We start from the raw sequence: 57470 nt of genomic DNA, 5'->3' as shown, positions 1-57470 counted from the left end.
TGGTCACTGGAGATCTCCTTCATCTGCGGAGTGTGCCCATTCGGCGAAGGTCTGGCCTTCGGCACGGTCGGCCACGAACTTCCGGACTACCCGCTCTACGTAGTCGGGCAGGTCCTCGACGTAAACCTTGAGGCCGCGCACGGTGCGTCCGAGGCCTGCTTCTTCGCGGTTGGACGAAGCCAGCCCGCCGCCCAGGTGAACCTGGAAGCCCGGGGTGGGGTCGCCGTCGGGCGTTGGCAGCATCATGCCCTTGAGCCCGATGTCCGCGGTCTGAATGCGGGCGCAGGAGTTGGGGCAGCCGTTGATGTGCAGGGACAGCGCCTGGGGCAACTGGCCGCTGTCCGCGAGGTCGGCCAGGCGGCGTTCCAGTTCGGCGACCGCGGTGGCTGCCGTGACCTTGGTTTCCACGATGGCGAGCTTGCAGAATTCGATGCCGGTGCAGGCGATGGTGCCGCGGCGGAACACGGACGGGCGGGCGGAGAGGCCGAGGGTGTCCAGTTCGGCGACGAGCGGTTCCACCTGCTCCTTGGCGACGTCCAGCACAACGATCTTCTGGTGCGGCGTGGTGCGCAGGCGGAAGGAGCCGCGGGCTTCGAGGGTGTCCGCGAGCTTCACGAGCTGGCTGCCGGAGAGACGACCGGCCAAGGGCGTGGCTCCGATGAAGAACTTGCCGTCCTTCTGCTCGTGGATGCCGACGTGGTCGCCGGGCGTCGAGGGCTTGGGCGCTGCGGGGCCGTCGGAAAGCTTGAAGCCGAGGTATTCGTCCTCAAGGATCTGGCGGAACTTCTCGGGACCCCAATCGGCCATGAGGAACTTCAGGCGTGCCTTGGTGCGCATCCGGCGGTAACCGTAATCGCGGAAGATGCTGGTGACGCCGAGCCACACTTCGGCGGCTTCCTCGGGCTTCACGAATGCGCCGAGCCGCTTGGCAAGCATGGGGTTGGTGGAAAGCGCGCCGCCCACCCAGAGGTCATAGCCGACGCCGAGTTCCGGGTGGACCATGCCGACCAGGCCGAAGTCGTTGATCTCGTGGACCACGTCCTGCGAGGGGTGGCCGGTGATGGCGGTCTTGTATTTGCGCGGCAGGTTGGCGAGCTCGGGGTCGCCGATGAAGCGTTCCGCGAGTTCGTGGATCAGCGGCGTGGGATCGATGATCTCGTCCTTGGCGATGCCGGCAACCGGGGAGCCCAGGATGACACGCGGGACGTCGCCGCAAGCCTCGGTGGTGGACAGGCCAACGGATTCGAGGCGGCGCCAGATCTCCGGCACGTCCTCCACGCGGATCCAGTGCAGCTGGATGTTCTGGCGGTCGGTCAGGTCGGCGCTGCCACGGGCGAAGTCCACGGAGATCTGGCCGATGACGCGCAACTGCTCGGTGGTGAGCGCACCGCCGTCGATCCTCACACGGAGCATGAAGTACTTGTCCTCAAGCTCGTGCGGCTCAAGCGTGGCGGTCTTGCCGCCGTCGATCCCGGGCTTGCGCTGGGTGTAGAGGCCCCACCAGCGGAAACGGCCGTGCAGGTCCGTGCCGTCGATCGAGTCGAAGCCGTGCTTGGAGTAGACAGACTCGATACGCTCGCGGACGTTGAGCCCGTTGTCTTCCTGCTTCCAGGTTTCGTTGGCGTTGAGCGGCGCGGTGCCGTCGACTTTCCACTGGCCGTGGGGTTTCGCGGCAGGACGGGCGGTGCGGGCCGGGCGCTTGGGTGCAGCCTCGTCCGCAGACGCTCCGGCTAGAGCTGTATCAGTCATGCATCGACTGTAGGGCTGGCCAGAGAGGCGTAACAAAGGTCCGGGAAACGGAAAGTCACCTAGGGAAACATTTCGTCACGAATCGCCGACGGACCTTGTGGGACCGGCTCGGCTATGCATCCAAAAGAACAGTTCAGGAGCGCGCGGCAACCACCGCGTCGTAGCGTTCCAGGGCGATCTCCGCGAGGACCGGAGAGGGCAGCAGCGGCGCCGTCACGATGTCGGCTCCGGCCTTGGACAGTTGGTCGTGGAAGTAGCCCGTGGCGAGCAGATACGACGACACCACCACCCGGCCGCCGTCGTCGGTGAGTTCGGCGCGTAAGGCCGCGACGCCGTCGGGCACGTTCGGCTCGGCACTCGCGCCATAGGCGACGCGCACCTTGTTGGGCAGCAGCTCGGCGAGCTGGCGCGCCTGCTCTTCCGAATCGACGGAACCGTCCGGCAGCGACGAGCCCGCGGCGGCGAGCAGCACGCCGTCGTCGTCGCCCAGGCCCGAGTCGCGCAACCGTGCGGCGAGCAGCTCCGCGAGCCGCGGATCCGGCCCCAGCGGCGGCGCCGCGGACACCTCCGGACGGGACTTGATCGCCTTGGGGATGTCCACCTTGACGTGGTAGCCGGTGCTGAGCAGCAAGGGAACGACGACGGCGGGCGTGCCTTCCGGGAGGCCGGCCACCACGCCGCCCAACTCGGGCTCCTGGACGTCCACGTAGGCCTCCACGACCGTCAGGCCGGGGCGCAAAGCCTCGATTTCGGCCAAGACCTGGCGGATAGCGGCTTGCCCTTCGATGTTCCGGGTTCCGTGGGCGCACGCGATCAAGACGGGGCTGTTCATGCGTGCAAGCGTAACGTTGGGCGAGCATGATCGCCCGTCTGTGAACGAAGAACGGAGCTGCATTTGTTCACTTTTGACCTTGCGCTGGTATGGCTGGATCTGGCCGGCGTCTTCTTTTTCGCCGTGTCCGGATCCTTGCTCGCGGCCAAGAAGCAGTTCGACATCATCGGCTCGCTCCTCTTGGCTTCGCTGGTCGGTCTGGGCGGCGGTGTCATCCGAGACATCGTCATCAACGCCGGCCCGCCCGCGGCGTTCACCAACCCGGTGTACCTGCTACCACCCTTGTTGGCCGCGGTGCTGGTGTACTTCCTGTTTTCGAGCATCCAGCGCTTCACGTCCCTCTTGACACTGTTCGACGCCGGCGGGCTGGCCTTGTTCTGCATCACCGGGACGCTCAAGGCACTGGCCGCCGGGATGAATCCGGTGGCTGCAATCTTGTTGGGAGTCACCACGGCTGTGGGTGGCGGCTTGCTCCGCGACATCACGGCCAACGAAATTCCCACCCTCTTCAACGCCCGGGACCTCTACGCCCTGCCGGCCCTAACGGGAGCCGCCCTGACGGCCTTGCTCTGGAACATCGGCGCCTTCAACGGGGTTACTGCCGGGGTCATTGCCGCCTGGGTTTTCGCCTTCCGGGTGGTGGCTTGGCGGCGCGGTTGGCGGGTGCCCCTCGCGGTCCGGGGATGGCACCGCGCCGGGGTGTCCTCGGGCGCCGATTCACGTGGCCGCGATTAGCTAGGATGGGAGCATGACTGACATGTTCCTCGAGAAGTTCCGCGCGCTTGTACCGAAGTATCTCGAGGACGAATGGCAGGAAGAAGACGGGCTGTCCGCCGCTGAGCTGGACGAGGCCCTATCCGCCCACTCGTTCACCATTCCCATGGTCCTGCGGGAGTTCTACCTCGCGATCGGTGGCTGCGAGGATCTCATGGAGGCGTACCACTACTTCTGGGACCCCGAAGAGCTCGAAGTGGACGACGAAGGTTTCCTCATGTTCCTGGAGGACGAGGAAGAGCAGTTCACCTGGGGCTTCCGCGTAGGCGACCTCGGCGTCCCCGATCCCATCGTGTGGCGCCGCAACAACGCCCGCGGCCAGTGGAAATCCGAAGAAGGCACGTTCTCCGAGTTCGTGTTCGACATGTTCGACTGGGCTTTCAGCGACGAAGACTAGGGTTTTTTGGGGGGGCTTTAGTGGGCGCCACGCCTTCCTGACCCTCTTGGAATTTCGAGGAGCCGCGACACGCCTGGATCAGGGTGTGTCGCGGCTTTTTTCGTGCCAAAGAGGGTCAGGACGGCGCGCGCTTTGGTGGAGTCTGCTGCTGGATTACGACGGCGGCACCCACCCGGGCGCGTATCTTGCGGGGGCGAAGCGGCCGACTTCCCGGTGCCGCAACACGGTCAAGACCTCGTTGACCATCTCTTTAGGACGGTGGACCACGTCCTTGTAGAAGTAGTGCAACGACAAGAGCCCACCCTTCACACTGGCGTTGTCCCGGTACCGGTCCTTCTTGACCTGCCGCGGCTCCAGATGCGTATGGCCGTCGAGTTCCACTACAAGGCACTCGTTGATCAAGCAGTCCACCTCCCCCACCCCCGCCAGTTCCACATGCATCCGGACCCGGAGGCCCGCCCGGACAAAGTGCGTGTGTGCGAGCACTTCCAGCAAGGAATCAGCCCTGGGCAGCACAAGATCCAGCGCAGCCCTCGCTGCTCCGTTGCGGTTGCCTTGCAGTTTCGTCTTAAGGAAGTCTGTGGTGATCAACCCGCGGCTAACTGCGGACTGGACAATTACCAAGGATTCCAGTTCGGGTCGGCATCTCAGGGCGTGGATAAGGACATCAGCTAGGCCGGCCACAGGAAGGTACGGATGCCCCGGGTGCCTACATCGGGCATGGTCCACCACACCGTCCCGGACTAGGCCGCTACCGCAGCTGAGATGGATGGCCTCGGGTCTCCGGGAACTCCCCAGTCCTTGGACGCCTCCTGGCTCCTGCAGCTGCCACAAATTGTAGAAACGAACAGCCGAAACGCAGGTCAAGACGCCATTCGCCGCTAACGCAGCAACGATGCCTGGATCCGCGCCCTCAATCGTGTAGATCCCGCGGCGCAACAGGTTGAGCGTTCCGTTGCGGAGCCCTTGGGCCAACGCCGACTTGGGAAAGCCCGCTCGAAGCAGTTGCGCAGTCCGGGCCGCACCGCCCCGCCTCTGGAGGAATTGCACTATATCCATGTGGCCACTCCAGCAGCATCGCTCAGGCGACAGTAGCTCCGGGTTCCCCTATGTGGACAACTTTGCTGGCCCTTCCTGACCTTCTTTGGGTCCATAAACTGCCGGACACACCCCTTCTCAGGCGTGTCGGGGCCATTTTGAATTTAAAGAGGGTCAGGACGGCGCGCAGAATTCCCCGAAAACTCCGGAAAACCCTTTGACCGGGAAAGTTGCACCCGTGACAAAGTTGTCATATGCTGTAACCGGATTCACTAAATGCCTCCGGTGGGTCTGATGCAACGGAGATTATGGTCCCGGTTCGTTGCAGCGCGTGACTCGTAGCGTTGCAAGGAACCGGGGCCATTGCATTTAAGCCCGGCCTTCGCGCGCCCCACCCAACTAGCTCGCAGTTGTTGTCGTTATGACGGGTCAAAACGACAACAACTGCGAGTCAGTTGGGTCTGCGGGTGGCGGTGGGGATCAGTTGGGTCTGCGGGGCCGCCAAACTAGCTGGCGCGTTCCACCACGGCGTGGGCGAAGTTCGTCAGCGACTCCTTGACCACGCCTTCGGGCAACGGCTTCAAGGCCTCGATGGCTTCCGCGGACCACTGACGCGCAATGACCCAGGATTCGGCGGTGACGGGATGCTCGCGCAGCCCGGCGACTGCCAGGGCCAACGCCTCATCGGACGACAGGTCGCCGTCCACCAGTTTCAAGAGTTCGACGGCGGACTGGTCACCGTTGTCGGCGGCCCTGCGGAGCAGGAGGACGGGCAGCGTGGGAACGCCTTCGCGGAGGTCTGTCCCCGGGGACTTGCCGGACTTGACCTTGACACCAGTGACGTCGATGACGTCGTCGGCCAGTTGGAACGCCACGCCCACCTTCTCGCCATACTCCACGAGCACGTCTTCGAAGGCTTCGTCGGCGCCGGCGAAGATGGCACCGAGCTGGCCCGAGGCCGCAACCAGGGAACCGGTCTTGTCGGCGATGACGGACAGGTAGTGCTCCACCGCGTCTTCGCCTTCGCGCGGGCCCACGGTTTCGTGCAGCTGGCCGAGGCACAGGCGTTCGAAGGTGCGGGCCTGGATTCCCAGGGCACGCGAACCGAGTTCGGACACCAGGATCGAGGCGCGGGCGAAGATCAGGTCACCGGTGAGGATGGCCACCGAGTTGCCCCAGACTTCGTGTGCGGTGGGGGCACCGCGGCGGTAGGGCGCGGAGTCCATAACGTCGTCGTGATAGAGGGTTGCGAGGTGGGTCAGTTCAACCACGACGGCGGCCTGGACCACTTCGGGACGGGATGCGTCGCCGAGGTGGGCACACAGGAGGGTCAGCAGCGGGCGGATGCGCTTGCCGCCGGCTTCCACCAGGTGACGCGACGTTGCGTCAGCCAGGGGGTCCGAGTTGGCAATAGCTTCGCGGAGCTTCTTTTCCACTCGGGCAAGGTTCGTGGTGATGGCAGGACCCAGCTCCACGTCCTTGGCGATAGCTGCGAAACCGGCGGGAAGCTGCAGGCCGGTGGCGATCGCGGTGGTGGTGGGAGCGGGTTCGACAGTGTCCGGCAGGCCGTGCCCGGCGTGCGTCCAACTGTGTTCGGCAGAGTGAGTCACGGGTTAACCCTAACTTTTCGCGGTGGAAAGCGTTGATTCGGTGCCGGCACGGGTGGAAGCGGCGGGGGACGTGGTGTTGGATGTGGCCGGGACCAGCATCTCGAGGACGCGGATCACGCGGTCCTCGAAACCCTTGGCGGACGCATCCGTGAGGTTGGCGAGCATCCTCACCACAAAGCGCATGAGCACCGGAATGGGCATGCCGGTCCGTAGCGCGAGTTTCATGACGGCGGGCTTGCCGATCAGCGTGGCAAACATCCGGCCAAGGGTGAAGTGCGAACCCCACTGGTCCCGCACGTAGTCCGCGTAGCGCGAAAGGTGAGCGTCGCCGTCGTCGGCTGTCCACCGGGCTGAACGCGAACGCGATGATGCGTCGATAATGAACTCGGCCGCAAAGCGGGCCGACTCCATGGCGTAGGAAATGCCCTCGCCGTTGAACGGTGAAACCATGCCGCCAGCGTCGCCCAGGAGCATGAGCCCTGGCGAGTAGTGCGGGGTGCGGTTGAAGCCCATGGGCAGGGCGGCGCCGCGGATCTCCCCCACCTGGTTTTCGGGCGTGAAGCCCCACTCGGAAGGCATGCCTGCGGTCCATTCGCGCAGGACCTGCTTGTAGTCGAGCTTGCCGAATTCCTTGGAGGAGTTCAGGATGCCGAGGCCCACGTTGGACGTTCCGTCCCCGACGCCGAAAACCCATCCGTAACCGGGCAGCGGCTTGCCGGACTTGCCAATAGAGACGGCGCGGGTACCGCGCCGAGCTTGCGAGGCGTGGGAAGCCGGCGAATGGAGCTCCAGCCAGCCTTCCATCCAGTCGTCGTCGTGGCGGGGCGAGGTGAAGTAGGTGCGGACGGCGACGCCGAGCGGGCGGTCGTCGCGCTTGTGCATGCCGAGCGAAACGGCGGTGCGGGTCGAGTTGCCGTCCGCGGCGAGCACAACGTCGGCATGGAAGTCGCGCGTTTCGCCTGTCTTCCGTCCGGAGTCGTCGAGCAAAGCGGCGCGCGCGCCGATCACGCGCCCGGCGTCGTCGCGCAGTGCTTCGGTGACGCTGTGGCGTTCAAGCACGACGGCGCCCGCCGACTGGGCGTGCCGGGCCAGCTCCTCGTCGAATCCGAGGCGGGTACGGATGAGTCCGTACGTGGGAAAATCGGCGACCTCGGGCCACGGCAATTCAATGGTGCGGCCTCCGGCGATGAGCCTGAGCCCCTTGTTGCGGCGCCACCCCTCGTCCTCGGCGTGCGGGAGGCCGAGCTTCTGGATTTCGCGGACCGCGCGGGGAGTGAGGCCGTCGCCACAGACCTTCTCACGCGGGAAGCTGGTCTTTTCCAGCACCGTCACGGAAATGCCCGCCTGGGCAAGGTAGTACGCGGCGGTGGACCCGGCTGGCCCTGCGCCGACTATCAGTACGTTCACAGCGTCCTTGTTAATAGGCCGGTTAGCGGGACTGATCGCCGGCTTGGCGGCGCGGCTTGATCTGCCGACGCAGCTTGGCCACGGGAACGCTTTCCCGATGTTCGGCACCGGGCTTCTGTGCGCGGTGCACCGCCACGATGCCGCCGCTCAGGTTGCGGTAGTTGACGTCGGTCCAGCCGGCTTCCTGCAGCCACGCGGCCAGGTGGTCCTGGTCCGGCCAGGCGCGGATGGACTCGGCGAGGTACACGTAGGCGTCCGGGTTGGAGGAGACCTTGGTGGCGATGGCGGGCAGCGCGCGCATGAGGTATTCGGTGTACATGGTCCGCCAGAGGGGGACCACGGGGGCCGAGAATTCTGCGATGACCAGGCGTCCGCCCGGCTTGGTGACGCGGAACATCTCCGCGAGGGCCTTGTGTGGTTCGTTGACGTTGCGGAGGCCGAAGGAAATGGTGCACGCGTCGAAGGAGTTGTCCGCGAACGGCAGCTTGGTGGCGTCCCCGGCAACGAAGTTGATGTCCGGGCGGCGGCGTTTGCCGACCTTCAGCATCCCCAGCGAGAAGTCGCAGGCCACGACGTCCACTCCGGCGTCTGCGTACGGTTCGCTGGACGTGCCGGTACCGGCAGCCAGATCCAGGACTTTTTGGCCTACCCGAACATCCATCGCATCCACGACGACGCGGCGCCAACGCCGGGTCTGCCCCATGGACAGGACATCGTTGACGACGTCGTATTTGGGGGCGACATCGTCAAACATCGTCGCAACTTCGTCCGGACGCTTTTCCAAGGATGCTCGGTTCACCCTGCAATTGTCTCAGACAAATTTGGGAAGAACTTTCGGGGCGCTCCGGTCCGGCCCGGGTTCGCGCTCCGGGTTCCCGTTCCGGCCAGCGCGGCTACCGTTGCCCGCGGGAGTAATGTTGTTCCATCATGACGAGTACGCTCCGCACCTTGACAGTCCCCCTCGATGTTGATTCATCCTCCGGGGGGCTGCCGTCGTTTCTGGTCCGGGACGACGTCCTGTGCTGGTCCCGCCGAGAGAACGGACTGGTGGGCTTCGGCGAACTCGCGCGCTTCACCGCTTCCGGGCCCGATCGCTTTCTCGAGGCCGACATTTGGTGGCGCCACCTCGTCATCGAGGCCGACGTCACGGATCCCTTGGAGATCCCCGGCACCGGCCCTGTTGCATTTGGCTCCTTTGCCTTCTCCAAGACGTCCGATTTTGAATCCCGCTTGATCCTTCCGGAAATCGTTGTCGGGATCCGGGATGGGCAGTCCTGGCTCACCCAGTTGACGCTCGACGACGTCGAACTCACCGAGGCGGGCGCCCTTGCCGCCCTGGCGGGCTGGCTTAGCCCCGAGCCGGAGGAACGCGAGTCAGCGGCCGGTGAGCTTACGGCGGCCGGAGGCTCCGGCGTCGGGCACCCAACTAACTCGCAGTTGTTGTCGTTTAGAGGGCCCATAACGACAACAAGTGCGAGCCAGTTGGGGGACGGGAAGGTCACGCTGGAGAGCGGCTCGCTGAGCGAAACCGCGTGGAAGCAGGCCGTGGCCGACGGCGTCGCGGAAATCCGGACCGGAAAGCTCGAGAAGCTGGTCCTGGCGCGCGACGTCGTAGCGACGCTGCCCGACGGCGTCAACGCCGCCAAAGTGCTGCAGCAGCTGGCCAGCCGTTACCGCGAATGCTGGACCTACGGCGTCGACGGCTTGGTGGGCGCGACGCCGGAAATGCTCATCCAGGTGGAGGGCCGCACAGCACAGGCGCGGGTCCTGGCCGGGACGCTGGACCGTCGCGACGCCGAGGGCGTGGACGGCTCCCCCTTGGAATACGCCGAACGCGTGCTGGCCGGCTCGGAGAAACAACGGCACGAGCACGAGATCGCCATCCAATCGCTGACCACCCAGCTCGCGCCCTTCTCCGAGGCCATGAACGCCCACAGCGAACCGTTCATCCTGGAACTGCCCAATGTGTGGCACCTGGCATCGGATGTGAAGGCCGAGCTCGCCGATATAGAGGGACATGTCCCTACGTGTTTGGCCCTGATCAACGCGCTCCACCCCACGGCCGCCGTGTGTGGCACACCTACTTTGGTTGCCGGGGAACTGATCCGGGAGCTTGAGCACATGGATCGGGGGCCATACGCCGGACCGGTCGGGTGGCTCGACGCCGCGGGGAACGGTGAGTGGGGCATCGCACTGCGCGGCGCGATCATCGAGAGTCCTACGACGGTGCGCCTCTACGCGGGCTGCGGGATCGTGGAAGGCTCCGTTCCCGACGCCGAACTGGCCGAGACCTGGGCAAAATTCCGGCCGATGCTCGAGTCGCTGGGGATCAGCAACTAAGCCCCAAACCCACAGATTCCGATCGAAACCTACCCTCCCAACTGTCTGGGGTGCGAGACAATAGCCACGTTGGGGGTCTTGATTTTTTACTTGGTAGGTTATCCAATAGTAAAACTTAGTTTTCTGTGACGCACATCTCATGTTCGGCGCTACACTATGAACCGATTAGTTTCGCATCCACTGCAACAAAAGGTAAGAAAATGCAGAAATTCCGTTCGCTTCCGGTCAGTTCGACGCTCAAGGCTGCAACCATCATCGCAATCGGCGCCTTGGCACTGACTGCCTGCACCAACGCCTCAGAGGCGGGCCCGTCGAGTGCCGCCTCGCCTTCTGGCAGTGCCAATGCAAGCTTTGACCCCAGCACCATCACCAAGGACGACACCCTCGCTGCAATGGTCCCCGCGGCCATCAAGTCCAAGGGCACGCTGACCGTCGGCTCGGACACGACCTACGCTCCTGCGGAATTCCTCGGAACCGACGGCCAGACCCCGGTAGGTTACGACGTCGACATCGCCAAGGCGATCGGTGCAACCCTTGGCCTGAAGGTCCAGGTGCAGACCGCCGAATTCACGGGCATCCTTCCCGCCCTCGGCCCCAAGTACGATCTGGGCATCTCGTCGTTCACCATCAACCCCGAGCGTCTCGGCGCCGTTAATATGGTCAGCTACTTCAACGCCGGTACCGCTTGGGCCGTGCAGAAGGGCAACCCGAAGAAGTTCTCCCTGGATGACGTCTGCGGCAAGTCCATCGGCGTGCAGACCGGCACCGTCCAGGAAGACCCGGACCTCTCCGGCCGCAACAAGAAGTGCGCAGCTGACGGCAAGCAGCCGATCAACATCGTGACTCTGAAGAACCAGACCGACGTCACCACCCGGCTCGTCAATGGCAGCATCGACGCCATGGCAGCCGACTCCCCCATCATCGGTTACGCCCTGACCCAGACCAACGGCCAGCTTGAGAGGCTCGGCGACGTTTACGACGCCGCTCCCCAGGGCATCGCCGTTGCCAAGTCGGACACTGCCCTCGCCGATGTCATCCAGAAGACGCTGACCAAGCTCATGTCTGACGGTTCCTACAAGAAGATCCTCACCGGCTGGGGCAACGCCGAAGGCGCCATCACCAAGTCCGAGGTCAACCCGGCGGTCAAGTCTTGAGTATTCCCGCCACCGATAACAAATCAGGTGCACAGATGGATCATCATCAACCAGGCCACGCAGCGCCCGTGCTGAACGATGCGGTGCCGGTCAGGCACCCCGGCCGCTGGATCAGCGCCATCGTCATCGTTGGCGTACTAGCGCTGATGGTGCAGAGCGTGATCACGAACCACAACTTCCGTTGGGACGTTGTGGGCACCTACATCCTGGACGTAAAGGTGGTCCAGGGCGTTGGCTGGACGTTGCTCCTGACTGTCGCTTCGATGGCCATTGCGATTGTCCTGGCCATCCTGCTTGCCGTGATGCGCCAGTCGGACAACCCGGTTCTTCGCTACACAAGCTGGGTCTGGGTGTGGTTCTTCCGCGGCACCCCGGTCTACACCCAGTTGGTCTTCTGGGGCCTGATCGCCGTCCTCTATCCAAAGATCAGCGCCGGAGTGCCATTCGGCCCGGAATTGTTCAGCGTGGACACGAGCACAGTCATTACGGCTCTTGTTGCGGCGATCCTAGGCCTGGGCCTCAACGAATCGGCCTACTTGGCCGAGATCTTCCGCGCCGGCCTGAAGTCCGTGGACAAGGGCCAGACGGAAGCCGCCGAAGCCCTGGGCATGGGCAAGGGCAAGATCATGTGGCGGATCATCCTGCCGCAGGCCATGCGCATCATCGTCCCGCCCACCGGCAATGAAACCATCGGCATGCTGAAGACCACCTCCCTGGTTTTGGCAGTCCCGTTCACCTTGGACCTGACCTTCGCGACCAACGCCTTGGCCAACCGGATCTACCTTCCCGTGCCGCTACTGATCGTCGCAGCCATCTGGTACCTGGTCATTACCAGTCTTCTCATGGTCGGCCAGCATTACATCGAGGCCTACTACGGCAAAGGCGTTGACACCAACCTCGCGCCGGCGGTCATCAACCCGGCGGCTGCCAAAGCTGCCGCGGCGGTGGCGCCAAGCGCAGAAGCAGAGCCGTCCTTGAAGATGGACTTCCCGGAGGATGAGGCAAAATGACGATCACCACCCAGAAACCGCTGGTGCGGATCGAAGGCCTCCACAAGTACTTCGGCCCCCACCATGTGCTTCGCGGCATCGACCTGACGGTCAACCAGGGCGAAGTGTCCGTTGTCATCGGCCCGTCAGGTTCGGGCAAGTCCACGATGCTCCGCTGCGTGAACCTGCTGGAAACCATCAGCGCCGGCCGCATCTCCGTGGGCGACCAACTGATCGGCTACCGCGAAGTCAACGGGCGCCTCCACGACCTGAAGGTCAGGGAAATCGCCGCGCAGCGCCGGGAAATCGGCATGGTATTCCAACGCTTCAACCTGTTCCCGCACAAGACCGCCCTGTACAACGTCATGGAAGCGCCCGTGCAGGTCAAGGGCAAATCCAAGAGCGACGCCAAGAAGGCCGCCCTCGAATTGTTGGACCGGGTGGGCCTGGCCGACCGCGCCAACCACTACCCGGCCCAGCTTTCCGGCGGCCAGCAGCAACGCGTCGCGATCGCCCGGGCCCTGGCCATGGAACCGGAGCTGATGCTCTTCGACGAGCCCACCTCCGCACTTGACCCCGAACTCGTGGGCGATGTGCTCAACGTGATGAAGGATCTGGCCAAGTCCGGCATGACCATGATCGTGGTGACCCACGAGATCGGCTTTGCCCGCGAAGTCGGCGACCGCCTGACCTTCATGGACGGAGGTGTGGTGGTGGAATCCGGTGACCCCCGCGAAATCATCGCCAACCCGCAGCACGCCCGCACGAAGGAATTCCTCAGCCGGGTGCTGTAGTTCCTGCTGCACCTGCGACGCGCAAATGCCCTGACGCGGCTGGAAATCCAGCCTCGTCAGGGCATTTCCGCGTCGCCAGCCAGATTGCGCGTCGCGAGCCAGTTTGCGCGTCGCGAGGCGACACCTACGCCCCGAGCAGCACCTGGGACACTGCCGCGGCCACTGCGACCTTGATGCGCGCGTGCAGCGGACGCAAGTCGGAACGGTCCGTGCGTACCTCGACAATGCTGCGCCCCTTCAAAGGCGAGGCAAGCACGGTGGCGAGCTCCGCCGTCGTACGCACCAAAGTGTGCCCGACGCCGTATGCCGCGGCCAGCGCTGAAATGTCCACGCTGTGCGGGGTGCCGAAGAGGCGCTCGACGGCGGTGCCGTAGCCGCCGTCGTCCTCCACCTTGCCGTGCTCAAGGAGGCCGAAAATGCCCCCGCCGGCGTCGTTGAGGACCACGATGCGCAAGTCCGGCCCGGGTTCGCCGGCTCCGAGGAACAGGCCGCCGGCGTCGTGCAGGAAGGTGACGTCGCCCAGGAGGAGGGTGGTTTCGCGGCCAGCGCCGAGGGCGATTCCCGTTGCCGTGGAGATGGTGCCGTCAATGCCGGCGAGGCCGCGGTTCGCGAATACTGTGACGAGGGGCTCGGGGCCTGGCTGTCCGGCGAGGTCTACGTCGCGGATGCCGTTGGAGGAACCGAGGACCAGCTGCCCGCGTGCATGTTTCCAAACCGTGGCCCCTACGGCGGGTCCGTTGGCTGCAGGCTCGGCCTCAAGGACGCCGTCGAGCGCGTGTTGGGCCGCGGCTCCGGCCAGGAGCCAGGCGTCGAGCCACTCATCCGAGCCACGGCCCGCAAAACCGGCCAGTTCAGTCAAAGACTCGAAGCGTTCCTCGCGACGCCGGCCGTGCTCGTACCAGGCCACCGGAACGGGCTCGTACATGGCGGCGGGGAGGTCGTTGCGGGCCAGCAGGGCGGCGACGGGCCTGGACAGCGTTGGCCGTCCGAAAACCATCACCCGCTCGATCGGCAGCGCAGACCCAGGCCCGAAGTTGTCCAGCATGAGGCGATACGGCCCGACGGCGTTGGGACCGAAACGCGCGTTGGAGGAGGGCTCGGCCAGCAGCGGAAGCCCGTGGGCGCGGGCGAACGCCTCGGCGACCGGACCGGCGTCGTGCCCCGCCAAAACCACCGTCCGCCGTTGCGTCAGTCCGGCAGAAGCGGGGGGCATGCTCAGTGGTTGGGGGCCCGAGTCGAAGTGGAAAACTCCGTGGCCCTTGGTGGCGGGCAGCGCCTCGCCCGGCTCCGGAACCAGCGGCTCGCGGAACGCCAGGTTGAGCTGCACCGGCCCGGGAGGCGTGTCCTCGAGGGCGCCGGTTGCCGCATAGATGGCAGTCTCGACGGCCCTCTTCGGGTTGCTGCCCGCGGCAATATCGACGGCGAAGCGAACGTGTTCGCCGAAGAGGTCCAGTTGGATGGTGGTTTGGTTGGCGCCGGTCCCGTGTAGTTCGGCAGGGCGATCAGCCGAAAGGACCACTAGCGGCACGGCGGCGTGGTTGGCCTCCATGACCGCAGGCAAAAGATTCCCGACGGCGGTGCCCGAGGTGGTCAGAACCGCCGCCGGGGCGCCCGTCGACAACGCCAAGCCGAGGGCCGTGAAACCGGCAGAGCGTTCGTCGATCCGGACCAGGAGCCGGACGTTCCCGGCCGCTTCGGCCTCGGCCAGCGCGTACGCCATGGGTGCCGAGCGCGAACCGGGAGAGACCACCACGTGCCGCACACCGCCGTCGAGCAGCGCCTTAACAGCGATCCGGGCAGCGGCGAGGGAGCTCAGGGAGCCTTGCGAAGTCACCGCACCAGTCTATTAGCGGCGCCTCCCTCCAAACGCTCGCTCGCCTATGGGGCCAAAATCCCAAACGCTCGCTCACCCATGGGGACATAGGTGAGCGAGCGTTCCCCGAAAGACCCACATACGTGAGCGAGCGTCGGGAAAGGGGCGTCGGCCAAGGGAAAGGAAAGGGGAGGCAGGGAGCAGCCTTAGCCGTCCTTGCGGAACACCTGCACGATCGAAGGTCGCGGGGCGCGGACCTGGCCGGCGGCCGGGGCGGCTCCGGCTCCCACGTAATCCGGGAAGAAGGAGTGCGGGGCGTCGAACGTCCCTTCCTCGCCCGGGTGCTGCACTGCAACGAATACTGTCCGCTCGTCGTCGTGCACGATCGGTCCGCACGTCTCGGCGTCGCGCGGCACGGCGAGGAACTGCTCAACCTTGCCGCGGTCGCTGCCGTCCAGCGTGACCTTGAAGAGGCCGTCCGCATACCCGATCGACGACGGCGCGCCATCCGTGGCGATCCACATGTTGCCTGCGGAGTCGAAGGCCACGTTGTCTGGGCAGGAAATGGGCGAGACCTTGTCGGCCGGGAAGCCGGAGAAGTAGGTGGAGGAGTTCTTGGCCGGGTCTCCACAAACCATCAGGAGCGTCCAATTGAAGCGCGTGGACGCCTGGTCGCCGGTTTCGGTGATTTCAACGATGTGGCCGTCCCGGTTGAGGGTGCGCGGGTTGACCTCGGTGGCGCCTTCCTTGCCGGGCTTGCCGCGGTCCGAGTTGTTGGTGCAGACCACGTAGACCTTGCCGGTTGCCAGGTTCGGCTCGACGTCTTCGCAGCGGTCCATCTTCGTGGGGCCGACCTTGTCCGCGGCGATGCGGGTGTAGACCAAGACCTCGGGGACGGACATGCCCGGAACTGCGGAGGCGCCGTCGACCACCAAAGGAAGCCACTCGCCGGAACCGTCGAACGCGCCGTCGGACGGAAGCGCACCGTTGCCGGTGATCTCCGACGCCGGTGAGTCACCCGTGAACTTGGCCACGTAGAGGTCGCCTTCGGAGAGAAGGTTCATGTTGTTCCGGCGGGCCGCGGCCGAGTCGCCGGGCATGTACTTGCCCTTGGAGACGAACTTGTAGAGGTAGTCGAAGCGCTCGTCGTCGCCCATGTACGCCACCACGTGGCCCGAGGCGGCAACAATCACGTTGGCGCCCTCGTGCTTGAAGCGGCCCATCGCGGAGTGCTTCTTGGGTGTGGAGGAGGGGTCGAACGGATCGACTTCCACGATCCAGCCGAAGCGGTTGGTTTCGTTGGAGTAACCGGCGTTGTTGGTGTTGAAACGCGGCTCATCCAGTTCCCATTTGCGGGCCGTGGGCTTGTTCGAGAGGCCGTAGCGCTTGTCGCCCGCCGAGGTGCCGGGAGCCACGAAGTACCCGTTGAAGTTTTCCTCGCCGGAGAGAATGGTTCCCCACGGGGTGGTCCCGCCCGAGCAGTTTCCCAAGGTGCCCTTGATCTTCCGGCCTGAGGGGTCGTCGATGGTCTTGACCAAGTCCGTGCCAGCGGCGGGGCCGGTGAGCTCATAGGTGGTGTCGGTCAGGAAGCGGCGGTTGAGCGGCGCACCCTTGACGTAGTTCCACGGCTTGTTCTTGTTCTTGCGCTCGAGTTCAACAACCGTGAGCCCGTGTGCGGACCGCCCGATCGCACGCGCCTCCGCGGCCGCCAAATCTGCCGGGAACATGATGTTCTCGTTGGTGTACTCGTGGTTGGTGAAGAGCACGGCACGGCGGTCCTTGGAATCCGCGATGGGCATGATGTCCGTGTAGTCGTTGTTGTAGCCGAACTGGCGGGCCTGCGCCGCTGCGGTCTGGCTGTTCAGCTCGAAGGCCGGCGAGTCGGCAAAGAGCGGATCGCCCCAACGGATGATCGGCTGCCACGCGAAACCATCCGGCACCGTGAAGGCATCAACGGTGTAGTCGACCGGCTTGATCGGCGCGAACTTGAGCTTGGCCTTGTCGAAGCCCGTCTTTGCGGCCTCGGACAGGCCAACACCGCCGGCTTCGGGAAGGTTGCCAGACAGGCTTCCACCGAGTACGACGGCGAGCGCACCCACGGCGCCGAAGCCCAGGGCGGCGCGGCGGGACACGGCTGCGGAAGCGATGTCGCGGAAGTAGGCGTTGGAGCTCGTGTTGCACACCTCGCCCGAGCAGGCGTTGTCGCACTTCAGGGCGCACGTGACGGGACTGCGCTTGCCCTTCGTATGGCCGAGCATGGGGAGCAAGTCAAACTTGCGCTTGGTTGATTCAGACATGGGAATACCTCCGGGGATTGAGTGATCTCCCCACCCTTACAGCGCTAACGGAATCCGAGAGGACGCTCCGGTAAAGTTCCGGTGAATTCCCAGACTTTTCCCAGCAATCTATGCATCAAGGAGTGCGTGCACCCTGCGGAGCCGGTCCAGCCACCAATCGCGACGCTCGGCGGGAGCCGCATACCGCTCCAGCAGTCCCTCGTCGGCGACGGCTTCGCGGACGCGGATGGCGCCGTCGTCGGGCACTAACGGATCCTTCGTGATGTCCGAGGCGAACAGCCGCACCGTCCCCAGCCCGCACGCGAACGGCAGCTCCGGCAGCGCGGCGGCGAGCGCGAGCCCCGCGCGGATCCCCACCGAGGTGTCCAGCGCCGAGCTCACGACGGCGGGAAGCCCGGCTTGCGCCACGATGTCCAGCGCGCGCCGCACTCCCCCAAGCGGCGCCACCTTGACAACGATCAGGTCAGCCGCGCCCGCGCGCGCCACCTTGAGGGGGTCGTCCTCCTTGCGCACGGATTCGTCGGCGGCGATGAGCACGGGCGTTCCCTGCTGCGCGAGCAGCCGGCGGACTTCGGCGAGGCCCTCGATGTGCGGCACCGGCTGCTCGGCGTACTCGAGCCCGACGGCGGAGAGCCGCCCGAGCGCCTCAACCGCCTGCGGCACGTCCCAGCCCGCGTTCGCATCCACACGGATCGCGGCCTCCGGCAGGGCGTCCCTGACGGCGGTGACACGCGCGACGTCGTCGGCCAGTTCCTGACCGCGCTCGGCGACCTTGACCTTGACGGCGTCCACGCGACCGAAGCGTTCCAGGACTTCGGGCACCCGGGCGGCAGGCACGGCGGGGACGGTCGCGTTGACGGGAATGGTGTCCCTTAGCTGCCGCGGAAAACCCTGCCATGCGGCTTCGACGGCGGCGGCGAGCCAGCGGGAAGCCTCGGCGTCGCCGTACTCGGGGAAGGGACAAAATTCGCCCCACCCGGCCGGTCCGCGGAACAGGAGGGTCTCGCGCTCTGTGATGCCCCGGAACTTGACCCGCATCGGCAGGCTGACCACTTTCGCGGTGGCAAGGAGCTCGTCGAGGGTGGGGAATGGAGGCATGGTTTCACTGTAGCGTGGGGCGCGGTTAGGCCGGGGTGCCCGGCGGCGTGGCCGGGTCAGCTGGCGGCGTGGCCGGGTCAGCTGGCGCCGTGGCCGGGTCAGCTGGCGCCGTGGCCGGCCCGGTGGGCTGCTTTGCGCCGGGAGCGCCCGGCAATTGATCGCCGGCATGGTCAACGATCGCGTTGACATAGCTGCTGAGCTCCTGGATGACAGCATCGGTGGGCTGCGCGTCCGGCAGCGGGTGGACCCCCGTGACGAACAGGCTTCCGCTCATGGTGACCATGCGCAGCACATGGATCGGCGCTCCGGAGCCCGTGATGCTGGTGACGTATGTGAACGACTTCGACCCGTGAAGGTCCATACTCAACCGTTTCAGGGACGAGTGCACCTGTTGGTTCCCCGAACTGATAGTCACCTCGGGGCAATATCCAAGAGCCCGACCGATGCTGTACATGCCCTGCCAGAAATAGCCGGAATCGTCGGACGAAGCCATGATGACGGACATGTTCTCCTGGGGCCCCAGCACCGCGGCCGCCGTCGGGATTCTGTAGTCGACCAGTTCTCCTGCTTTCAGGAGGTCCCGGCATCCAGCGGGATCGGTGGTCATGTCGGCGGGCCCGACTGCCATCGAATCCTGCAAGTCCTGAATCGCTGCCTCACCAATGGGTGTTGACATCACGCCGTCGGGAGCACGGAGGCTGCCGAGCAACGCCTGCAGCTCCTGCGACGAACGGACCCGCGTTTGGATACCACTGCTTGCGGTGGGTGTTGCGGATGGCTTGGTCGCAGGGGCGGAGGGCGTCCCTCCATGGGCCAACGGTCTGGCGGCAGTCACATCGAACACGCAGGCGTTGAGACTCAACGCCATTGCCGCCGCCAGCACGATCGTAGCCATTCGGCGCGAAGAAAAGATCGGACCCACCCCCATAGATCAGAACACCGGTTCTACCCGGCACGCCCAACGATACCTCTTTGCGTTCAGGTCGAAGGGCGTATATCTGAGCGAGGGTTTGTCTCGAAGGGCGTATATCTGAGCGAGCGTTCGGCCGACCACACACAGGGCCCCACCGACGCTCGCTCACCTTTGGGGTGTTTTCCAGCGACGCTCGCTCACATGATGTGAGCGAGGGTCCGGGCTTTTGGCCCCATAGGTGAGCGAGCGTCGGGCTGGAGGCTGGGGAACGCGGGGAACGGGGACCGGAACCGGCCCTCACACGCGTTAGGTAGAATGCAGCAAGAAACGGAACCACAGCCGGAGGAGCCCGCATGCAGCGCAAGGCCACAGCACTCGACGTCGCCAAACGGGCGGGCGTCTCGCGGAGTGCGGTGTCGCTGGTGCTCAACGGCCGTGGCGACGGCAACGTGGCCAAGGAAAGCCAGGACCGTATCCGCCAGGCAGCAGCGGATCTCAACTACTCCCCCAACCCCATCGCGCTGAGCCTGCGAAACCAACGAACGCGCGTGATCGGCATCGTGTCGGACGAGGTGGTGGTGAGCCCGTTCGACGGCAACATCATCGGTGGCGCCGACGACGTCGCCCGCGCCCACGGATTTGTCACCGTGGTGATGGACACCGAGCGCGACGCCTCCCGTGACGAGAGCGCCGTCGAGACCCTGTTGGACCGGCAAGTGGACGGGCTGATGTATGTCACGGTCGGCTTGAAGCCGCTCGACGTGCCCCAGGGCATGTTGCGGATCCCCTCCGTGCTCGCCAATTGCTACGACAGCAGCCCCGCCCCACGGCTGCACCACGTGATCCCGGACGAGGTTTCCGGCGGCCGGGAAGCCACCGAGCACCTCTTACAGCTGGGCCATCGCGATATCGCATTCCTCGCCGGCGCCGCCACCTCCCCGGCTGTGCCCCTGCGCATCGCGGGGCATCGGGAGGCAATGGCCAAGGCCGCCATCCCCGTTCGCGAAGACCGCGTATTCATGGCCGGTTGGGACATCAACGACGGTTTCCATGGCGCTATGGGGCTGCTCTCCGCCACCGAGCGGCCGACGGCGATTGTGTGCGCCAACGATCGACTCGCCATCGGCGTCGCCCTGGCTGCGGCGCGGCTGGGCCTTTCCGTACCGCGCGACCTCTCGATCATGGGTTACGACGACGAGTCCCGCATCGCGGCCACCATGGTCCCCGCGCTCACCACCATGGCGCTTCCGCTTCGGGAAATGGGCGCGGCCGCGATGAGCATGTTGCTCGAGCAGATCGAGGACCCGGCCAAGCGGTCGACATCGGACGGCAGCGGCCATCTGGAAACCATGGTTCCCTGCCGTTTGGTGGTCCGTGAGTCCACCGGGCCTGTACCCACTCTCTAGATCCGACCACTTTTGGCCGGGCCGTCGTCCGAGAACCCGCGGAAATACGGGGATCCCGGACTGCAGCACCGGCCAAAAGTGGTCAAATGTGGGGAAACTACGACGGCGGCCTGCCGCCTATTCCGGCAGCTTCAGTTCCCAGACGTCTGCGGCCGCACCTTCGGGAAGCTCAAGGCTCCACGTTTCCCCGGCGGCTGGGTAGGCACGGAGTGTCGTGGCGACGGAACCTGTCCGATACACCTCCACCAAGGAAGCATCCACGAAGATGCGGAGTTCCTCGCCCTCGGACGACGGCCCTGCAAACACAACTTGCCGTTCCGCGCCGGAGGCCAGGACCAGCCGAACCTCACCGGCTCCAGCAACAGTCCCAGCCGTCACAACTGCCTCGGCAAAAGGCGGCAAGTCAACGGCCCCGGAAGCCCCGGCCGCGAGGACAGGACCCCGGTACGCGTCCACCTCAGGCGCAGGAGCAACCACCAATGCACCATCCTCAACCGAGAGGAAGCGCGGGTGGGTTAACACGCCTGCCCAGCCTGCGGCGTCGATCTCGTCTTGCGAACGGCCACGCCGGCCATCACGGCCCGGGCCTTCGTTGGCCCATCCCCACAACAGGGCGCGCGGCTCCGGCGTCGCACCAGACGACGGCGTCGCCACAGACGTCGACCGCGCCCCTGACGACGACGCAGTATCCAGCTGAACGATCTGCGGGGCGTAGAAGTCCCGGCCAAGGTCGGACCTGCCCCCGGAACGCGGGACGAACACCGGCAGCCCGGTGGACGGGTCCTCAACAAGCGAGCCGATCAGGTGGCCCACTCCGTTGGCGTGCTCATGGTCGTCACCGGAGAGCCAAAGGGAAAACATCATGACCCAGGTGTCGGCCCCGTCGGAAGGAACCCCGCCGGGACCCACCCCGTCGGAAGGAACCTGAACCAGTTGCGGGCACTCCCAGATCTCAGCCGGAGTATGCGCAGCTGCCACAGGGTTCTCGGTGGTCAGCCAAATACCTTGGTACTTCCAGTCGGACATCTCCTCCACCGTGTACAGCAGCAGGGCAGCATGTCCATTGGCCAGCCCGGCGCCCTGCATGGCGTAGCGCTTGCCGTTGAAGTGGAAGATGAAGGGGTCGCGCACGGCCGTGACCAAGCCGTCGTCGGGCATGGAAGCGGCGATATGGCCATCCTGTTCCCAGCTCACCAGGTCCGTTGAGCCCCGGGAAATCACCACTTGCGAGTGCCCACCGTCGCCCCGCACGCCCGAGTACGCAGCGGTGGGGACACCGCCGTCGTCGGTCACCACACCGGTCCAGCAGCCGAACTCATCCGGCCCGCCGTCCTGCGGGCGCAGCGCGACCGGGTGCTCATCCCAGTGGACCAGGTCCGGGGAGCTGACGTGGCCCCACTGGATCCGGTGGTGCCGGGCCGATTCCGGGTTGAACTGGAAGAACACGTGGTAGCGGCCGTTGATGTGGCTGATGCCGTTGGGGTCGTTGATCCAGCCTTGCGCCGGCCGGGGGTGGAAGCGTGGGAAAGCCGGGTCCGGGTGGGTGGCCGCCGCGGCGAGTGCAGGGGCGGTGGATATGAGGTCCGTCATCGAAGTCCTTTCAGGAAGTAGAGGCTATTTGCCGGTGCCGGCGGTGAGTCCGTCACGCAAGGCGCGCTGGCCGAACATGAACACCACCAGGGCGGGAATCATGGAGAGGATCACGCCTGCCAACACCACGGAGATGCTGCCCGTGCCCAGGTTGCCCTGTAGCGACACCAGGCCCAGCGGGAGGGTGAAGTTCTGCTCGGAGATGGTCAGGATGAGCGGGCGGAAGAACTCGTTCCAGTGGTAGTTGAATGCCAGGATGCCGACGATCGCCATGCCCGGCATCGCCAGCGGCGCATACACGGAACGGAACGTGCGCCACGGCGAGGCGCCGTCGATCGCGGCGGCCTCGCCCAAATCATTTGGCAGCCCCAGGAAGTACTGGCGCATCAGGAAGGTGCCGAACGCCGTCGGGATCGCCGGAAGGATCAGCGCGAGGAGCGTGTCGGACAAACCGATACCGCGGATCAGCATGAAGACCGGAACGATCGTCACCTGCGCCGGGACCATCATGGTGGCCAGCACAATCGAGAACAGCGCCCCGCGGCCCCGGAACTTGAGGTTCGCGAACGCGTAGCCGGCCAGCGCCGCCGTGAACATCTGCCCGACGGCGATCAGTCCCGTGACGAGGGCGCTGTTGAGGACCAGAAGCATGATGTTGAGCTGCTTGAAGACCTGGTCGTACGACGAGAAATCGGGGTTGAGCGGAAGGAACGACGGCGGCAGCTGGAACGATTCCGCCGGTGGCCGCAGCGAGGTGGACAGGGTCCACAGCACCGGGCCGAGGATGAAGACGGACGCGATCAGGAGCAGCACGATTCGTCCGGCCATGCTCCAGTTCCGCTTCTTGCGGGGCGCGGGCCGCTGGGGAGCCAAGCGATCGACGTCGGCGCGCTGGGTTGAGGTTGTAGTCATGGCGGGCCTTACTGGTAGAAGACGAATCGTTTGCTGAGCCGGAACTGGGCGGCGGTGATGGCCATGATGATCAGCGTGAGGATGACGCCGATCGCCGAGGCTTGGCCGAACTCGAGGCGCTGGAACGCGGACTCGAAGATCACCATCACCGCGGTGCGCGTGGAGTCGCCTGGGCCGCCGCGGGTGAGGACGTAGGGCTGGTCGAACACTTGCAGGGCGTTGATGATCGCCATGACGGATGCCACTAGCGTGGTGGGGCTCAAGAGGGGCAGTGTCACGTGGAGGTGTTTACGCCAGCCCGTGGCGCCATCGATCGACGCCGCCTCGTACGTTTCGGTGGGGATCGACGCCAGCCCGCCGATGAACAACAGGAACGAGAACCCGAAATTCTGCCATACGTACACGAGGATCACGACGGCGGCAGAACCGGCCGGCGTCGTCAGCCACGGGACGGCGGGGATGCCGACGAAGGACAAAAGCCAGTTGACCACGCCGAATTGTTCGTTGAACAGGTAACGCATGAAGATGGACACCGACGCGGCGGACAGGATCAGCGGGAAGAAGAAGGCGCTGCGGAAGAAGACGCGAAGCCAGGCCGGGAGCTTCTCCTGCACCATGATGGCCAGCGCCAAGGCGAGGCCGAGCTGCAATGCCACGGCGACCACTACGAACATGATCGTGTTCAGGAACGAGACACGCACGGTGGGGTCCTGGACCACTTCGGCGAAGTTGTCGAACCCGACGAAGCTTGGCGCCGAAATGATGTCCCAGCGGAAGAACGCGAGGACCACGGAAGCGACGATCGGCACGAGTGTGAACAGCCCCATGCCAAGGATGGTGGGAGCCAGGAACGCCCAGGGCAGCCAGCGCTGACGCTGCCTTCCGAATGATTCGCTCCCCGTTCCGCCGCCGTTCCGGCGTTTGGACCCCGCGCCGTTTCGGCGTTTGGTGGACATGCCCGTTGTTGCCGTGCTCATGCCTGCCTCCTCAAGGCAATCTCAAGGTCGCGCTGCATGGAGGCGAGGGCTTGCTTGAGCTGGTTCTCGTCACCGCTGACGGCCAGGGATACGTTTTTCATCAATGCGGTCTCGACGGCGGCCTGCTGGGGTGGTGCCGGGATGGGACCTGTGGTGGGGAATTTGTCGAGGGTGTCGTAGAAGACTTTCCAGTGTTTCGGCCCGCGTCCTGCGTACAGCTGCTCGTTGACCATGGAGCGGCGCGCCGGGGTGGTGTTCGGCGTCGGGAAGACCAGGCGCATTGCCTCCAGGCTGGAAGCGAACTTGAGCCACTCCCAGGCAGCATCCTTGTCCTTGGCGGTCTTCATGATGGCGTAGCCGGCGGTGCCGAACTGGTGCCGCTGGGTGCGCCAGCGCGGGAAGAACTGGACGTCGAAGTCGTCCTCCTTCATTCCGGCTTCGTGGAGGCCCTCCACCCAATATCCGCCCGCCGGTGTCATGCCGATCCTGTTGGAGGCGAACAGCCCGACGAGTGAATTTCCGCCGCCTTCTTCGGGACGGACACCGAGACCATCCTTGACGAGGCCGCGGAGGTAGTCGAAGGATTCGTAAACCCGGGGGTCGTCGGCATTGGGCTCAAGCCACTGGTAGCCGCCCGAACGCAATCCGCGGGAAGGATCCTGGGCATAGAAGCTGTCCCAGAGCCATTCGCCGCCCGTGGACTTGGATTCCTTGAGGAAGCTGGTGTCGTTGGCATAGAGCCAGGGCACCACACCGCCGAAGAGCCTGTTGGTCCAGTAGTACGGGGTGAAGTCCTGCGGCCTCGCTTTCCGCATCGCTGCCAGGTTGTTCCGGAAGTCCACCTGGGTCCAGTTGTCTGCAGGACGTTCAAGTCCGGCTTGCTGCAATGCCGAGGTGTTGTAGTACATGTTGGCGGCGTTCCAGTCGATGGGAAGCTGGAACAGGCTGCCCTTGTACATAAACGCTTCCACGAGGCTCGGGTGGACGTCTGCGAAGTACTCCTTCATGTCCGCGGCGTCGCGGCGAAGGTACTCGTCCAAGGGGTGCGCCAGCTTCTCGGCGAAGAGCTGGGCACCTTCGGTGGCCACGTAGACCACATCCGGTGGCGTTCCGGCTGCCACCATGGTGAGGATCTTGGTGAAGAAGTCCTTCCAGTCCGCGGCCTGGATGGCCTGGACCTTCACCTTGATTTCCGGGTGCACCTTCGCGAACGCATCAATGACCCGCTGGCGGGCGGCTGCGTCCGCTGCGGTTCCCAAGATGGCGATGCTGAGACTGTTGTCGCCGCGGCCCGGGATGTCCATGCCGGTCAACCGCGGCCACGACGCCACTGTTGCTCCGACAATTCCCGCACCCAAGGCACCAAGGGCTGTCCTGCGTGAGATCTCCCGCAGCTTCCCATTGCTTCCTGGCATGTCTATTCCTTCCTAACACGTGTTAGGTAGCGTAAATCCATCACCTAACACGTGTCAAGCGTCACATTCGTGTTACGCGCCCCTCACCCCTCCCCGACGCCCGCTCACCCTTCCCGATGCCCGCTCACCTTTATGGCCTTTTGGTCCGACGCTCGCTCACGTATGTGGCCCAAACGGCAAACCCTCGCTCACGTATCGCCCCCAAACCCCTGGGCCCACCCCGACACCCGAGCGAGCGTCCACCCAAAACCCGCCATACCCGAGCGAGCGTCCACCCAAAACCCGCCATACCCGCAGGAGGGTTCACTTCCGAAGACGCGGCGAATACGCTGAAGCAAGCTGCCCCATTCCCCCGTCCCTTAGCTTGGAGCCCATTAATGACAGGTTGGAATGCCGAGAACCTCGCAGGTTCGGCCGGCGCAGGTGCCGTGACATTGTTGGCAGGAACATCGTTTTGCGTCTCTGCGGCCAACGGCGACATGGACCAACTGCGACCGCACGGGATGTTCTTCCGTGACACGCGTTTCGTTTCGAGCTGGGTGCTCGCGGTGAACGGCCACCCCATCGAAGCCCTGGGTTCTCCTATCCCGGAGCCGTTCCGCGCTGATTTTGTCGGCCGCGCGGCACGCACCGACGGCTTGGCAGACAGCCATCTGTTGATTGAACGCAGGCGGAGCTTGTTCGGCGGAGTCCGCGAAGATATCACGGTCAGGAATTTCTCCAACAAGCCCACCCACGCCACGGTTTCCCTCACGGTCAGCACGGACTTTGCCGACATTTTCGAGGTCAAGGAGGGCCGGGCACGCCACGAGAGCGTGCATTTGACTCGGGATAGCAACGGCTCGTTGGTCCTGGAGTCCCACAGGCAAGGGCGGCACGTCCTGGTCACCGTTGACGCCCCGAATGGCGCGGTTGACGGAGATGTCATCAGCTATGAAATCACCTTGGAACCCCAAGGCCATTGGTCCACAGGCGTGACAGCTACCCCCCGCATCGACGGGGTTGGTCCCGAGGCGGATGCCCAGGTTTGGGGGAACCAACGCCCCGCCGATATCCCCGAAGAGAGGCTGCAGGAGTGGCACGGCAAGGTTCCCACAACGGAACTTTCCAACAAGGCCTTCGAAAAAGCGTTGGCCCAGAGCAGGGCGGACCTCGGCTCCCTCAGGATCTTCGACCCTGACCATCCTGGGCGGACAGTGGTGGCTGCAGGTTCACCTTGGTTCATGGCCCTTTTCGGCCGGGACTCGCTCCTGACCTCGTTCATGACCCTTCCACTGGACCCATCGCTGGCGCTCGGAACGCTGAAAACCCTGGCTGACCATCAAGGCCGAACCGTCAACCCGCTCAGCGAGGAGGAGCCGGGCCGGATCCTGCATGAGGTGCGTCTCGGTGCCACCACGGGCCTCGCGCTTGGCGGCGGCAGTGCCTACTACGGCTCGGTGGACGCCACGCCGTTGTTCGTCACCCTCGCCGGGGAGCTCACCCGTTGGGGATTCCATTCCGAGGTCTCGGAGTCTCTTCTGCCCGCGGTGGACCGGGCCCTGGACTGGATCCGCGACTACGGAGACGCCGACGGCGACGGCTTCGTTGAGTATTCGCGGGCCACGGACCATGGTCTCCTCAATCAAGGCTGGAAGGATTCCGGGGACGGCATCAACTTCGCCGACGGCACCCTGGCAGAGCCGCCGATCGCTTTGTGCGAAGTCCAGGGCTATGTGTACACCGCCTATCTCAGCAGGGCCTTGATGGCCCAGGAGGACGGCGACCTGAAGCTGGCAGCAGTGTGGGGCACGCGGGCGGCCGAACTCAAGCGAAAATTCAACGAGCAATTCTGGCTTCCCGAACGCGGCTATTTCGCGATCGCCCTGGACCGCGACAAGCGGCCGGTAGACGCCTGCGCGTCCAATATGGGCCATTGCCTGTGGAGTGGAATCGTCGACGACGACAAGGCTCCGTTGGTCGCGGAGCGGCTCATGTCGGACACCATGTTCACGGGCTGGGGTGTCCGGACCTTGGCTTCGGACATGGCGGCCTACAATCCGGCGAGCTACCACAACGGTTCGGTGTGGCCACATGACAATGCCCTCATTGCCGGCGGATTGATGCGCTACGGCTTCATTGAGGAGTCGCAACGCCTTGTGACGGGCCTCCTCGATGCGGCCGAAGCGTTCGGTGGGCGGCTCCCGGAGTTGTTCTGCGGACTGGACAGGAAGACCTATGGGACGCCCGTCCCATACCCTTCGTCATGTTCGCCGCAAGCGTGGGCCGCTGCCACACCGGTGCATCTGCTCCGAGTCCTTCTCCGTTTCGATCCATGCCTCACCCACGGCGGCCTCTGGCTGGCACCCGTAGTCCCTGAAGGCTTCGGTGAGATCAAAATGCGGAACATCCCGCTGGCCGGCTCCCGGATCTCCGTTGAGCTAACCAATGGACAAACACGGGTCACGGACCTGCCCGAGAATGTCGCGCTTCACCTCGAAGCCCGCAAGCCGCTTTCCGATCTCTTGGATGTCCATCCCGTCACCGCCGGACCGCAGCGGGGGCACTAGGTGCGCATCGGCCTCGTTGCCCCGCCTTGGCTTCCGGTCCCGCCGCCCGCATACGGCGGCACCGAGTCGATCATCGATATCCTGGCTCGCGGCCTGGTTGCCGCGGGCCACGATGTGCTTCTTGCGGCTGCGTCCGGAAGCACATGTCCAGTGGCCAAAGTCCCCGGCCCACCGCTTGCCGACGGCTCGAGGATAGGGAACGGGACGGACGAACTCCGCCACAGTGTGTACGCATTCGCGGCCATGAAAGACGTCGACCTCATCCACGACAACACCCTGGCTGGGCCGCTGTACCGGCATCGGCCGAAAGGAACGCCCATCGTCGCAACGGCGCACCTTCCGTTTTCAGAAGAAAACCATGACATCTACCAGGCCATGGCCATAGACACAGCGATCATTGCCATCTCGCATCATCAAGCGGACACTGCCCCAGGAATCAAGATACGGAAGGTCATCCACCACGGGATAGACACGCAATCCGTCCCGCTCGGAGCCGGCGACGGCGGCTATGCCAGCTTCCTCGGCCGGATGCATCCCGGCAAGGGCCTGCCGGAGGCGATAGAGACGGCCCGCCTGGCCCAGGTACCGCTGCGGATTGCCGCCAAGATGTACAGCGCGGAAGAGCATGAGTACTACGGCGCGGTCATCGCACCGCTGCTTGGGCCCGACGTCGAATACCTCGGCGAGCTGAACGCTGCGGACAAGTTCGCCCTCCTGGGCGGGTCGGTGGCCCTGCTGAATCCGCTCCAGTGGGATGAACCTTTCGGGATGGCCATGATCGAGTCCCTCGCCGCGGGGACACCGGTGGTGGCAACATTCCGGGGATCCGCCCCGGAGATCGTTTCCGAGGGCGTCACGGGCTACCTCCGTTCCAGTCCCCCGGAGCTGGCCGAGGCGGTCGTTGCCGCCGCCTCGCTGGATCGCGGCGAGTGCCGCCGCGCCGCGGAAAACTACTTCAGCGCCGAGAGGATGGTTGCCGAACACTTGGCGCTCTATGAGGAACTCCTCGCAGAGCAAAAGTGATCCTCCCAGCCAGATATGACACCCTGAAAGCAATGAGTTTTCCTAAGACGGGCCGGCTGCCGGCCACACGTGGGACCGCCACCGGGCGCCGGGCGGGCGCCGGGATGGGCTTCCTTTTTGTGCTCGCAACCCTGGCATGCATGGCCGCATTCGTTGCCACGTACTATTTTTTCGTACGCACCACAACGGGACAGTACATCGACGAATCCGCCCTGGTGGAAGCCGCGACCATCAACGGTCCCACCGAGCGGGCAACAACCCAGTTCCTCGATTGGTTGCCGGTCATCTCGGTGGCGATCGCCGCCGTCGTCGTTCTTTTCGTCACGATAATGCGCCGCCGCTGGAAGTCCGCCGGGATCGCGCTGGCCGCTTGTGTCGCGGCGAACCTGGCCACCCAGCTCCTCAAGGACTGGTTTCCGAACAGGCCGTTCCGCGGCGTCCAAACCATCGAACTGAACTCGCTCCCCTCCGGACACACCACGCTGGCGGCGTCTGCGGCTGCCGCGGTCTTCCTGGTGGTGTCTCCGCGTTGGCGGCCTTTGGCGGGGTTCCTCGGTGGCTCTTTCGCGGTGGCGGCAGGGGTTTCCACGCTGATCAACCAGTGGCACCGGCCCGCCGACGTCGTCGCCGCGTTCCTCGTGGTGGGAGCGGTCATGCTACCGGCCGGCTGGTTGGTGCTGCGCACGGGGAAGCGCTGGAACGTCCAGGACGGCCGTGGTGGGCACTGGGCGTCGTCGCGTTTGTGGCTTTTGCTGTCGGCGCTGGCGGGCGTGGCCGCTGCGGCGGTTTCGGTGTATTCGCTGATCAAACTTGCGCCCGGTTTCGGTCACGAAAGCAGCACCACCAACTATTTCTGGGCCGGTGTCTCCCTGATTGTCATCACCGGTTACCTGGCGACGGTCGCTGCCACCTGGCTTTTCGACTTGAGTGCCCGACGGCGGCAGTCGCCTTAGCGCCGAGCGCTGGCCGCCGCCGTGGTTTCCTAATCAACCGCACCAGCTGGGGAGAAATCCAGGAACGCTTTTCAGGACGGTGCCTGATTTCAAATCGACGAGGTCGGTCCGGATGGGGGTCGGCTCGGGGCGGACGGGGTATTGGTCGCCCGTGTATTGGGGTGCCGCTGTTTCGATGGCGAGGTAGTCGCTGGCCGGGGAAATGCAGGTGTCCAGGATGCGCGACCATGCGGCGGCAGGCCGGTAGAGCTGGCGCGAGCCGTTCTTGTCGGTGAGGTTGACGACGGAGGTTTCCTGTCCGGCGTCGTACTTTCTCACTACCTGCGCGTACTGGCCGGAGGCATCGAGGACCATGGGCTGGCTCGCGGTGGTGGTGACCCCGTTCACGGCATCGGGAACGAAAGCGCCCGCGAGCGTGAGCGGCGTGGATGTCCCGGTGGTGAGGTTGATGGTCGAATAGCGTGGCGGGTCTATGCCCTTTTTTAGCCCTGCGTCGGCGACGGCGAGTTCGTTGGTGCCAGGAACGAATCCGAGGATCCCGGCATGCGCGCCCAGGGGCGATACTTTGCCCGTTTCCAGCGCGTCAATGAGGAACATGGACTGGTCGTCGGTCTGCGCCACCAAGGTGGCCGCATCCGGGACAAAGCGCCAGTCCGCGGCCGAGACCGGACCGTTGATTCCCTGGACGGCCCGCGGAGCCGAAGACGGATTGTCGACGTCGTACACGAAGAGTGCTTTCCAGTACTGCTCAGTGCCCGAAGAAGCGGTGAAAGTGAAGCCTATGAGGTGCTTGGATCCTGCCGCATGGAGGTTTGCGACTGTCCCCAGGCTTGGCAACGGAACGAGCGTTGGCGGGCCGCCGGTGAGCGGGACGATCTCGAGGGAGCTGGTGTTGTCATCGTTGAGGGTGACGACGGCGAGCGCGGACGGAAGGGCGGCATACTCCTGGATGCGGGGGGCGCTGACAATGACCGTGCCCTGATCGTTGCCGGACAGGCTCGTGCCGAGGATGGTGTCCGGCTTCTTCAGCCCTTTGTTGTCTTTGCCGGTGTCCCTCCGCAGGCTGTACAGGCCGAAGGCCGCAGGTGTGGCAGAGCGGGCCAGGGCCGAGGTGGAGTTGGGGTGCGGCAGCTTCGAAAGGTTCGCTACCGTCAATCCGCCGGCAAGGAGGGCGAGGATCGCGATGGTGCCGTAGAGGCGGCGGGCGAAACGCCGTCCGGCCAGGAGCTCGGCCGCGGCGGCAATCGCTGCAGCCCGTTTGGCCGAGACGGGGCGGCGCTTAGTAGACATAGGGCTGCGCCGGCTGTGCGGTGGGGTTGATGGTGTGCGGTATCAGGACGATTGCCTCGCGACTGGCCGGGTTGGGGTTGGCGCGGAAGCTGCTGGTGAGCGTAACCCAGCTGTCGGTTTTGAATTCGTTTTGCCACCCGGGGTGATAGACGGGAACGCCAATCGGCTGGGCGTCGACAGCGCAGCAGGTCACCACAAAACGGGTCACGAAGAAAACGTTTGGATCTGTCTTGTCCGCACTGATGAACCCGGTCACCGTGGCAGTCTTGTCGGCAAAAAAGTCCTGCCCCGCGCCGGATCGAAGCAACGATGCCCAGTCCCTCACCGTAAAGGCGGAGTAGTCTCCCTTGCCTGGCAGCGCGGGTGCTTTGAGCGTGAGGGCGGACGCTGAGCCGTTGAGGTCCCGCTGTGCAACGGTTGCGGTGGTAAGGGTCGACGGCGGCAGGATGAGCAAGGCGACGACGGCGGCGACGATGGTCAGCACGCTTCCGAGCGGCCACAGCCAGCCCCATCGCGAACCGTGCCCGTCATTGCGGGCGTGGGCGTCGCCGTCGTGCTCGTGGCCGTCGCCGTCGTTGTGGCCGTGCTCGTCTTTTGCGGTGGGGGCCAGGGCGAAGGCCGCAAGGGCAAGCACGCCGGCGATCACGGCCATGATGACGGTGAACACGAAATACCGTGGATGGATATACAAGGCAAGCTGCCCTGTCAGGCCCAGCCAGATCGTCGCGATGAGGCCGATCAGGCTGAGGACCACGCCCTGCCACCGGCCCACGAGCCGCCTAATGACCATAGTTGACCGCCAATCCGAGGACCGCCGCGCAAAGCGCCACCAGCAGGCTGAGCTGAAGGAGGGTTTTCGCGGTGAACGTGGTGCGCATCAGGGCGAGCATTTTCACGTCGATCATGGGCCCGAAAACGAGGAAGGCAACGATGCCTCCCGGCATGAAGGTCGCGCCGAACGACAGGATAAAGAAGGCATCCACGTTTGAGCAGATCGCGACAACGAAGGCCAGCAGCATCAATGCCAGGACAGACCAGACGGGATTGCTGCCCAGGGCGACCAGCACTTCGCGGGATACGGCAACCTGGATCAGCCCCGCCATGCCTGCGCCAATAAACAAGGCAGGCATCATGGCGCGCGTCTCCTGCGAGAACATCTGCACGCTGCGCCTTACTTTGCCGGCAGCACCGCCGTCGTGGTCTGCCACGTTGCACGTTTCCTGGAACCGGGCGGTCAGCAGCTCCCCGGGCCGCGGATGCCGGCTGTAGATCCAGCCGACCAGATTCGCGATGAAGAAGCCGCCCAGGACACGGGACACCAGGATGCCGTTGTTCCAGCCAAAAGCCTGTGCCGTGGTGACGATGGTGACGGGGTTCAGGATGGGCGCCGCGAACAGGAAAGTCATCGATTCCGCAACCGTAAGGCCCTTGACCACCAGGCCCCGGGCCAGTGGAACATTCCCGCATTCGCAGACCGGCAGCAACATTCCCAGAAGCGACAGGACCAGCCTCCGCAGCACCGGGCTCCGCGGCAGGCGACGAAGCAGCATGCCCTCCGGCAGCCAGACCTGGACGGCGATCGAGAGGACAATCCCTAGGAAAACGAAGGGCAAGGACTCGACGACGACGCTGATGGACAGCGTGGCAAAGTCTCGGGCGGCGTTGGGAAGCCCAAGAGTCTCCGGCGTGGACGGCGCCAGGACCCGCACGACCGCGAACAAAGCAACGATCGCGAGGCCGATGGCGAGGCCGGCAGCAGACTTCGACGTGAAAGCACGGGCCGGGCTTCTGTGCCCGTGTTCCGGCTGTTTACGTTTGTCGACTGCAGGCAGCGTCACGGGCACTCCTTCCTCCACGGAGCCGGCCGGGCGCGCCTGACCGGAAGGGGCTGGCGAAGTCGACTGTACACGCGGGGTGCTTGCGCGACTACCCCTCGGAAGTGCCCGGGAACCGTTCCGAGTGGACGATCGGGAAGCTACCTAGGCACATCAGAAGCTGCACCTAAGGAAGCGTCGGAAGAACAAGTACTGACCACTCGTTTCAACGGCCGCTTGGGGTCGTAGCCTCGCAATTACGCGAGTGTGAATAAAAAGCCGGCACCGAGTGTCACCGCTGGAAACCCAGATCGGACTCCCCTTTCGAGCGGCACCTTCTTGGCCCACCAACGAGGGATCACCCGGCTGCTAGTGCATTACCTAGCCTGGGGAGGAGTTGACCATGAGTACCACGAATGAGCAGCGAGGGGCGACGGAATCGCCACGCGAGGGCCGCGCACGGCCCAATGCGAACGGGATACGGATCGGTAAGCACTTTCGCAAACGCTGGACCGCCTTCGGCAGCACGGCGCTGATGATTGCCGGCCTGCTGGCCGGGGTGGGATTCGCCGCTCCGGCTCATGCTGCCCCGAACACGGTAGTGTCGCTGACGTTCGATGACGGTAACGCGGACCAGTTGACGGCTGAAGCCACAATGAAGAGCCTGGGCTTGGTTGGCACGTTTTTCATCACCACCGGGTGGATCGACCAGCCCACCTACTTGACCACCGCTAACCTGCAGCAAATTGCCGCCGACGGCAATGAGATCGGCGGACACACCGTGACCCACCCGGATCTTGTGTCCCTGATCCCCGCCGAGTCGAGCCGGCAGATCTGCGACGGCCGCGTGGCCCTGATGAACATGGGCTTCAAAGTCACGAGTTTCGCCTACCCCTTCGCTTCCGAAGACCCGGCCACCGAGGCCTTGGTGAAAGGGTGCGGCTACAACAGTGCCCGTGGCCTGGGCGACGCCGCCAGCAAGGACCCCGCATCGGCGACGCTTCCCGCGGCCGACACCATCCCCCCGGTCAACGCCTACGACACGAAGGCGCCGGATGAGGTAGACAGCACGTGGACCCTGGCGAATCTGCAGAACCAGGTGACCCACGCCCAGACAACCACCGGCGGGTGGGTCCAACTGACCTTCCACCACATCGCCGTCGGCACGGACCCGACGCTGACCATCACCCCGACCCTGTTCACCCAGTTCGCCACTTGGCTGGCACAGCAAAAGGCCGCCGGTACCGTCGCTGTGCAGACCGTGGACCAGGTGGTCGGCGGCACCCAGCAGCCTGCGGTCGCGGGCCCCGCTCTACCTCCGCCGCCAGGGCCCGGGGTAAACATGATCCAAAACGCCAGCCTGGAAACCCTGGTCAACACCATCCCTCAGTGCTGGGCAGCCGGCGGGTACGGCACAAACACCCCGGCCTTCTCCATCGTCACACCCGGGCACACCGGTACGAACGCTGAACAGCTCACCGTCACAGGCTGGGTGTCCGGGGACGCGAAACTCCTGCCCGCCCTGGACCTCGGCGGATGCTCGCCGTCAGGAACACCAGGACATACGTATCAGCTGAAAGCCTGGTATAAATCCACCGCGGCGACCCAATTCGAAGTCTATTACCGTGTCGGTAACGGGTTCTGGGCATACTGGACCGCAAGTCCCCTGGTCCTCGCCGCGGCGAACTGGACCCAGATCACCTGGACTACGCCACCCCTGCCGGCCGGCGCTTCAGGCATCAGTTGGGGCCTGAACATCCAAACCAACGGCACCATCACCACGGACGACTACGAGATGTACGACAACGGCGCCTCGTTCGCCGACATCCCGCCAACATATCCGTTCTACAACGAGATCACCTGGCTCGCCGCCAACGGAATCACTACCGGGTTCCCGCAGCCCAACGGCACCACGCTGTTTGAACCGCTGCAGTCGATCAGCCGGGAAGCGATGGCAGCGTTCATCTACCGGTACAAGGGCAGCCCGGCGTTTACCGCACCCGCTGCGTCCCCGTTCACTGACGTTCCCACCACGGACCAGTTCTACAAGGAAATCACCTGGCTGGCCTCCACCGGCATCACCACCGGGTACCCAGGGCCGAACAACACGAGATCCTTCCACCCGCTGGATTCGGTGAACCGGGATGCGATGGCCGCGTTCCTCTACCGATTGAGCGGCAGCCCGGCGGTAACCCCGACCGTGACGTTCCTCGACGTTCCCGCCAGCTACCCGTTCTATAAGGAGATCAGCTGGCTCGCTGCCAACGGCATCACCACCGGCTGGGCGGTACCGGGAGGAGCGATATTCCAGCCCCTTCAACCCGTGCACCGCGACGCGACCGCTGCGTTCCTGTTCCGCCTCAACGCCAAGTTCCCGAGGGTCTGACGTAAGGGGAACCCGGGGTTCACGGCCCTGGGGTTCACGGCCCTGGGTTCAACATTTCGACCACTTTTGAACAGCTTTCCAGTCCGGGATCCCCGTATATTCGGGGATCCCGGACTGCTGAGCCGGCCAAAGGTGGTGGGATCTAGAGGCTCGACCCGCTGGGCGCGTCCGCCCGATAGAGGTTTTCGATGGTGGTGTCGGCAAGCGTCGGGCCGATTTTGGGGTACATCGTGCGGAGTTCCTTGACAGCCGCCTCGTGTCCTCGGCTGACATGGATGACGCGTAGCCAATTGATCTGCAGGCCGGAAAGGCGCACCCCGATCTTGGAAAATTGCCGGTGCTCCATGATGCGCCAAACGCTCACGGTCGCTTGGGCGAGTGCCAGCACGATGATCAACGGTGTGAAGTCACCATGTTGGTGTGAATCGAAAAAGAACGCCGCGGTGAACAAGAACGAAGCCCCGAGCGAGCCGGCACCGAAATTCTGCCATCTGAGCCAATCGAGGAAGTGCCCCGGGCGCAGCGGAGGAATCTCCCGGAGCGTCGCGTTCTCCGGAGTCGCTATCGAAATGACAGTGGACGCCAATAGCAGGCCACCCAACCACAGGTATGGACGGGCGGGATCTGCGATCTCTGGCACGGAAAGAAGCCCGGGCACGAGCACAGCGATGGGCAAGATCAAGGGAAAGGCGTCGGCCACCTGCGCCCGCACCAGGACCATCGGCTTGGACCAGAAGCGCCAGGTCAGCATGACGACACCCAAGATCAGGGCACCGACGGCATACAAGAAGGAAAGCAGAACAATCCTGCCGTTCTCCGGTCCAGGCGGCGCTGTGGCGGCCAGCCACATCCCGGCACAGCCCTCAAGCACCAGGGTGCTGCCTGCCACGATGGATATTGCTTTCGCATTCCGGATTTCGCGCATGAACTGTTCCTCCACGCCGAGGCAGCTCCCCCTGCGATCATCGAACGCCAATGCTTCCCAGGTGTCAACGATTCCGGCGTACCCTGATGCTATGGGCGCCGAAGTCCTGGATCTCAGGCTCACCACGGGCATCCGGATTCCGTGTATTGTCCACGGCGACGCCGATGCGAAGCCGCTGTTGCTATTGCACGCCTGGGGTGAATCCCGCCGTAGTTTTGACCGCCTCTTACCTCTGGTGACGGACTTCAGGGTCTATGCGCCCGACCTCCGTGGGCAGGGCGACGCCGAGAAGCCCGAGCACGGGTATTCGCTGATAGAACAAGCCGAGGACGCCGCAGCCATCCTGGATGCGCTCGGCGTGCACAGGGCGTTCGTCCTTGGTTCCTCCAGCGGCGGTTACGTAGCCCAGCAATTAGCCATCGGGTACCCCGATCGCGTCGCGGCGCTCGTGCTGGTGGGCACTCCCCTAAGCCTGCGGGGTCGGCCTGCTTTCGCAGACCAAGTCGCCACTCTCCAGGACCCCATCGACGAGGACTGGGTAAGGAATTCCCTGGCTTGGTTCCCGTTGCTGCACGCAATTCCTGCCTGGTTTATCGAGGACCGGGTACGCGACGGAGTCAGGATGCCCGCCCATGCGTGGAAGCGCATCCTCGATGGTTTGCGCACGGCAACTCCGCCCACCGAGTCCGGAACCATTCTCGCGCCCACCCTGATCTTGTGGGGCGCGCATGACGCCGTGCTGCCTCGAAGGCACCAGGAGGCCCTGGCGGCTCGAATACCAGGCGCCGTGTTGAAGGTTTATCCGGGGGTCGGGCACCTGGTCTTGTGGGAGTGTCCGGACCAGGTGGCAGCGGACACGGCCGCGTTCCTCAATCCCCTCGACTAACGGGCTCTCGCCGCGCAAACGGGCGGGCGTCGCCCAGATCCGGTCACACCCGCGCGGCACCCGCCCTCGGCACGAGTGCGCGCAGCCGGAGCCGGGCCGGTTCCTCGACGTACTTGAACAGCAGGTGGGTGGCCAAGGCAATCCCGAGCAGACACGTCGCCGCGAGCAGGTTCTCCACCAGGGGTCCGGCACCGTGCGGCCAGTCCCTGATGAGCCAGTAGAAGAGGTAGATGAAGAACATGTGGACCAAGTACAGACTGTAGGAGCTCCGCCCGCCGTACTGCAGCCACCGCGCGGACAACGCCGAGCCGAGCCATCCCCGGGTCAGGCTAAGCAGGGCGATGAGCAGCGGGAAGGCAAGCACAGCCAGGCGTCCGGGGCCCGGTTTTCCGGCCGTGGCCAGGAAGATGACGACGGCGGTTCCGGTCAGCAGGGCGCCGGGACCGGCGAGGGCGGGGTTGAACTTCATGCGGTCTACGTTCCGGGCGGCGATGCAAGCGAATGCGCCGGCAATGAAGCAGCATACGATCCGCAACAGCCATTCGTACGGCTGATGCCCGTCCGTGGCGACTGGCAGGTCCGGACCCCAGACGGCCGTCGGCAGGAGGACCAGGACAGAAGCTGCCAGCGCCGCCAACGGATGCAGCCCGCGCAGCCGGAACAGGACCAGGGCCAGTAGCGGAAACGCCAAGTAGGCCAGCCACTCGGCACTGACTGTCCAGCCCGGGCCGAACCAACTGGCGCCGTCGGTACCCGGTTGGAACCAGAGATGCATCATCAAGAGCTGCTTGGCCAGCCCCCACGGCGACAGGTCCGGAGCCTGGGTCTGGAGTGACCACTCGCGCACGGATTCCTGCGCGGTCCCGTACACGAACCATAGGCCCAGGACGCCCACCACCAGGGCGAACGCAGGCCACATCCGGGCGAACCGGGCCCAGACAAAGTCCGCTGCGGCTCGCCAGCGGAACCGTGGGCCGAGCCGGTCCAGGTAGGTGTAGGTGATGATGAAGCCGCTGAGCACAAAGAACACGTCCACGCCAAGGTCGCCGTAGGCAATGACGGGACGGAACAGCTCGTAGACGGGGGCGAGGAAGGTGTGCTGCATCGCTTGAAGATGGAAAAACACCACCCACAGCGCGGCAACAAAACGAAGTGCGGTGAGTGTCGCGAGATCCGGCCGGGACTGCTTTGCTTCGCTCTTCGGCAGGCGATTCCCCGCCCCGGAACCAAGCGGCTGGGCGCCGTGTGTGTCGGGTTTCCCAGAGGTCGGATTCGCAGTGGGGGCACGATGCGGAGGCGAGATGACTGAGAACATCCAATCCACCATACCGGAGGCACCTGACCGGAGTCTGGGAGCTGCCGACCCAACTAATCCCCACCGCCACCCTCGCCTCGCAAGTCCCCGCCGGCGAGGGTCCCTGCCGGTGGTTGGGCCCGAGCCGGTGTTGGGGCCCCGCCGGCGAGGGTCCCTGCCTGAGCTTGCGAAGGAGAGGGAGCCGGTGGGGACTAGTAGTTCCTGCGGTGCTTGAGTTTCGGGAGCACGACGGCGAACACCGCCGCCGCTGCCACGCCCAGGACGCCTGTGGCCCAAACGCCCGCCGCGAGCGACACTCCGGCAGTCAGGGCCGAGAGCAGCACGGGCCCACCTGTGGCACCGGCGTCGGAGATGAACCTCCACAAGCCGAGGAATTGCCCGCGTCCCTTCTCCGGGGAAAAGTCGGCCCCGAGCGTCATGATGAGTCCCGAGCTGATGCCGTTGCCGAAGCCGATCAGGAGCGAGGCGAGCAGCAGCCCCACAAACTCGGCGGATGACGGTATCAGGAACAAGGCCGCGCCCATGATGAGGGTGGACGGCACTGCGACCCACATGCGCCCCTTGCGGTCCATGAGCTTGCCGGCCGGATAGAACACGAGCATGTCGATCGCGCCGGACAAGCCGTAGATCAGCGACGCATGTGTTGCGTCCATTCCCAGGTGGTCCGCCCACAAGGGAATGACCACCTGGCGGGAGGCCCGCAGTGCGCTGAGCAGCAGGATCCCGGTCCCGACCGTCAGGAACACGCCCGCGTGGGAAACCGCGACGCCCCGGAGGGTGGGCTCGGGGCCCTTGCGGCCGCCGTCGACGTCGTCCGGCAACACAAGATCCGGGATGGTGAGGGACAGCACCGCGGCGGCAGCCATGCCCACCACGCCAACCCAATACGCGCCGCTGATGCCGGCGAACTGCATCACGGCCGCGCCGACGAACGGACCGATGAACACGCCGATCCGGGTGACGCCGCCCAACGTCGAGAGCGCGCGTGCCCGGTAGATAACGGGGACGGCTTCCGTGAGGTACTTCTGGCGCGCGAGGTTGAAGACGCTCGTGCACATCCCGACGACGGTCATCGCCGCGGCGAGCAGCCAGATGCCGTTGTGCGCAAGGAGCGGCGCGAATCCGGCGGTCAACAAGGCCAATGCTCCGGCGGCGCCTGCGGCTACGATGGCCCATCGTTCGCCGAACTTGATGGTGATGAGTGACGCAGGCAGGTTGAAGAACCAGGATCCCAGCCCGATCAGGGTGACCACCAACGCGGACACGGCCACGGAAGCGCCAAGGTCGCGGGCGGACAGCGCCACCACCGGAAGCACCGCGCCTTCGCCGATACAGAACAGCAAGGCGGGCCCAAAAGCGGGCAACGCGATGCTGCGGAGATTGAAGGGTTGAACGGTGCTGGTTGTCGTCATCCCTTTCATCCTAGGACGCCACCTCCTTTGCGACGCGCCAAATACCTGTCGCACAGGGAATTCCGGCAGCGCCAGGCACTCAGCGCAGCGCCAGGCAGTCAGCGCCTCATCGGGATCCACGCGGACGACGCCGGGGCACCCCTGCCGCTGCCAGCTTCCGTTCGAACACGCCGGGAGCCATGAGTTCTGCCCACACCCAACGGACGACGCCGCACCCCGTGGCACGGATCCGGTCCTCGCGCAGCTTCTCCTCGACGACGGCTTGAGCGGGGGTGCGTCCCTTGAGGAATTCCGGTTTCAGGTACTTATCGATGCCGTCGAACTCCCCGGCCAACCACACACCCTTCCAATAGAAGTCCGAATAGCCCACCAGGCCCGCTTCGTCGCGGAATTCACGTTGAAGAACTGGGGCCTCGAATCCGGCGACATGCATCAAAGCGCGGCTGTAGGATTCCCCCGCAGATCCGGACAGGGGATCTGCGAAATCGATCGCCGCTTGGATTCTCCGGGTGGCCGCCGCCGTGTAAATTCCATCCACTCCCGCCAGAAGTGCCTCTTTCGTGAATGGCGGGCAACCCCCTTTTCCGGTCGGATTTGAGGACGTGATCCAATGGAGCGATGGATTCGACGAACGGGGTGAAAGCGGCCAGATCCAGCACCGTGCGCACCCTGTCAGTCACCAGAAGTCCCTCTCGGCGATACACCTTGAGGCTGGCGGGGTCCGCGTAGTGGCGGGATATTCCGGCCCGAGAGCGGCCGCCGTCGTTCCTCAGGGTCACGGCCTGCACCGGATGATGCAGTCCGATGGTGGGGATACCCCATACAGACGCCGCCGAGTGTCTGGCGAAAATGGTCCGCGAGCTGGAGGTTTCGGCCGCAGCGTTGACCCGGACACGATATTGTTCCCACGGTTTCAGTGCGTCCCACGCAGCGCCGTCAACGTACACTCCTTGGCGGACGCGATGCAAGGCGCCCGCCTTGGCACTCCGAGCGAGTTCCTTGAGAGTCGTTCCGTGAAAAAGGTGATCTCGGCTGAGGATCAGTCGGGGCAACTGGGTCATGCCTACGAACCTGCCACGTGGATCGAGGCCCGCGACAGCACCGAATTCCCCCATGTGGACAACTCCAAGGAAACAATCCCGACGCGTCCCGTGCCTGACGCCCCCGGAATTCCTGACGCCCCCGGAATTCCCGTTGCGTCAGGAATTCAGCGCAGCGCAGGGCAAGAAGCGCAGCGCCTACTTCAGGAAGCCGGCGTCGAACGAGTTCAGGTCGACGTTGATGCCGTTCAGGGTGTGTTCGAACTTCTGCTGGATCCCCACGCGCATAGTGCCAGCCGTGTTCCAGCCGCCGTACTGCACAGGGGCCGGTGCCAGGTAGTCCGCGGTCCAGCCGGCGTAGTTGAGGTTGCTCGTGTCGGTATCCCACAGGGGCACGTCCGAGAATGCGGTGCTGTTGCCCATCAGTCCGGGCCACATGCCGCTGCCACTGTAGATCACGGGCCGCACGCCCAGGCTCCGCACGCCATCCACCATGGCCCGCGTGACCAAGGATCCACCGGGTTCGATGTCCAGGGCGAAAAACTGCAGTTGGGACATGTACGGGCCGGCGGCTTTGATCCCGTTCTCCCAGCACGAAGCGTCACGTGTGTAGACCGCGATCTTGAGGCCGGCGTCGAGCGCCATCTTCAATTGGGCCTGGGTCTGTTGCCACGGGGTGCACGTGCCCCAAACCGTAGAGTGCATCACGTAGAGACGGAAGCCCTCGGCGTAGGCCTGGCGGAACCAGTTGGGGTCGGTGATGGCCGCGGTGGTGTCAAGCACCTTCACGGAGCCATCTTTGGGCACGACGACGGCGGACGCGGGTGCGGAGGCAGGCTGCGGCGCGGCGGGCACGACGACGGCGGGGGCGGGTGCGGCGGCCGGCTGCGGTGCGGCGGGCGGTGCTGGAGTTGGCGCGGCGAGCGGGGCCACCTCAGCGGCGGGTGCGGCGTTCGCGATTGGCGCGGGGTCGGCGTCGGGCGCTGTGTTGGTGGAAGGTCGAGTGCCACTGGCGCCCGTCAGTCCGAGGAGAAGCACGGCAGCGAACAAGAAGGCAAGTTTTTTGGGAATCAAATGAGGCTCCTGGGTGCTGGCCTCGGGTTCAGAAACGGGCGCAGCAGGGTGTCATGAAGGCACGGGATTGGTGCACCATGCCCGGGCCCAGTTCCCGGTCATGGCGAGGACGCCCAGCAAACGCGAATGACGTCCAGGTGCAACTCTAGGGAAATCCCGGCGGCAGCGACAATTTGCAATCCACGTAGTAGTCGAGTAAAAACCCGCTGACTCCCGCGAAAACCAAGTAGTAAATAGAGTGTCGGCGGCGTCACCCTAAGCAATAACTAAGTAGCCCCACCCAACTGACTAGCACTTAATGTCGTTTTGCCCCCTCTTAACGACAACAAATGCGAGCTAGTTGGGCGGGGCGACCGAAAAGGGGAGCCGCTACACGTACCCGTCCACGATCGCGGCCGCGATCTCTTTGTATGCACGGCGGGTATCGGGGCGCAGGACGTCCAGGGTAACCAGGTCACCGTCGGCCACTCCCCTGTCATGCGGTACGGCGATCAACTGGCGGCAGATCCCGGAGAGGTGTTCCTCGATGGCGTCCTTGTCCACGCGGGACGACACCTCGTCCTTGTCCGTGATGACCACGATCGCGTTGCGGGCCAGGTCCTCGTAGCCATGGCTCGCAAGCCACTGCAGGGTGCTGCGGGCACGCTTGGCACCGCTCACGGCATAGCCGGCGGCGATGATGAGGTTGTCGGCCGATTGCAGGATGCCGCTCATCGCATTGTGCGTGACGCCGGTGCCGCAGTCCGTCAGCGCTACGGAGTAGTAGCCCGAGATCAGCTCCCTGATGCGCAGGTATTCCTCGGCGGTCAGTGAGTCCGAAACTTCCGGGTCCTGTTCGCCGGCGATGAGGTGCAGTCGGCCGGCATGGTGCATGTACCGGGCCAGCGCCGTGAGCGAATCGACGTTGTCGACGTTCTTGAGCAGGTCCGTGATGGTGCGCGGCGTGGCCTTCTGGTAGATGCCCTCACCCAGGGCGCGCTCCACGAGGTCGCCGGAATCCGGGTTGGCGTCGATGGCGCAGGGCGGGTCGCCGCGGAATTCCGCCAAGGTGAGGCCCACGCCCACCGTGGTGGAGGTCTTGCCGATGCCGCCCTTGAGGCTCAGGATGGCCGTGTTGTAGCTGCCTTGGAGCTGCCGGGAAATGCGCCGCGCCAACTCGTCCTCTTCGCGCTGCTTGGCGCTCGGGCCGAGGTTCCAGGCGCCGCCGCTCAGCTTGTACAGCATGCCGCGGAAGCCACCGATGGGACGCGGCTTCTGTTCCCGCACGAAGGAACCCGGCGAAGAAATGAAGTCGGAAATCGGAGCGCTGGCGGCTGCGGCGCGTCCGGCCCGTGCGGCAGCCGGGGGGACAGCGCCCGACGCCGGTGCTGCCGCCGTCGGGATCTCGCGGCGTGGTTCCTCAGGGCTCGCGTCGCCGCTGGCCGGGTCGGTTACGGTCCCGGCGGACGCGTCAGCGGCTGCTGCCGCTTCAGCCCACGATCTGCTTTGGAGCGGGGCAGGAGTGGATGCGGACGCGTCGGAATCGTTCGGCGTAATGATCGGCATGGTTCCTGTCCAGGGGTCACCCTCTTCGCGGCGGCGATCGCGGCGTCGACGAAGTTCGGGCTGCCCTTCGTTAGATGCAGCGGCGCTGGCTTCGTTGTCCACAGAATCCGGCATGGTCTTGTCCCCTAGGATTCGCAGCGTTGTGCGCCGCGGCTCTCGTTTGAATTGCTTCAACCAGCAATTCTAGGTGGAGACCGTCACAAACCCGTCATAGCAGGCGGGCCGCGCAGTTTGGACAGCAGTTTTGGGCTTGCGCTCAAGCCGCCGGGCCAGACGACGGAACCCCGCCGGCGCCGAAGGCAATGTCGAGAAGCCCGACGTCGATCGCGTCGCCGCTGTTGTCGAGGTCGACGTGGCGGGCGCCTTTCCACTCGCAGGCGTTGGCCTGGGACGCGGTCCAGAATTGTTCCCAGTTATTTAGCTTCCACTCGTCGCGCTCATATCCACGGGCTACAAGGCGCGCCCTCACGGCCTCCCCATTTGTTCGAACATGCACCACGATCAGCTCGGCCTCGGCCCAATGGTGCTCCCGCCGGGCGTTGATGAGGTAGTCCGGATCGGCGAAGAACTTGCCAAAGGGCGCGTCCAGCACCACGGAGCGGCCGATGCCCAGGTTGTCACGGGTGAGGTCCAAAATGGACGCGTATTCCAGCGGCAGGATGGACCGCTGGTAGAACTCATTATTGTCGCGCTCGTTCGGATCGGAGCCGTTGAGTGTCAGCAGCAGCTCCGTGAATCGCTTGGTGGCGGTGTCCTTGTCGATGTAAGCGGCACCGTAGTGTTCGGCGAGGAGCTTGCTGACGCTCGACTTGCCGGAGCCCGCCGGCCCGATCACGAAAAATACCTGCGGCATGGTTATCTTCAACTGTCTGTTCTGCATTGAACTCTGGATCAAATTCTTTCAACAAAGGGCTGTGGCGGGTAGGCATTGCTGCCGTCCCCGCCACAGCGCCGAGGCTAGGCCGTAACTGTGGCCCGGCGGTCCTTGACGAAGAAACCGTAGGAGAGTGCGCCCACCACCAGCAGGACTCCGCCGATCAGGAAGACCAGGGTGTAGTTGCCGCCGGTCTGGGTGAGGATGAACCCTGTGACGATCGGGGCGAGTGCCGCACCGAGGAAGCCGCCGAAGTTCTGGATGGCGCCCAGGGATGCAACCTGCGTGGGTTCTGCGATGTCCGCGGCCAGCGTCCAGAGGACACCGATCGGCACCTGGGCGGCGAAGTAACCGACGGAGAGCAGGACGATAGCCAGTGCGGAGTTGTCAACGTAGGCAACGGGCAGGACGGCTGCGGCGGCGAGGAGCGCGCCTCCAACGATCGGGAGCTTGCGGGCGGTGACGGTAGGAATGCCGCGGCGGATGGCCCTGCTGGAGATCACGCCGCCGGTCAGCACACCGATGATGCCGCAGAGAAACGGAAGGGCTGCGAGCCATCCACTCTGGCTGAGGCTGAAGCCACGGGCGGTCTGCAGGTAGCTCGGGAGCCAGGTGAGGTAGACCCACACCGTGTAGAAGATGCCGAACGCGCCCAGAACCATGAACCAGGTGTTCTTCTGCTTGAGCAGTTCGCCCCAGCCGGCTTGCTTTTCCCTGGGCTTGGCCTGCTCTTCGAACTCGGCACCCTTGATGAGGAACTGTTCCTTGAGGGTGGGGTCACGGTAGACGCGGAGCCACACGAGGGCGACGATTACGCCGAGTGCGCCGATGACGACGAACATGCCACGCCAGCTCATGGTCAGCAACAGGAAGGTCAGCAGCGGTGGGGCAATGGCGTTGGCAATCTGCGAGCCGGTGTTGACGATCGAGACAGGCAGGGCGCGCTCGGTCTTGTTGAACCAGCGATCGGCAACCTTCAGACCCGAAGTGAAGAATGGGGATTCGGAGATACCCAAGGCCACACGGGCGGCGTACAGGAAGCCGAAGGAGTTGGCGAGGGCTGAGAGCATCGAGATGATGGACCAGAGTCCGGCCGCCCAGGCGAACATGCGCTTGGGACCATATTTGTCCACAAGGTAGCCGGCCGGCAGGTTGGCAATAGCGTACGGCCACGAGAACGCCGAAAGCAGCAACCCCATCTGAAGCGCGTTGAGGCCGAATTCCTTGGCGATCGTGGTGTTGGCGATGCTGAGGTTGTTTCGGTCCAGGTAATTCACGATCCCGCCGATGACCAGCAGGGCTACCAGGTACCACCTGATTCTGACGCGCCTCAGGGGATTGGTGTCCGTGGCGTCTATATCTGCTGATGCTTGGCTCATGCAGCTCACTCCTTTGTGTTCTGACCGACGGTCTTTGTCGGGTTGTGCTTTCGCCGGCTCCTGCCGGATTTGTTTGCCGGCCGGTGCCGGACTCCGGCTGCGCCGGGTTTTCGGCTAGCGCCGGGCTTCGTCGATCGCTGCGAGGAAGGTCTGTGCAGCGCGGGCAACGAGTCCGTAGTCGCCGTCGTTCTGGGCCGCCTTTGTCACAAAACTTCCCACGCCGACGGCGGTCACACCCGCGTCGAACCAGGCGCCGACATTCGCGGGGGTAACTCCGCCGGAAGGCATGATGGGCGCCTGCGGCAGGGGCGCAAGGATGGTCTTGACGTATGAAGGCCCGCCCAGTTCAGCGGGGAACAGCTTGATGATGTCCGCCCCGGCTTCCAGGGTGTTGACGACCTCTGTGGGGGTGAACGCTCCGCTGGCAGTGACGGCTTGGTGGCGGTTTCCTGCGGCGATCATCTTCGGATTGAACTGCGGGCTGACCAGCAACCGCGCGCCCGCAGAGATGCTGGCAAAGGCAGCCTCTGCGTCGAGCACGGTACCGGCACCGATCACGATGCCTTGGTCCCCGTATTTGTCGGCAAGCCGCTCGATGACTCCCAGGGCGCCGGGAACAGTCAACGGGACCTCCACTGCACGGATGCCGCCCTCGATGGCAGCTTCAGATACGCGGTAGGCCTCGTCGGCACTGTCCAGGCGGGCAATCAGCAAGGCGCCGGTGCGGACGATGGTCTCTAGTACTTCAAATTTGGTTAACATTGATTAAGAGATTACCCCAAATATTCACAAATCGGAACAGTCTGTGAAAACTTGTTAAGACTCCAGTGACCGGAGGCTCAGCTGCTTCGCGTGGAAGTCGAAATGCTGCGTGGCATACGCGTAGGTGTCCGCGAGGGTCATGTCAGCTGTGAAGAAGGGGTCCCACCGGGTCGGGAAGGGCATCGACCTGGCCAGGGAGTCCGGGGTTTCGCGTTCGAGTCGGCGGGCCAGCGCAGCGATCGTCTTTTCGAGTTTCCGGCCCATCCGGTGCCGGTCGTAGACCATGGCGGCTGCAACCGATCCCCAATAGTTCACGACGTCGAACGGGCCGGTAGCCGCGTTCAAACCGGCGGCGAATCCCCTACCCCAGGATCGGGGCAGGCGACTCATGACGCGGACCAAAGGCAAGAGGGACCTGACGATCATGTACCCGAAGACCATGTGGAAGAGCAGTTCCTCGTTGGTCCAGCGGGTACCGTTACTCTTGCGTTGCAGATCCGACGGCGTCGCGCTCGCCAGCCAACTGTTCAGCTCCCGAAGGGCCCGTCGGTATCCTGCGAGGCATTCTTCCCGGGCCGGATCCATGGCTCCAGTGTCCCGCAATCGGCGGCGGAAGAAGCGCTGATCGTGTCAAGTGTTTTCCGGCCCCGGCGGGTCGGTCAAATCTGGTCCGGTGCGGCAGGGCCCGTAAAAAGCTTCATGCCCTCGGAAACGAACCTGCGTTCATCCTGTTTCAGGCGGTGAGCGGATATCCTCCGCGGATCCAGGCCAGCATCTCGGCGTCAATCTCTGAAGGGTCCTTCAGGATGACTTCGTTATGCCACCGGTTAGCAGATACCCGCTCGGCGCGGTGCACACGATCAGATTCGAGTTGCCTGTCCAAAACAATGTTGACCAGAATCCCGCCTCGGCGGGGATGGATCCCCAGAAACGCGCGCCCGTGAGCGACATGGAACGACGAGGCGTTCTCCTGCAACTCACACCCGTCAAGCGCAGAAATCTGATCGAGGAGGGCACCGTAAACGCCCGAGGAAACGGGATCGCCATCAATGCGTTCTCTTGCGGTACGTGCCATTCTGCCAGCATAAGGCGAAGGCTTGTCTCCGAGCCTATGGCCCATGCCTCACCCTCCTCCGGTTACCCCCGTGCCGGACCGCCACCGGACGGATCGAGAGGCCCTCGACCCGGGCGAAGTGGGGCTAGAAATAACCGCCCTACCAGGGGCGTCTCAACCTGTCACAGTCAAAACGCCGACGGCTTAGTTTTCCACGAGTTCGGCGTAGAGCTTTTGGACGCGGGCATTGATGTCGTCGCGGACCAGGCGCATGCGGTCCATGCCTTCGATGCCACGAGCGGAGGGTTCGTCGGTTTCCCACGTCAGGACGCGGGCCGTGCCGTGGCGTTCGAGTTTGGCTTCGGTGCCCAAGACAACGACGACGTCGGCGGCGTCCAGCACGTCGTCCGTGATGGGTTTGGGGTGCTCGCCGGCGATCCCGATACCGAGCTCCTTCAAGGACTCCACGGATTCTAGATTCAAAGAGCTTCCGGGATTTGTGCCGGCCGAGTAGACAGCGACGGCGTCGCCGGCAAGGTCTCGCATGAGTGCCGCAGCGAGTTGGGATTTGCCGCCGTTCTTGCTGCAGACGAACAGGATATGTCGGGTCTTACGGTTTTCGGTCATGAATGTCATTCTTCCTGCTGTTCGGATGCGCTCAGCAGCGCATGGTGGGTGCTCAGAGTTCGCCGGAGCGTCCGTGGGTCCGGCCGGTGGGGAACCCGACGAGGACCGGCTCGGGAGCGGCGCAGCAGCCGGCGTCTTCGGACGATGCCCTGGTGTTCGTGGCGGGGACGTCGCAGCTGGCGCCGGCATCGGTGGAGCAGACGCCTGTTTCGGGCAGTTCAAGCTGGACGGTGTCAGCGGCTGCCTGGTCTCCGGCGAGGGCGGCAGCGATGGAGCGGACCTGTTCGTAACCGGTGGCCAGCAGGAAGGTCGGGGCACGGCCATAGGATTTCATGCCCACGATGTAGAAGTCCTTCTCAGGGTGCGCCAGAAGCCTCGCGCCGTGCGGAGGCACCGTGCCACAAGAATGGAATTCGGGATCGATCAGCGGGCCGAGCCCCACAGGTGCTTCGACGGCGGGGTCAAGGTTGAGTCGGAGTTCGCGGAGCATGTCCAGATCGGGGCGGAAGCCGGTGCGAGGCACGACGACGTCGACCTGTAGCGTGCGGCCGTCGCCTGCGGTGACGGTCAGGTGGGAGTCCAAGGATTTTAGCGAGCTGATGCCGAATCCGGTGTGCAATTCGATCTTTCCAGACTCCACAAGGCGCCGAAGCCTTCCGCCAAGCTGACCGCGGGCAGGTAGCCCATCGGCGTCCTCGCCGCCATAGACCTTTTCGGCGGAAGCGCCCCGGACTGCCCACAGGATTCGGGTTCCGGGCTCGTCCCTTGTGAGCTCCGTCAGGTTTATGAGGGTGTTGGCGGCAGAGTGTCCGGCACCGACTACCAGGACACGGCGTCCGGCGAAGGACTCGCGATCGCGACCTGTCACGTCCGGCAGAGGTGAGGAGATCCAGGCAGCTGCGGCGTGTTCACCGATGGCAGGCAGCCCTGAGGTGCCCAAGGGGTTGCGGGTAGACCACGTTCCGGAGGCATCGATCACACCTGACACCCGGTAGTCGCGGGTCCCACCGCCGTCGTGCTCAACCCGCACAAGGAATGGTGTGGAGTCGCGTTCACAGACGTGCGTCTTGTCCAGCCCTACGCGGGTGACCGCGCCAACCCGCGCACCGGTCTGGAGCCGGGAGCGGATGGCAGGAAGGGCCGACAAAGGTGCCAGGTAGTTGTCGACGAGTTCCCCGCCGTATGGCAGTGCGGTCAGGCGCGGCGTCTCCCAGCCGGACGCCTCCAACAATCTCACGGCCGCGGCGTCGAGGTTGAAACGCCAAGGTGAGAACAGGCGGATGTGCCGCCAGTGTTCGATCGCGGCGCCCGCGGTCGGGCCCGCTTCGAAGATCACCGGTTCCAGTCCACGCTCCAAGAGGTGCGCGGCTGCGGCCAGGCCGATGGGCCCGGCTCCGATCACGGCAATGGGAAGCTCGTTCATTGAATCCGGGCTCCTCTGTTTCATCCATGGACTTACTACGGTGCTGCGCTACTTTGCGGCAGGGGTGAGGGACTCGATCAGGCCCTCGATGCGGGTCCTGATCTCGTCCCGGATCGGACGGACGGCTTCGATGCCCTGGCCGGCCGGGTCTTCGAGGACCCAGTCCTCGTAGCGTTTACCGGGGAAGTACGGGCATTCGTCGCCGCAGCCCATGGTGATGACGACGTCGGATTCCTTCACGGCTTCGGTGGTGAGGATCTTTGGGATTTCGGCGGACATGTCGATGCCAAGCTCGGCCATGGCCTCGACGGCGGCGGGGTTGACCTTGTCAGCGGGCTGGGACCCGGCGGAACGGACCTCAATCCGCCCATCAGCAAGGGCGGTGAGGAAAGCGGCAGCCATCTGGGAACGCCCGGCGTTGTGGACACAGACGAAGAGAACGGAGGGTTTCTTGACAGTTTCAGTGCTCATGAGAGGACCTTTCGATCGGGTGCAGAAGCCGGCAAAGCCAAGGGTAAAGGCGCAGGCAACGCCACAATGGCTGGGTACAGCGCGCGGATCAGGAAGAACCCGCCCGCGCCGCCCAGCAGCTGGGCGAGGATGAACGCCGGGGCGGAGGCCGGGGCAATCCCGGCGAAGGTGTCTGTGATGGTCCGGGCCACGGTTACGGCAGGGTTTGCGAAGCTGGTGGAGCTGGTGAACCAGTAGGCGGCGGTGATGTAGCCGCCGACGGCGAACGCCACGCGGTCGGCCCGCCCGGAGCGGATGGTGCCGAAGATGACCAGGAGCAGCCCGATAGTGGCGATGACTTCGCCGAGCCACAGCCCTCCCCCGGCGCGTTCATGCGTGGAGAGTGTCACGGCGTCGAGGCCGAACATCAGGTTGGCGAGCGCGGTCCCTGCCAGGCCTCCGACGAACTGGGCAGCGATCAGCGCCAAGGCGGTGGGCGTATCCAGGATCCCCAGGGCGCGCTCCACCAAAGTGACCACTGGGTTGAAGGATGCCGAGACCGGCTGCAGCGCCAGGATCAATGCCACGAGAGCGGCGCCGGTGGCGACGCTGTTCTGCAGGAGCTGCAGTCCGACGTCGTTCGAGGACAGTCGCGAGGCCATGACGCCGGACCCCACCACGGCCATCACGAGGAAAGCGGTGCCTGCGAACTCCGCCACGGACCGCCGCGTCAGCACGCTCATTGGCCCTGTCCCCCGATCAAGGCCGCCAGGCCGGACAAGGCATCGGGGCGTGCGCGGTAGTAGACCCACACGCCGCGCTTTTCGCGCTCCAACAGCCCCGCTTCGTGCAGGACCTTCAGGTGGTGGCTGATGGTCGGCTGTGACAGCTCAAAGGCGTCGTTCAAATCGCATACGCAGGCTTCGCCGCCCTCGTGGGATGCAACGAGCGACATTAGCCGCAGCCGCACCGGATCGCCCAGCGCCTTCAGCAGGGGCACGATCCCCGCGGCTTCCGATTCCGAGAGCGGTTCCCTGGCTAGCGGCGAACAACACTCCACCGTTTGGACGGGCGTTAACTGCAAAGACATAGACACTCGTAAATATTCACATCTGTCGATGTTTAAGGCAAGGCCGCGGCGACAACGAAGTCTTCCGGCTCTCCGGCAAGCACAAATCGGAACACTGTGTGAAAACTTGTTAAGATGGGGTTGTCCATCGCGAAGGAGCAACTTTGAGTTCGTCAACATCACCTCCCCTGATCCCGGAGCAGCGCCATCAGGAGATTCTTCGCTTGCTTCGCCGCGAGGGGGTGCTGAGCATCCGCAGCCTCACGGAATCCATGAACGTCTCCCACATGACCATCCGGCGCGACATTACAGCCCTCGAAGATGCCGGGCATGTGTTGTCGGTCCAAGGAGGCGTGCGTTTGGCGGAGGGGACCAGCCAGGAACCTCCCCGGGAGAGGGAATCCCGAGCGCAGCTGGAGCTGCCGCGGAAAAAAGCAATCGCCGAGCTTGCGTCCCAGTTCGTCGAAGACGACATGGTCCTGTTCCTCGACGCCGGTACAACCTGCCAGTCCGTAGTCCCCTATCTGGGCGCCCGGAAGAACATCACCGTGGTCACCAACGATTTTTACGTGGTCACGTCCCTATTCGCGTACCCGAACGTTGAGACCATCCATACCGGCGGCGTGGTGGATGCTTCCAGCGCCTCAAGCTCAGGCCGCATGGCGGCCGACGCCATCAAGCACATCAACATCGATCTGTTCTTCATGAGCACGGGCGCATGGAGCCTGTCCCGCGGCGTCACGACGCCGTCCATGGACAAAGTGGAAATGAAACTGGCCGCGCTCGAGTCAGCGTCGCGCTGCTTCCTGCTGGCGGACAGCACCAAGTTCGGAACCTTTGCGAAGTTCCGGGTCGCGCCGATCGAGCAACTCGACGCCGTTGTCACCGACGATGAACTGGCACAGGACACCCGGGATAACATCCAGGAATTGGGCGTCACAGTGCACGTCGCGGCAGCGAACGGTTCCGGACGCTAAACACCGACGTCCAACGCCGGCGTACCCCTACGCCGATCCGGCCCGTTTCCGGCGGTCGTTCTTGCCGCGGAGGTCGCGGTTCAGGCGGCGGTCACCGTGGTAGAGCAGCGACTCCCAGTCGACCTGTTCCGGGGTTTTGGGGATGATGGCCGGCGGCTGCGCTTTCGGCTTTTTGGGCTCGACGTACAGCCAGTTCAGCACGCCAAGGTACATGTCCACTCCGGAGTTGGCCAGTCCGATGTAGGCCCGGATCGCTCCGGCGGCCATGACGGCGTTGAAGGCAGCGAATGCCGCATTGCCCCAGTTTCCGAGTTGCCAGTTGCGCCAAACGGTCAACAAGGAGAACGCGACGATCAAGTACGGAGCGAGGACGTAGAGTGCCGGGGCCGCGGTGCGGTCCTTGACCTTCGGGGTGCGGACGAACGGGATCTTGTCTCCCGTGAGCGCTTGCTGGAGGGACTTCAGGACGCCGGCAAGATTGACCGGAAGGAGAACGAGGTTGAAGCCATAGATCCGGAAGATGTCGCTGAACCGGTGCCCGCAGTCCCGCAGGTCGCTGCCCATCGCCAGGAAGTAGGGCAGGGCCGCAAGGAAGACCAAGGGGCTGAGGAGACGGCTGTCGTAGGGGTACGCGAGGAGGAACAGCAGCCCGAAGCTCGCCCAGGTGATGGAGGCCATGTAGTTGACCCGCAGAAGGATTTCGCGGAAGAGCAGGGGCCGGGCTTGGCGGGTGCGGTTGCGGATCTGTTCCCAGAGTTTGGGCAGGATCAGCAGTCCGCCGTTGGCCCAGCGCCGCCGCTGCACCACGAGCGATCCAAAGTCCGGCGGAGTGGCGCTGTAGCTGAGCCTCTCCGGGTAGTTGGCCAGGGTCCAGCCGTGCTTGCCAAGGTCCACGCTGGACTCGGTGTCTTCGATGACGGTGCGGTCCTGGATGTACGTTCTGACTTCAAACCCGCCCACCGTCGAGATCTCGACGATGTCTTCCAGGGCGCGTTTGCGGATCACGGCGTTCGCCCCCACCCAGAACGTCGCGCCGTATTGGGTCATCCCTTGGTGCTGGATGTGCTGGATGTCCGTGGTGGCCCCGGCGATGCGTTCGATCCGGGTCGGGGCGCCACGGAAGGAGGAATACGGGGTCTGGGTGACGGCTACCTGCTCATTGCCCGGGGATTCGAGGAGATGAACCAGGCGGAGGCAGTAGTCGCGCAGCAGCATCGAGTCCGCGTCCAGCGTCAGGACGTAAGTGGTGTCCGGGACCGACAGCACATCGCCGTCGTCGACCCCTGCGGGCCGCAAGACGGTGCCGTCGGCTGTCTGTTCCGGGTGCCAGGTCCCGCCCATGAGCGAAAGGTAGGCGTTCAGGTTCATTGCCTTGTTGGCCTCGTGGGAGAGGCTCGCGAACCGCTTCCGCTCGAACGTGGACACCCGGGCGTTGAAGATCCAGGTCAGCCGCGCGTACAGCTCAGCAATGCGTTCCGGGCCGGGCGAGGTCCGCTGTGCGTTGGCGGCCGTCAGGGCCAGGATCACGAGGCGTAGTTCCCGGGCCAGGCCCATGAGGACCAGGTCCACGAAGAACTCATCCACGTGGTCCTCGACGGACTCGGTCTCGGCCATAGCTTCGAGCCATTCCGCAGCGTATTGGTATTCGGCGATCAGCCGCTCAACTTCGGTGCCGGCGTTAGTGCCGGCCCCCGGTTCAGGTTCTTGATCACGACGACGACGGCGGTACCTCGCGTAGGCGGCGTTGACCCTGGCCGCTGGTTCCTTGAGGGTATCCGTGATCTGGCCGGCGAGCGCGCGGGTGGCTTCGAGGCGCCGGAGCACGTCGGGGTCTTCCGGGAAGGGGGGATCATCGAGAAGCAGCACGACGCTCAGGTCCGGGAATTCCTGCAGGACCGCGGACCACATGGTGCCGCGGACTACTTCCGGTTCTTCCGCGTAGGAAGGAATCAGCACCGTGATGCCCTCGGAGTAGTCGAAGAAGTGCCGGTCCAGCTCCCCTCGGGGAACCCGTCGGTGGGCCCGGAAGCGGGTCAGGGCGCCTTGGCGGGCGGTGAGGTACATCAGGGCCGAGAACGTCAGGAAGGACACCACCACCAAGTAGGAGAGGGATTCGGCGCCGAAGCGGAATCCGGCGCCGGGGTTGTCCACCAGCTGTTTGAGGACGGTCGTGACCACATAGCCGACCCAGGCGAGCACGGTGGTGAGGACGCCGATCCGGCCGAGGACGATTTTGCGCCGCGATGGTGCCGGGTGGACGATCGAGAGCGGTTCAGAGCGTTTCTCTGCTCCCCACTGACGCTTTCGGGCTTTTGATGACTGCCCGTCAGCCGTTCCTTGGTCATCGGGGCGTAGCAGCACGATCTGATCCGACATGAATCCCCATTCGCCGTCCGTGCGCCCCCAGCGGACGCGCGGCACAATGCAGGCGTAATGTGACGGCCCGCACTACAGTGCGCCCCTATGATAGGCGAACGACGCGTAGTTGGGACAAGACTCGTGGAAATGCTACGCCAAGCTGCGCAGCTACCACCGGAGTGAGCTCTTTCCCGGACATCCGCGAAGTCCTATTCGAATGCTCTGGGGGTATCTCTGTGTCGAAGCGCTTTCCCGGCCGGCGGCTGTCCGTCCTGCGTTTGGGCATCCTTTGCGTCATCGTGGTCGCGGCGGTCACGGCGGGCTACCTCGGCCTCCGCAACGTCCAGGATGTCAGTGCCGCCGCATCCATGCCTTCGGTGTTTTCCGGCTATGTGGACGTGACGGCGACGCCGCGCTTCGCGTTCGAAGATCCAGCCGTCCCCAGCGCGAAAGCCGTGGTGCTCTCCTTCGTCGTCGCCGATCCGAAGCAGGGCTGCGCCCCGTCCTGGGGTGCGGCGTATAGCCCGGACCAGGCAGCTTCCGACCTCGACTTGGACCGGAGGATCGCCCGTCTCCGTCAGCTTGGAGGGGCCACAGCGGTTTCCTTCGGCGGGATGAACAACAACGAACTTGCGGTTTCCTGCAAAGACACGAAGGCCCTGACAGACGCCTACCGGCAGATTGTGGATCGCTACGACGTCGCGACGGTAGATCTCGACGTCGAAGGCGTCGCCTTGGGCGACATAGCCGCTGCTGACCGACGGGCGCAGGCCATTGCCGCCCTTCAGAAGGAGCGCAAAGCCAGCGGCAAGCCCCTCGCCGTCTGGCTGACCCTTGCGGCCGACCCGGACGGCCTCACGAGCCAAGGCCAGGTCATCGTGGCGCACACTCTCGCGGGCGGCGTAGAACTGGAGGGCGTGAACATCATGACGATGGATTTCGGCGCCAGTAAGCCTGCAGCTTGGAGCATGTCCCGTGCCGCGGAATCAGCTGCGGATGCGGCCCACGGACAGCTCGCCGCCCTCTACCGCAACGCAGGAACCGACTTTGGCAGCGAAACCCTCTGGCGCAAGCTTGGCCTGACCGTCATGGTGGGCCAGAACGATATCGCCGGCGAAATATTCACCCTCGATGACGCAGCCACCATGAACAGCTTCGTCAAAGACAAGGGCCTCGGCAGATTGTCGATGTGGTCCATGAACAGGGACAGGACGTGCAGCCCCAACTACCCCGATTTGAGCAAGGTCTCGGACAGCTGCAGCGGGGTGGTCCAGGGTTCCCAACTGTTCTCTGCCACCCTTGCCAATGATGTGGCGTTGCCTACGCCGGCTGTAGTTCCATCGCCTACAGCCACTGCCTCAACCAGTGCGACGCCCACCACCGATGACCCGGCGACCAGCCCTTATCCGATATGGAGCACCTATGCCGCATACACCGCGGCGGACAGGGTGGTCTGGCACGGCAGCGTCTACGAGGCAAAATGGTGGACCCGCGCCGACGTCCCGGACAACCCTGTCCTCCAGGGCGGCGCCACCCCATGGAAACTCGTGGGTCCGGTGCTGCCCGGAGACAGGCCAAGCCCCAAGGCGACGGTGCCCCCGGGAACCTTCCCGGCGTGGGCGCCGGAGACGATCTATCACAAGGGCGACCGCATTCTCTTCGAAGGCTCCGCGTTCGAGGCCAAGTGGTGGACTCAAGGAGATAGCCCGGAAGCCGCAATCCAGGGTGCCCCGGACTCCCCGTGGGCAAAATTGACCCCAGCCCAGATCCTGACCCCGTCGCCCACCACGCCAGCTCCCTGAACTTAGGCGCGAACTGGCAGCAGATGCCCTCAAAATCGCTTCCTGAGGGCATCTGCTGCCTGTTCGGGGTGGGGTTGGGACGAAGCGGCAGACGCCGTCCCCCAAATGCGTTTGCAAGCTCATGCCCCGTTAATGTCCGGCAGCCCCGAAAGTGTAACTAACCGCTTGACGTTGAGTGAGCTGCGTGGCCTTAGCCTGGGCGAAGGGCAATTCCTACGACGGGTTTTGCAACTTGAGTTTCATGCCGGGCTTGAAGGAGGCAGTGTCCTCGGGGGACAGCGAAAACATCCCAGGGAGCTTGTTGTCAGTCACCAACTGCCTGACTGGTATCCCAAAACGAGCTGCGACGGCACCGGGGTTATCGCCGGCCTGCACAATATAGACATCCGGTTGGCCCGACGCGTCCTTCTCGTATTCGCCACTGGCTCCCGGCCGCTGATAGTCGACTCCCCGCAGATCAACGACAGTCCCTGGTGCCGGCTCGGCGTCTATGGCCTTCGCCTGAAATGCTTTGAGGCTTTCTTCCTTGAGCTCGAATGCTTTCGCAATAGACGCCCAGGTATCCCCGGCGACCGTCGTGTACTTCACCGGCAGCTTGTAGGAACTCAGACTCACCTTGCCGGCCACCTCAGGCAAGGGCGCACTGGAACTGGATGCACTAGCCACCGCGGCTTGAGGTGACGGGGAAATACTGGGGGAAGGTGCGGGCTCCGAATAGGCACAGGATGCCAGCAACATTGCCGACGCGGCCAGCAAAGAGAGCGATCCTATCGTCCGTACATGGAAGCTGCCGGTACGAATGTAAGCCTTCAAACCATCCCCCTGAGTTGCGCCGCCGCCCACGGCAGCACGATGCGTGCTCAGTCAAAGATTAACCCAAGCCAGCTCACACCGGGGCGAGCCATACTGCCGCAGCCCAGGGTTCTTAGGTGCAGGTGAATTGTCCGGTCTTGGGTGTGCCGGTCCAGGTGTTGCTGG

At 64.6% G+C, this 57470-nt stretch carries 50 protein-coding genes (1 of these 50 running past the window's edge); 14 read left to right on the top strand and 36 right to left on the bottom strand.

Annotated elements, in window-relative coordinates:
- The 3 genes from QRN52_RS20345 to QRN52_RS20335 form a co-directional block, all read right to left on the bottom strand.
- On the bottom strand, window positions 1-7 hold the beginning of the coding sequence (locus QRN52_RS20345) for a phosphoadenylyl-sulfate reductase (RefSeq protein WP_284755365.1). Its footprint begins 710 nt before the window's first position; only the first 7 of its 717 coding nucleotides appear in the window; it begins with the start codon at window positions 5-7; its stop codon lies beyond the left edge, outside the window.
- Window positions 4-1749, bottom strand: a complete 1746-nt coding sequence (locus QRN52_RS20340; protein ID WP_284755363.1) for a nitrite/sulfite reductase — start codon at window positions 1747-1749, stop codon at window positions 4-6. The genes QRN52_RS20345 and QRN52_RS20340 overlap by 4 nt, the downstream gene beginning before the upstream one ends.
- A 133-nt stretch (window positions 1750-1882) precedes the next feature.
- A complete protein-coding gene (locus tag QRN52_RS20335; protein WP_284755361.1) occupies window positions 1883-2581 on the bottom strand; it encodes a sirohydrochlorin chelatase in 699 nt (232 codons plus the stop codon).
- A gap of 63 nt (window positions 2582-2644) precedes the next feature.
- Here QRN52_RS20335 and QRN52_RS20330 point away from each other — a divergent pair, with 63 nt between their 5' ends.
- Window positions 2645-3316, top strand: coding sequence for a trimeric intracellular cation channel family protein (locus QRN52_RS20330; RefSeq protein WP_284755359.1), 672 nt, complete (start codon window positions 2645-2647; stop codon window positions 3314-3316).
- Between the two features lie 13 nt (window positions 3317-3329).
- On the top strand, window positions 3330-3752 hold the full coding sequence (locus QRN52_RS20325) for a hypothetical protein (protein ID WP_284755357.1): 423 nt from the start codon (window positions 3330-3332) through the stop codon (window positions 3750-3752).
- A 153-nt stretch (window positions 3753-3905) separates the two neighbouring features.
- On the opposite strand, the gene QRN52_RS20320 is transcribed toward QRN52_RS20325, so the two are convergent.
- The 4 genes from QRN52_RS20320 to QRN52_RS20305 all read right to left on the bottom strand — a co-directional run bounded on the left by QRN52_RS20320 (window position 3906) and on the right by QRN52_RS20305 (window position 8606).
- Window positions 3906-4811 carry a hypothetical protein gene (locus QRN52_RS20320; protein WP_284755355.1) on the bottom strand — a complete coding sequence of 302 codons (906 nt, stop codon included), beginning with the start codon at window positions 4809-4811 and terminating at the stop codon, window positions 3906-3908.
- A 485-nt stretch (window positions 4812-5296) separates the two neighbouring features.
- Entirely contained in the window at window positions 5297-6400 is a 1104-nt protein-coding gene (locus tag QRN52_RS20315) for a polyprenyl synthetase family protein (protein ID WP_284755354.1), read from the bottom strand.
- 9 nt (window positions 6401-6409) lie between these two features.
- Window positions 6410-7807 (bottom strand): geranylgeranyl reductase family protein, encoded by a 1398-nt coding sequence (locus tag QRN52_RS20310; protein WP_284755352.1) that lies wholly within the window; start codon window positions 7805-7807, stop codon window positions 6410-6412.
- A 22-nt stretch (window positions 7808-7829) separates the two neighbouring features.
- Window positions 7830-8606 carry a demethylmenaquinone methyltransferase gene (locus tag QRN52_RS20305; RefSeq protein WP_084784263.1) on the bottom strand — a complete coding sequence of 259 codons (777 nt, stop codon included), beginning with the start codon at window positions 8604-8606 and terminating at the stop codon, window positions 7830-7832.
- A gap of 128 nt (window positions 8607-8734) precedes the next feature.
- Here QRN52_RS20305 and QRN52_RS20300 point away from each other — a divergent pair, with 128 nt between their 5' ends.
- The 4 genes from QRN52_RS20300 to QRN52_RS20285 all read left to right on the top strand — a co-directional run bounded on the left by QRN52_RS20300 (window position 8735) and on the right by QRN52_RS20285 (window position 13084).
- The gene (locus tag QRN52_RS20300; protein WP_284755350.1) at window positions 8735-10147 is read left to right on the top strand and encodes an isochorismate synthase; all 1413 of its coding nucleotides are present in this window, start codon (window positions 8735-8737) and stop codon (window positions 10145-10147) included.
- Between the two features lie 200 nt (window positions 10148-10347).
- Window positions 10348-11301: an ABC transporter substrate-binding protein gene (locus QRN52_RS20295; protein WP_284755349.1), complete on the top strand. Its 954-nt coding sequence runs from the start codon at window positions 10348-10350 to the stop codon at window positions 11299-11301.
- Window positions 11302-11336: 35 nt separating this feature from the next.
- Window positions 11337-12311 (top strand): amino acid ABC transporter permease, encoded by a 975-nt coding sequence (locus tag QRN52_RS20290; protein WP_284755347.1) that lies wholly within the window; start codon window positions 11337-11339, stop codon window positions 12309-12311.
- A complete protein-coding gene (locus QRN52_RS20285) occupies window positions 12308-13084 on the top strand; it encodes an amino acid ABC transporter ATP-binding protein (RefSeq protein ID WP_284755345.1) in 777 nt (258 codons plus the stop codon). Before QRN52_RS20290 ends, QRN52_RS20285 begins: the two co-directional genes overlap by 4 nt.
- 124 nt (window positions 13085-13208) lie before the next feature.
- Here the strand turns inward: QRN52_RS20285 and menD are convergent, their stop codons facing one another.
- From menD to QRN52_RS20265, 4 genes are all read right to left on the bottom strand, one after another.
- Window positions 13209-14918 carry a 2-succinyl-5-enolpyruvyl-6-hydroxy-3-cyclohexene-1-carboxylic-acid synthase gene (menD, locus tag QRN52_RS20280; protein WP_284755343.1) on the bottom strand — a complete coding sequence of 570 codons (1710 nt, stop codon included), beginning with the start codon at window positions 14916-14918 and terminating at the stop codon, window positions 13209-13211.
- 185 nt (window positions 14919-15103) lie between these two features.
- On the bottom strand, window positions 15104-17194 hold the full coding sequence (locus QRN52_RS20275) for a PhoX family protein (protein WP_284755342.1): 2091 nt from the start codon (window positions 17192-17194) through the stop codon (window positions 15104-15106).
- A gap of 108 nt (window positions 17195-17302) precedes the next feature.
- Window positions 17303-18292, bottom strand: a complete 990-nt coding sequence (locus QRN52_RS20270) for an o-succinylbenzoate synthase (RefSeq protein WP_284755341.1) — start codon at window positions 18290-18292, stop codon at window positions 17303-17305.
- Window positions 18293-18317: 25 nt separating this feature from the next.
- Window positions 18318-19187, bottom strand: a complete 870-nt coding sequence (locus tag QRN52_RS20265) for a hypothetical protein (protein ID WP_284755339.1) — start codon at window positions 19185-19187, stop codon at window positions 18318-18320.
- Window positions 19188-19558: 371 nt separating this feature from the next.
- On the opposite strand from QRN52_RS20265, the gene QRN52_RS20260 reads away from it, so the two are divergent.
- Window positions 19559-20611, top strand: a complete 1053-nt coding sequence (locus QRN52_RS20260) for a LacI family DNA-binding transcriptional regulator (RefSeq protein ID WP_284755336.1) — start codon at window positions 19559-19561, stop codon at window positions 20609-20611.
- A 117-nt stretch (window positions 20612-20728) separates the two neighbouring features.
- On the opposite strand, the gene QRN52_RS20255 is transcribed toward QRN52_RS20260, so the two are convergent.
- From QRN52_RS20255 to QRN52_RS20240, 4 genes are all read right to left on the bottom strand, one after another.
- The gene (locus QRN52_RS20255) at window positions 20729-22201 is read right to left on the bottom strand and encodes a glycoside hydrolase family 32 protein (RefSeq protein ID WP_284755335.1); all 1473 of its coding nucleotides are present in this window, start codon (window positions 22199-22201) and stop codon (window positions 20729-20731) included.
- 24 nt (window positions 22202-22225) lie between these two features.
- A complete protein-coding gene (locus tag QRN52_RS20250) occupies window positions 22226-23029 on the bottom strand; it encodes a carbohydrate ABC transporter permease (protein WP_284755372.1) in 804 nt (267 codons plus the stop codon).
- 92 nt (window positions 23030-23121) lie between these two features.
- Window positions 23122-24090: a carbohydrate ABC transporter permease gene (locus QRN52_RS20245; RefSeq protein WP_284755334.1), complete on the bottom strand. Its 969-nt coding sequence runs from the start codon at window positions 24088-24090 to the stop codon at window positions 23122-23124.
- The gene (locus tag QRN52_RS20240) at window positions 24087-25505 is read right to left on the bottom strand and encodes an extracellular solute-binding protein (protein ID WP_284755333.1); all 1419 of its coding nucleotides are present in this window, start codon (window positions 25503-25505) and stop codon (window positions 24087-24089) included. The genes QRN52_RS20245 and QRN52_RS20240 overlap by 4 nt, the downstream gene beginning before the upstream one ends.
- A 377-nt stretch (window positions 25506-25882) precedes the next feature.
- On the opposite strand from QRN52_RS20240, the gene QRN52_RS20235 reads away from it, so the two are divergent.
- From QRN52_RS20235 to QRN52_RS20225, 3 genes are read left to right on the top strand one after another with little or no spacing between them, the layout of a single operon-like run.
- The gene (locus QRN52_RS20235; protein WP_284755332.1) at window positions 25883-28054 is read left to right on the top strand and encodes an amylo-alpha-1,6-glucosidase; all 2172 of its coding nucleotides are present in this window, start codon (window positions 25883-25885) and stop codon (window positions 28052-28054) included.
- Window positions 28055-29077: a glycosyltransferase gene (locus tag QRN52_RS20230; protein ID WP_284755331.1), complete on the top strand. Its 1023-nt coding sequence runs from the start codon at window positions 28055-28057 to the stop codon at window positions 29075-29077.
- A gap of 32 nt (window positions 29078-29109) precedes the next feature.
- Window positions 29110-30030: a phosphatase PAP2 family protein gene (locus QRN52_RS20225; RefSeq protein WP_284755328.1), complete on the top strand. Its 921-nt coding sequence runs from the start codon at window positions 29110-29112 to the stop codon at window positions 30028-30030.
- Window positions 30031-30063: 33 nt separating this feature from the next.
- Here QRN52_RS20225 and QRN52_RS20220 read toward each other — a convergent pair whose 3' ends face one another.
- From QRN52_RS20220 to QRN52_RS20210, 3 genes are read right to left on the bottom strand one after another with little or no spacing between them, the layout of a single operon-like run.
- Window positions 30064-31320 carry a hypothetical protein gene (locus QRN52_RS20220; RefSeq protein WP_284755326.1) on the bottom strand — a complete coding sequence of 419 codons (1257 nt, stop codon included), beginning with the start codon at window positions 31318-31320 and terminating at the stop codon, window positions 30064-30066.
- Window positions 31310-32110 carry a TIGR03943 family putative permease subunit gene (locus QRN52_RS20215; protein ID WP_284755324.1) on the bottom strand — a complete coding sequence of 267 codons (801 nt, stop codon included), beginning with the start codon at window positions 32108-32110 and terminating at the stop codon, window positions 31310-31312. Before QRN52_RS20215 ends, QRN52_RS20220 begins: the two co-directional genes overlap by 11 nt.
- Window positions 32100-33152: a permease gene (locus QRN52_RS20210; protein WP_390278945.1), complete on the bottom strand. Its 1053-nt coding sequence runs from the start codon at window positions 33150-33152 to the stop codon at window positions 32100-32102. Before QRN52_RS20210 ends, QRN52_RS20215 begins: the two co-directional genes overlap by 11 nt.
- Before the next feature lie 385 nt (window positions 33153-33537).
- Between QRN52_RS20210 and QRN52_RS20205 the strand changes: the two genes are divergently transcribed.
- Entirely contained in the window at window positions 33538-35520 is a 1983-nt protein-coding gene (locus QRN52_RS20205) for an S-layer homology domain-containing protein (RefSeq protein ID WP_284755320.1), read from the top strand.
- A 142-nt stretch (window positions 35521-35662) separates the two neighbouring features.
- Here the strand turns inward: QRN52_RS20205 and QRN52_RS20200 are convergent, their stop codons facing one another.
- The gene (locus tag QRN52_RS20200; RefSeq protein WP_284755319.1) at window positions 35663-36445 is read right to left on the bottom strand and encodes a hypothetical protein; all 783 of its coding nucleotides are present in this window, start codon (window positions 36443-36445) and stop codon (window positions 35663-35665) included.
- Between the two features lie 91 nt (window positions 36446-36536).
- Here QRN52_RS20200 and QRN52_RS20195 point away from each other — a divergent pair, with 91 nt between their 5' ends.
- Window positions 36537-37331 (top strand): alpha/beta fold hydrolase, encoded by a 795-nt coding sequence (locus QRN52_RS20195; RefSeq protein WP_284755317.1) that lies wholly within the window; start codon window positions 36537-36539, stop codon window positions 37329-37331.
- A 43-nt stretch (window positions 37332-37374) separates the two neighbouring features.
- Here the strand turns inward: QRN52_RS20195 and QRN52_RS20190 are convergent, their stop codons facing one another.
- From QRN52_RS20190 to QRN52_RS20120, 15 genes are all read right to left on the bottom strand, one after another.
- Window positions 37375-38646 (bottom strand): acyltransferase family protein, encoded by a 1272-nt coding sequence (locus QRN52_RS20190; protein ID WP_284755315.1) that lies wholly within the window; start codon window positions 38644-38646, stop codon window positions 37375-37377.
- 191 nt (window positions 38647-38837) lie between these two features.
- Complete coding sequence (locus QRN52_RS20185; protein ID WP_284755314.1) at window positions 38838-40058, bottom strand: MFS transporter; 1221 nt, start codon at window positions 40056-40058, stop codon at window positions 38838-38840.
- A gap of 106 nt (window positions 40059-40164) precedes the next feature.
- Window positions 40165-40596, bottom strand: coding sequence for a hypothetical protein (locus QRN52_RS20180; RefSeq protein WP_284755312.1), 432 nt, complete (start codon window positions 40594-40596; stop codon window positions 40165-40167).
- Window positions 40597-41296: 700 nt separating this feature from the next.
- A complete protein-coding gene (locus QRN52_RS20175; RefSeq protein ID WP_284755311.1) occupies window positions 41297-42172 on the bottom strand; it encodes a glycoside hydrolase family 25 domain-containing protein in 876 nt (291 codons plus the stop codon).
- Window positions 42173-42541: 369 nt separating this feature from the next.
- Window positions 42542-43831, bottom strand: a complete 1290-nt coding sequence (locus tag QRN52_RS20170; protein ID WP_284755310.1) for a MinD/ParA family ATP-binding protein — start codon at window positions 43829-43831, stop codon at window positions 42542-42544.
- A 142-nt stretch (window positions 43832-43973) separates the two neighbouring features.
- Window positions 43974-44570: a P-loop nucleotide/nucleoside kinase family protein gene (locus QRN52_RS20165; RefSeq protein WP_284755309.1), complete on the bottom strand. Its 597-nt coding sequence runs from the start codon at window positions 44568-44570 to the stop codon at window positions 43974-43976.
- 104 nt (window positions 44571-44674) lie between these two features.
- Window positions 44675-45970 (bottom strand): MFS transporter, encoded by a 1296-nt coding sequence (locus QRN52_RS20160; RefSeq protein WP_284755307.1) that lies wholly within the window; start codon window positions 45968-45970, stop codon window positions 44675-44677.
- A gap of 114 nt (window positions 45971-46084) precedes the next feature.
- Complete coding sequence (locus QRN52_RS20155) at window positions 46085-46732, bottom strand: bifunctional 4-hydroxy-2-oxoglutarate aldolase/2-dehydro-3-deoxy-phosphogluconate aldolase (RefSeq protein WP_284755305.1); 648 nt, start codon at window positions 46730-46732, stop codon at window positions 46085-46087.
- Window positions 46733-46786: 54 nt separating this feature from the next.
- Entirely contained in the window at window positions 46787-47317 is a 531-nt protein-coding gene (locus QRN52_RS20150) for a DinB family protein (protein ID WP_284755304.1), read from the bottom strand.
- A 148-nt stretch (window positions 47318-47465) separates the two neighbouring features.
- On the bottom strand, window positions 47466-47807 hold the full coding sequence (locus QRN52_RS20145) for a DUF5655 domain-containing protein (RefSeq protein ID WP_284755303.1): 342 nt from the start codon (window positions 47805-47807) through the stop codon (window positions 47466-47468).
- Window positions 47808-47990: 183 nt separating this feature from the next.
- Window positions 47991-48422 (bottom strand): arsenate-mycothiol transferase ArsC, encoded by a 432-nt coding sequence (locus tag QRN52_RS20140; protein ID WP_502869738.1) that lies wholly within the window; start codon window positions 48420-48422, stop codon window positions 47991-47993.
- 43 nt (window positions 48423-48465) lie between these two features.
- Window positions 48466-49836 (bottom strand): NAD(P)-binding domain-containing protein, encoded by a 1371-nt coding sequence (locus QRN52_RS20135; protein ID WP_284755301.1) that lies wholly within the window; start codon window positions 49834-49836, stop codon window positions 48466-48468.
- A 48-nt stretch (window positions 49837-49884) separates the two neighbouring features.
- Window positions 49885-50307, bottom strand: a complete 423-nt coding sequence (locus tag QRN52_RS20130) for an arsenate reductase ArsC (RefSeq protein ID WP_284755300.1) — start codon at window positions 50305-50307, stop codon at window positions 49885-49887.
- On the bottom strand, window positions 50304-51029 hold the full coding sequence (locus QRN52_RS20125) for an aquaporin (protein WP_284755299.1): 726 nt from the start codon (window positions 51027-51029) through the stop codon (window positions 50304-50306). The genes QRN52_RS20130 and QRN52_RS20125 overlap by 4 nt, the downstream gene beginning before the upstream one ends.
- On the bottom strand, window positions 51026-51376 hold the full coding sequence (locus QRN52_RS20120; protein ID WP_284755369.1) for an ArsR/SmtB family transcription factor: 351 nt from the start codon (window positions 51374-51376) through the stop codon (window positions 51026-51028). Before QRN52_RS20120 ends, QRN52_RS20125 begins: the two co-directional genes overlap by 4 nt.
- 143 nt (window positions 51377-51519) lie before the next feature.
- Here QRN52_RS20120 and QRN52_RS20115 point away from each other — a divergent pair, with 143 nt between their 5' ends.
- Window positions 51520-52332 (top strand): DeoR/GlpR family DNA-binding transcription regulator, encoded by an 813-nt coding sequence (locus QRN52_RS20115; RefSeq protein ID WP_284755297.1) that lies wholly within the window; start codon window positions 51520-51522, stop codon window positions 52330-52332.
- Between the two features lie 27 nt (window positions 52333-52359).
- On the opposite strand, the gene QRN52_RS20110 is transcribed toward QRN52_RS20115, so the two are convergent.
- Window positions 52360-54708: a glycosyltransferase family 2 protein gene (locus QRN52_RS20110; protein ID WP_284755296.1), complete on the bottom strand. Its 2349-nt coding sequence runs from the start codon at window positions 54706-54708 to the stop codon at window positions 52360-52362.
- 218 nt (window positions 54709-54926) lie between these two features.
- Between QRN52_RS20110 and QRN52_RS20105 the strand changes: the two genes are divergently transcribed.
- Window positions 54927-56492 (top strand): chitinase, encoded by a 1566-nt coding sequence (locus QRN52_RS20105; RefSeq protein ID WP_284755295.1) that lies wholly within the window; start codon window positions 54927-54929, stop codon window positions 56490-56492.
- 213 nt (window positions 56493-56705) lie between these two features.
- Here QRN52_RS20105 and QRN52_RS20100 read toward each other — a convergent pair whose 3' ends face one another.
- Window positions 56706-57335 carry a LysM peptidoglycan-binding domain-containing protein gene (locus tag QRN52_RS20100; protein WP_284755293.1) on the bottom strand — a complete coding sequence of 210 codons (630 nt, stop codon included), beginning with the start codon at window positions 57333-57335 and terminating at the stop codon, window positions 56706-56708.
- Window positions 57336-57470 lie beyond the last annotated feature (135 nt).

This window comes from Arthrobacter sp. efr-133-R2A-120 (assembly GCF_030209835.1).
In the GTDB taxonomy this organism is placed as follows: Bacteria; Actinomycetota; Actinomycetes; order Actinomycetales; family Micrococcaceae; genus Arthrobacter.
This window is presented reverse-complemented; position numbering and strand designations above follow the sequence as displayed.

Coding starts and splice junctions, on each gene's coding strand:
- QRN52_RS20110 (WP_284755296.1), bottom strand. CDS start 54,708: ATGTCGGATCAGATCGTGCTGCTACGCCCCGATGACCAAGGAACGGCT.
- QRN52_RS20265 (WP_284755339.1), bottom strand. CDS start 19,187: ATGGCTACGATCGTGCTGGCGGCGGCAATGGCGTTGAGTCTCAACGCC.
- QRN52_RS20195 (WP_284755317.1), top strand. CDS start 36,537: ATGGGCGCCGAAGTCCTGGATCTCAGGCTCACCACGGGCATCCGGATT.
- QRN52_RS20250 (WP_284755372.1), bottom strand. CDS start 23,029: ATGGCCGGACGAATCGTGCTGCTCCTGATCGCGTCCGTCTTCATCCTC.
- QRN52_RS20140 (WP_502869738.1), bottom strand. CDS start 48,422: ATGACATTCATGACCGAAAACCGTAAGACCCGACATATCCTGTTCGTC.
- QRN52_RS20235 (WP_284755332.1), top strand. CDS start 25,883: ATGACAGGTTGGAATGCCGAGAACCTCGCAGGTTCGGCCGGCGCAGGT.
- QRN52_RS20275 (WP_284755342.1), bottom strand. CDS start 17,194: ATGTCTGAATCAACCAAGCGCAAGTTTGACTTGCTCCCCATGCTCGGC.
- QRN52_RS20220 (WP_284755326.1), bottom strand. CDS start 31,320: ATGTCTACTAAGCGCCGCCCCGTCTCGGCCAAACGGGCTGCAGCGATT.
- QRN52_RS20160 (WP_284755307.1), bottom strand. CDS start 45,970: ATGAGCCAAGCATCAGCAGATATAGACGCCACGGACACCAATCCCCTG.
- QRN52_RS20300 (WP_284755350.1), top strand. CDS start 8,735: ATGACGAGTACGCTCCGCACCTTGACAGTCCCCCTCGATGTTGATTCA.
- QRN52_RS20120 (WP_284755369.1), bottom strand. CDS start 51,376: ATGTCTTTGCAGTTAACGCCCGTCCAAACGGTGGAGTGTTGTTCGCCG.
- QRN52_RS20155 (WP_284755305.1), bottom strand. CDS start 46,732: ATGTTAACCAAATTTGAAGTACTAGAGACCATCGTCCGCACCGGCGCC.
- QRN52_RS20165 (WP_284755309.1), bottom strand. CDS start 44,570: ATGCCGCAGGTATTTTTCGTGATCGGGCCGGCGGGCTCCGGCAAGTCG.
- QRN52_RS20285 (WP_284755345.1), top strand. CDS start 12,308: ATGACGATCACCACCCAGAAACCGCTGGTGCGGATCGAAGGCCTCCAC.
- QRN52_RS20260 (WP_284755336.1), top strand. CDS start 19,559: ATGCAGCGCAAGGCCACAGCACTCGACGTCGCCAAACGGGCGGGCGTC.
- QRN52_RS20225 (WP_284755328.1), top strand. CDS start 29,110: ATGAGTTTTCCTAAGACGGGCCGGCTGCCGGCCACACGTGGGACCGCC.
- QRN52_RS20325 (WP_284755357.1), top strand. CDS start 3,330: ATGACTGACATGTTCCTCGAGAAGTTCCGCGCGCTTGTACCGAAGTAT.
- QRN52_RS20200 (WP_284755319.1), bottom strand. CDS start 36,445: ATGCGCGAAATCCGGAATGCGAAAGCAATATCCATCGTGGCAGGCAGC.
- QRN52_RS20215 (WP_284755324.1), bottom strand. CDS start 32,110: ATGGTCATTAGGCGGCTCGTGGGCCGGTGGCAGGGCGTGGTCCTCAGC.
- QRN52_RS20335 (WP_284755361.1), bottom strand. CDS start 2,581: ATGAACAGCCCCGTCTTGATCGCGTGCGCCCACGGAACCCGGAACATC.
- QRN52_RS20205 (WP_284755320.1), top strand. CDS start 33,538: ATGAGTACCACGAATGAGCAGCGAGGGGCGACGGAATCGCCACGCGAG.
- QRN52_RS20270 (WP_284755341.1), bottom strand. CDS start 18,292: ATGCCTCCATTCCCCACCCTCGACGAGCTCCTTGCCACCGCGAAAGTG.
- QRN52_RS20245 (WP_284755334.1), bottom strand. CDS start 24,090: ATGAGCACGGCAACAACGGGCATGTCCACCAAACGCCGAAACGGCGCG.
- QRN52_RS20340 (WP_284755363.1), bottom strand. CDS start 1,749: ATGACTGATACAGCTCTAGCCGGAGCGTCTGCGGACGAGGCTGCACCC.
- QRN52_RS20185 (WP_284755314.1), bottom strand. CDS start 40,058: ATGACGACAACCAGCACCGTTCAACCCTTCAATCTCCGCAGCATCGCG.
- QRN52_RS20130 (WP_284755300.1), bottom strand. CDS start 50,307: ATGAGCACTGAAACTGTCAAGAAACCCTCCGTTCTCTTCGTCTGTGTC.
- QRN52_RS20170 (WP_284755310.1), bottom strand. CDS start 43,831: ATGCCGGATTCTGTGGACAACGAAGCCAGCGCCGCTGCATCTAACGAA.
- QRN52_RS20320 (WP_284755355.1), bottom strand. CDS start 4,811: ATGGATATAGTGCAATTCCTCCAGAGGCGGGGCGGTGCGGCCCGGACT.
- QRN52_RS20125 (WP_284755299.1), bottom strand. CDS start 51,029: ATGAGCGTGCTGACGCGGCGGTCCGTGGCGGAGTTCGCAGGCACCGCT.
- QRN52_RS20240 (WP_284755333.1), bottom strand. CDS start 25,505: ATGCCAGGAAGCAATGGGAAGCTGCGGGAGATCTCACGCAGGACAGCC.
- QRN52_RS20150 (WP_284755304.1), bottom strand. CDS start 47,317: ATGGATCCGGCCCGGGAAGAATGCCTCGCAGGATACCGACGGGCCCTT.
- QRN52_RS20290 (WP_284755347.1), top strand. CDS start 11,337: ATGGATCATCATCAACCAGGCCACGCAGCGCCCGTGCTGAACGATGCG.
- QRN52_RS20295 (WP_284755349.1), top strand. CDS start 10,348: ATGCAGAAATTCCGTTCGCTTCCGGTCAGTTCGACGCTCAAGGCTGCA.
- QRN52_RS20255 (WP_284755335.1), bottom strand. CDS start 22,201: ATGACGGACCTCATATCCACCGCCCCTGCACTCGCCGCGGCGGCCACC.
- QRN52_RS20190 (WP_284755315.1), bottom strand. CDS start 38,646: ATGTTCTCAGTCATCTCGCCTCCGCATCGTGCCCCCACTGCGAATCCG.
- QRN52_RS20135 (WP_284755301.1), bottom strand. CDS start 49,836: ATGAACGAGCTTCCCATTGCCGTGATCGGAGCCGGGCCCATCGGCCTG.
- QRN52_RS20145 (WP_284755303.1), bottom strand. CDS start 47,807: ATGGCACGTACCGCAAGAGAACGCATTGATGGCGATCCCGTTTCCTCG.